Source organism: Sphaerobacter thermophilus DSM 20745 (assembly GCF_000024985.1).
In the GTDB taxonomy this organism is placed as follows: domain Bacteria; phylum Chloroflexota; class Chloroflexia; order Thermomicrobiales; family Thermomicrobiaceae; genus Sphaerobacter; species Sphaerobacter thermophilus.
Genome location: NC_013523.1, coordinates 2,357,128 through 2,414,798, shown reverse-complemented (window position 1 = coordinate 2,414,798; position 57,671 = coordinate 2,357,128). Strand labels below are relative to the sequence as shown.

Sequence of the window (57,671 nt, the reverse complement as noted above, 5' to 3'; positions counted from 1 at the left end):
TGGTCGGTGCGCTGGTGCTGGTGGGGCAGGTCTTCGAGCAGATCCGCCTGTACTCGGCCAGCTTCTCGCCCAACAACATCTATGAGGGCGAGTTGACGGTGATCCCGCCGGCGTACGTGCCGGGGGTGCTGGACATTCTGATCCTTGTCGGCCTGATCGGTGGGGCTGTCTGCCTCGGGCTGCTGGCGCTCAGATTCGTCCCCTACCCGTCGATCTGGGAAGTCACTGGCGGCCTCTGGCTCCGCGCGAAGAAGCCGTTCCACAAGACCGAGGTCGTCGTGATCGGGAAGCCGGACTAAGGCCGGAAAGGGACGTGTGGAGGGACCATGCAGGAGCGACATAGCTTCAGCGACGAACGAATCATCCGTGACCTACTCCGGCCGGTCACGCAGACCTCGATGATGAACTGGGTCGGGTTCATCGTCCTGGGGACCATCCTTACCGCCTTCCTGTTCGCGGTCGCCTGGATGTTCTACTGGGGGATCGGCGTCACCGGGCTGAACCGAGCTGCCTTCTGGGGCTTCATGATCGTGAACTTCGTGTTCTGGATCGGTATCAGCCACGCTGGCGTGATGATCTCCGCCATCCTGCGCCTGACCCAGGCGGAGTGGCGCCGGCCGGTGACGCGGGCCGCTGAGGTCATGACCATGTTCAGCCTCATGACGGCTCTGCTCTTCCCGGTGATCCACACCGGGCGTCCGTGGCGCACGCTGTACTGGGCGTTCCCCTACGACTTCTGGCGGGGGATCTGGCCGGACGTGCGCTCGGCGCTGGTTATGGACCCGAGCGCGATCATGACGTACCTGACCGGTACGATCCTGTTCGTCTACATCACGACGATCCCCGACTTTGCCCTGCTGCGCGACCACTCCACCGGGTGGCGGCACAGCCTCTACCGGGTGCTGGCCCTTGGCTTCAAGGGCGAAGAGCGGCAGTGGAAGATGCAGATCATCACGGGCTTCCTGCTCGCGGCGATCATGCTCTCCATCTTCGTCTCGGTGCACAGTATCGTGTCCTGGGACTTCGCCTTCTCGCTCGACCCGGTGTGGCACTCGACGGTGTGGGCGCCGTACTTCGTTATCGGTGCGGTCCACTCGGGCGTGTCGGCGGTGGTGACGCTGATGGCGCTCATGCGCTGGCTGTTCAAGTTCGACAACTACATCCGGCATGAGCACTTCGATGCCATCGGCCGGCTGCTGGTCGTGGTGGCCACCACCTGGATGTGGTTCTTCCTGCTCGACATCTTCTTCGACCTGTGGCGGCAGGACATCGCCGACGATGCGATCATGCACATCCGCTTCTTCGAGTGGCCGTACCCGCTGCTGCTGGCGTTCGTCTGGATCTTCGGCTACTTCATCCCGGTGCCGATCTGGGCCTTCCGGCGGTTCCGCCGCAACATCAAGCTGATGTTCTGGACCTCGATCATGGTCAACATCGGCATGTGGGCTGAGCGGTACTGGTTGGTCGTGCCCGGCTTGCAGGCCAAGTACCAGTGGACGTTCTCCTGGCTCCCCTACCGTCCGGGGCCAGTGGAGATCACGCTCGTCGTCGGGTCCTTCGCCCTGGTCGGGTTCCTGCTGTTGCTGTTCGCCAAGCTCGTGCCTCCGGTGCCGGTTTGGGACGAGCTGGAAGGCCAGCACTTGGCGGCTGAGATCCAGGTCGGGAAGCGGACCGTCCCGGCGATCGTTCGCGAGTTCTAGGCGAGGAGCGGAGAGAAGACCATGGCTGTCAGGGGAGTGCTCGGCGTCTACAAGGACCTCGACACGGCGATCGCCGGCGTCGACGCCCTCAACGAGCTGGGTTACAAGCGGGATGACTTCGAGGTGCTGACCAACGCACCGTACCCGGAGGGCACCTTCGGCGAGGAGTCGGGGATGCACCGGCTGGGCCTGTTCCCGCTGGTCGGTGCCGCCTGCGGCTTCGCCGTCGGCCTGCTGATCACCGGGGCGACGCAGATGGCCTATCCGCTGGTCACCGGCGGTAAGCCGCTCTTCTCGATCCCCCCGATGATCATCATCATGTACGAGGGGACGCTGCTGGCTGCGGTGATCTTCACCGTGATCGGGATGCTCTTCGAATCCCGCCTGCCGCGGCTCGGCAGCAGCCTGTGGGATCCGCGGATCTCAAGAGGGTACATTGGGATCCTGGTCCATGCGCCGGAAGAGAAGGCGGACGAGGCGGCTGCCACGATGCGCCGCGCCGGCGCCGAGGACGTCATCCTTGAGGAGCGCCGCGTGCCGGCTCCGGCCCGGGCGCCGCAGCAGAAGGGAGCGCGCGCGTGATCTCCCGCGGCATCCACCCTGCCCTACGGGGGCGCGCCCGGCACCGATTGGTGCGCCGGGTGGGGATCGTCGCGCTGCTGATGGTGGCGGCTCTGACCGTAGCAGCCTGCAACTCGACCAACACCTATCCGATCGACTTCTTCAGCGAGATGCACTACACCGAGATGTGGCACTCGCAGGAGCCGCCGAACTTTGACTCGCCGCCGAGCGCGATCGCCTACAAGGGCGGGACGGTCAATGTGGGCGGCGCCGTCGGCACCGACGGGCAAATGGCGCGCGCTGCCAGCGCCGGGACCGGCCTGTTCAACACCCTGCCGGACTACACGGCGGAGGAGGCGGTTGACCTGGAGAACCCGCTGGAGCGCAACGAGCAGACCAGCCAGTTGGGCGCCCAGCTCTATGCGGTCAACTGCGCCGTCTGCCACGGCGCGGAGGGGGCCGGCGACGGCATCGCGGCTGCGCTGATCTTCCAGGCGAACAACCAGCCGCTGCCGGCCAACCTGCAGGAGCGGGTGCACCCGTCGCCGGTCGACGGCCAGCCCAAGGAACTGACCGACGGCGAGCTGTACCACGTGATCGCCAATGGCTATGGCGAGTTCATGCCGCCGTTCGGGAACCTGCTGACCCAGGAAGAGATCTGGGCGCTGGTCATCCACATCCGGGAACTGCAGGGCCAGTAGCCCGCACCCGGAACGCACCTCGCCGATCCGCGACGGAGGGCCACCCGGCCCTCCGTCGCCTGTCTTCGGCCCGGCTGTATCCGGCGCTGGCCCTGATCACCGCTCGCGGCGGTGGGAATGCGAGGAGGGTGTCATGGTCGAGCACTACGACGCGATCGTCATCGGGACCGGGCACAACGGGCTGATCGCCGCCGGATACCTCGCCCGGGCCGGGAAACGGGTGCTGGCGCTGGAACGGCGCCACATCATCGGCGGCGCCACCGTGACCGAGGAGCACTTCCCCGGTTACCACCTCTCCACCTGCTCCTACGTCTGCTCCCTGCTCCTGCCCGAGGTCATCCGCGATCTCGAGATGGTCCGCTACGGGTACGATGTCCGCCCGTTCGACCCGCAGTACTTCGTTCCCTTCCCCGACGGCCGCGTCTTCATGACGTTCCTCGACGAGCGCAGGACGCGCGAGTCGATCGCCCGCTTTTCGCGGCGCGACGCCGAGCGCTGGGGCGACTACTGGGCCATGTGGGACCGCATCATCGCACGCATGCGGCCGCTCCTGCTCGGCCCGGCCCCGACGATGGCCGATCTGGAGCGCGCCTTCGACGGTCCCCAGGGCGTGGAAGACCTGCGCACCCTGCTGATGAAGAGCATCGCCGAGGTGCTCGACGAGTGGTTCGAGAGCGAAGAGGTCAAGGCACCGATCGCCACCGGCGGCGTCATCGGCACCAGCCTTGGCCCCCGCTCGCCCGGCACGGCGTACATCAAGTTCCACCACCTGCTCGGGCAGCTCGGCGGCCAGTCCGGCGTCTGGGGCTTCGTCCGCGGCGGGATGGGCAGTATCGCCACGGCCCTGGCCGGCTTCTGCCGCGACCACGGGGTGACGATCCTGACCGACGCCGAGGTGGTGGAGGTGGATGTCCAGGACGGCGCGGCCCGCGGCGTGCGCCTGGCCGACGGCCGCCGCTACACCGCCAACGTCATCCTCTCGAATGCCGACCCGCAGCGAACTTTCCTCCGCATGGTGGACCGGCGCCACCTCCCCGCGTGGTTCGTCGACGCGATCGCGGCGATGAAGGTCGACGGCTCGGTCGTCAAGGTGCTGCTGGGGCTGGGCGAGCTACCGAATTTCACCGCCATGCCCGGCACCGACATCGGCCCGCAGCACACCGGCGCCATCGTGATCAATCCCTCGATCGACTATCTGGAGCGTGCAGCGGACGACGCCAAGTACGGCCGCCCGTCGGCCCGGCCGTTCATGGATGCCTACATCCAGAGCGCGACCGAGGACGGGCTGGCCCCACCCGGCAAGCACATCATGTCCCTCTTCGTGCAGTACGCCCCCTACAAGCTGGCCGAGGGAGACTGGAACAGCCGCCGCGACGAGATCGGGAAGAACATCATCGACACGCTGGCGGAATACGCCCCGAACATCTGGAACGCGATCGAGCACATGGTTGTGCTGGGCCCGCCCGACATCGAGGAGACGATCGGCATCACCGGCGGCAACATCTTCCACGGGGAAATCACGCCGGACCAGATGTTCGCGTTCCGCCCGGTGCCGGGGTGGTCCGGCTACGAGTCGCCGGTCGAGCGGCTGTACCTGTGCGGCTCCGGCGCCTGGCCCGGCGGCGCCGTCTTCGGCGCGCCCGGCCGCAACGCCGCCCTAGCTGCGCTGGCGGACCTGGAGAGCAAGTACGCGTAGGGGGCGGGTAGCCCTCGGCGTGGGGTAGACGACTTGATGGGCTCTCGGGCGCTCGCGCGGGCCTGGGATGGGTGGCGTGAAGATCCCAGCGCCCGGTTCGTGGCCAGGGGTAAACCCCCGGGCTGAAAACGAAAAGCCCACTGAAGGGGCTAGGGACGCTGCGTCCGGCAGGAAGCCGGATCGGCTCCACCCGCGGGTGGATACGGGAGCGCCTTCAGTGGGCTTCGCCTTCTCGGACCGGCGGCCTTAGCCCCGGGCCCTGGCCTGCGTGTGCGGATCCTCTCACCACCCGGTTGGCTCACCGTTCCTAGCCGTCTTCAGCCGGCTTTTTCTTGTCAGCCGGGGGTACCCCCGGGCACGTACCACGGCGTAGGGTCCGTCGCACCACGGCGCGGAGTCCCATGCCCCGCCGGTCCCGGGCACGTTGCACCAGCCGGGTCCATCGTGTTCGGGAGGCTCCAAGCCTCCCGGGATTCTTGGAGTACGGAGGCTCTGGCCGCCGCTTTGGTATCCGGCGGTCGCACCCGCCGCTTCCCCGCGTTGTTATTCTTCTTCTTCGGTTTCACCGAGAGGGCGTCGGACTTGCGAAGTAGGGAGCCGCCCGCTGCGTTCCGCAGGCGGCTCCGGGTGCGGTAGCCACAGTGTGTGGGCTAGGCTCACGCCTTGCTCCCCGCCGAGTGAGCGGTGGATTAGTGGTCGACGGTGCTGACGCGGGGCATGATCTCGCTCGCGATCAGCTCCAGCGCGGGGATGTCCTCCTGATCGAGCGTCTGTAGGAGGATCCCCTGGATGCCGACCGCCTCCCAGCTCTTGATCCGCTCGATCACCTCGTCCGGGGTGCCGACGAGCCAGTTGCGCTGGCGGAGGCGATCCGGTAGCTCCTCGACCGGCACCTCTTGCAGCGACGGGATGACTTGCTGCATCCGGCGGGCGCGCTCGCGTAGCTCGTCTTCATCGCGACCCACGAGGTGGGCCAGCATGATCGTGCGCTCGACGGAGTTCGGGTCCCGCTGGACGTCGGCGCAAGCGCGCTCGAACTCGGCACGGAGCGCCTCGTAGTCCTGCGGCGTCATGCTCGTCACGTTCCACTCGTCGGCATACGTCGCGATGATCCGCAGCGACCGCCGCCCCTTCCCGCCGATGACGAGTCGTGGCCCGCCCGGCCGCGCCGGGGTCGGACGGCAGATGGCGTCCTCGAGCCGGTAGTAGCGGCCGTCGAAGCTGACTCGCTCGCCGGTGTGCAGTCGCTGAATGACCTGGATCGCCTCGTCGAGGCGGTCGAACCGCTCGCGGATCGGCGGGAACGGGATGCCGAAGGCCCGGTGCTCAACCTCGTTCCACCCGGCGCCGACGCCGAGATCGAATCGGCCGCCGGAGAGGCGGTCGAGTGCCGCCGCGTTGCGCGCCAGTTCCACCGGGTGGCGCCAGGTGATGGGGGACACCATCTGGCCGAAGCGCAGGCGCTCGCTGCGCACGGGCACCACCGTCAGCGACGGCCACAGTTCCAGCGAGTCGCGCTCGCCCGAGGCGATCGTCGAGAACAGGTGGTCAGAGCGCCGGAGCCAGGTGAATCCGAGCCGGTCCGCTGCATCGATGATTGCCTCCCAGCGTTCCCAGGTCAGGCCCTCTTGGGCCTCGATCATGATCCCGAGCTGTACCACCAAGTGACCTCCCCTCGTCGTCGGTCCTCAATCGCTGGCGGACACACGCGGCCGGAGCCACCCGCGTGCCGTGTCGCGACGATCATCGCGCATCCGGGCGCGGTTGGCGAGCGGGGCGGCCGGAAAGCGCAGGTGGCTCTGTCACCGCGATGGGCGGATACCCTCGCGGGTCAGAGCCACCTGGCTGCGCGCCGGCGATGGCGCGCTGGGGGGCTAGATCAGGCGGGTCAGAGGAGGTTCGCCCTCGAGGTCGTCCAGGGTAATCTCCCCCTGCTCGATCCCGACGGCGCACTCAGGGCAGACCAGGATTGCCTCGGTCTGTTCCACAGCCGGATGAGCGCGCGAGAACGCGACCAGCGATGCCCGGGGTACGGTCCGCCCACAGACATCGCAGGATCCGACCTCGGAGCCCTTCGTCTCTCGGAGTCGATGTCGCAGATCTTCGTCAACCATGGGCTGGCCCTCTCCTTCCCCGGCGAACCGACCCGGCACATGCCAGTATGGATCGCGTGCATTCGAATGGTGTGACACTCCCCATGGGGGAGCTTACGAAACCGCTACAGTGTAGCCGGCCTGTTCCCGGCAGGGGCGCGAGCCACGATGCGGGTCGGAACGTCGGGGTCGCTCTGTCGCTACTGGGTCGCCGTAGCGCGACTGGCCGACCTGCTTCGCTCGCATGCGTGCGTCGGTCGAAACGGACCGATTCGTGCCTCGCCTTCCTAGCCGCGAGCAGTCCGCCCGGTGAGCCATGCAGGTCGCGTTCCACCAGGGGCGGGACACCTGGCGACTTTCGTGACGTGGGGGCAAGTGGTGGATCAGTCGGGGGTAAGTGGACCAGGGCGGGTGAGCGGAGTTGGAGCACGGCCCTCCCAACCCCGCTTACCCGTTGCTCAACGCGGGAAACAATGCGGAACCCGTGGTAGTCGACAGCTCTCGCGTCGCAGGATCCCATAACCCAATAGCCGGTCCTGTGCGGTGCCGAGGGATGGGCGGGGGACCCACGCGCGGGTGTGGTCTCGTTCGGGCCTACATGATCCCGGGAATGTTCAGGTTCAGACCACCGGTGATGGCGCCCATCTTTTCGGCGGCAAGCTGCTCGGCCTTGGCCATGGCGTCGTTGATGGCGGTCAGGACCATGTCCTCGAGGATCTCGATGTCGTCCGGATCCACGGCCTCGGGGTCGATCGAGACGCTCTTCACCGACCTCGTGCCGTTGACCACGACGCGCACCGCCCCGCCTCCGGCCGAGCCCTCGACCGTGGCCTCTTCCAACTCCTGCTGCATCTTCAGCAGCCGGTTTTGCATCTGCTGAAGCATCTTCATATTTGGTTGCATGCTTTGCTCCCTGGCCTCCCGGCGATGGTTGGTGAGGTGAGTATAGCACGCCGCGGTCTGCCGGCCGCTACCGGCACCCGATCCGGCAGGCCGTTGCCGACTGTCAAGCTGCCGTGTATGCTTATCGCATCACGGTCACGATTGTATCTGTTTCGCGGCCGCCGAGTTTCACACAGTGCGATCACTACAGCGAGCGATTTGCCGTCGAGGGCTTGTGCCTCGCAGGCACGCCCACACACGGTTGCTTTGAGTCAGCGGCACGACTGTGCCCATTGGTGGGTGTGAGGAGGGAGTACAGTTGACGGCTGCGGCGCAGTCGCCGGCGGGGACGGCTGCCGGCCAGAGCGACGCGATCCTAGAGGTGTCCAATCTCACCAGGGTGTTCGGTGGGGTGAGGGCGGTCGATGACTGTAGCTTTCGCGTCCGCCGGGGCACCATTACCGGCTTGATTGGCCCCAACGGCGCGGGGAAGACGACCGCGTTCAACCTCATCTCCGGCTTTCTCAAGCCAACCAGCGGCACCATCGTCTTCGACGGCGAGCGCATCGATGGCCTGCCTCCCCACGTGATTGCCCGCAAGGGCCTCGTGCGTACCTTCCAGATCCCCAAACCACTTGGCTCGATGACCGTACTGGAGAACCTGGTGCTCGTGCCCATGGGGCAGGAGGGCGAGCGCGTCTGGAACGCGTGGTTTCGCCCCGGCCTGGTCGGCCAGCGCGAGCGGGAGATTATCGACCGGGCGCTGGCCGTGCTGGAGTACGTGGACCTGATCCGGCTGCGGGACGAGTACGCGGCGAACCTCTCGGGCGGCCAGAAGAAGCTCCTGGAGCTGGCGCGGACGTTGATGGCTGAGCCCAAGATGATCCTGCTCGACGAGCCGGGCGCCGGGGTGAACCGCACGCTGATGCGCCGGCTGGTGGGCTACATCGAGGAGCTGTGCTACGAGCGGGGCATCACCATGTTCATCATCGAGCACGACATGGATCTGGTGGCCCGGCTCTGCAACCCGGTCATCGTCATGAGCGAAGGAACCCACCTCTGCGAGGGGACGCCCGAAGAGGTACGCAACAACCCGCAGGTCCTCGAGGCGTATCTGGGAGGGCAGTATCGATGACCGTCGCTACTGCCGTCGCCACTCAGCCGCTCCTCGACGCCGTCGATATCACCGCCGGCTATGGCGGGGTCGACATCCTGCGGGGCGTGTCGATCCGGGTCCAACCGGGTGAGATGGTCGCCATCATCGGTCCGAACGGGGCGGGTAAATCGACGCTGATGAAGGCCCTCTTCGGGCTGCTGCCGGTGCGCACCGGCCGGGTGTTGCTGGCAGGGGAGGAGATCACCCACGAGTCGCCGGATCGCCTGGTCCGGCGCGGTATGTGCTATGTGCCGCAGACGGACAACGTTTTCCCCTCGTTGACCATCCGTGAAAACCTGGAGATCGGCGGCTTCGCGCGGGACGGGGGCCGCGGGGAGCGGATGGAGCAGGTCTTCAGCCTGTTCCCGGTGCTGGCCGAGCGGCCGAACGAGCGTGCAGGGCGGCTCTCGGGCGGGCAGCGCCAGTTGCTGGCTATCGCACGGGCGCTGATGCTCGACCCGCAGTTGCTGCTGCTCGACGAGCCGTCGGCCAGCTTGTCGCCGAAGATGGTCGACATGGTCTTCGAGAAGGTGGTGGAGATCAATGCCACCGGGACCGCCATCCTGATGGTCGAGCAGAACGCACGCCAGGCGCTGAGCCTCAGCCACCGGGGCTACGTGCTGGCAGGTGGGGAGAACCGACTGGAAGGTGACGCGCGCCAGCTCCTTGAGAGCGACGAGGTGCGCCGCCTCTATCTGGGGGAGTAGGAACGGAATGTCCACGGGGACCGTCTCGCCACGGGTCGAGACCGCACCAACTCGGCTCGGGCGGCTGGGTGACGCGGCCGGCTCGGTCGTGCTCTTCGGCGCGATCGGCCTGTTCGTCATCTGGAGCGCGCTGACGCACCCGAGCCAGTTCGTCGCCGGCCTGGTCGTCGGCAGTGTGCTCGCGCTCGGGGCGCTGGGCCTGACGCTCATCTACGGCGTGCTGAAGTTCGCCCACTTCGCCCATGGCGACTCGATGATGCTGGCGGCCTACCTGGCCTTCTTCGCCCTCTCGGGCAACCTGGTGGGTACGCGCGGGACCGACGTGCGCCTGCCCTGGAGCTTCGCCGACCTGCCGGGCGCCACCGAGCGGATCTGGCGCTTCTCCTTCGGCTACGGCCTACTGCTCTCGATCGTCGTCGCGGCCGCGCTGTCCGCCGTGATCCTGATCCTGGTCGACCGCTGGGTCTACCGGCCGCTACGTCAGCGGCGCGCCGGACTGGCGATCTTCGCCATCGTCTCGCTGGGCGTGGCGATTGCCATGCGCAGCCTGGTGCTCATGATCTGGGGGCCGACCCCCCGCTTCTACGTCTCCGGAATTCGGCCGACGCTGCAAATCCCCGGCGGGCCGCGCATCCCCACCGATCAGCTCTTCATCGTCGCGGCTGCGATCGTCCTTGCCGCGGTCGTCTACTTCCTCCTCTACCGGACGACCACCGGCCGCGCCATGCGCGCCATGGCCGACAACCCGGATCTGGCGCGCGTCAGCGGCATCGACACCGAAGCGGTGGTGCGCACCACCTGGCTCGTCAGCGGCGGACTGATCGCCGTCGCGGGGGTTCTGCTCGCGCTTCAGTCGCAGCTCAAGCCGGAGTTGGGGTTCATCCTGCTCCTGCCGGTCTTCGCCGCCGCGATCCTGGGCGGGATTGGTAGCCCGCACGGGGCGCTGGTGGGTGGACTGGTCGTCGGGGTGGTGCAGGAGGTGGCGGTGGCGGTTGGCCCGCTCAGCCCGGGCTACAAGTTCTCCATCGCCTTCGTCATCCTGATCCTGGTGATCCTGGCTCGGCCGCGTGGACTGTTTGGAGCGTAGCGTCATGAAGGAAGCATCGAAGACGACGAAGCTCATCGTCGCGGCCGTCACGGTCGCAATGATCCTCCTCCCACTCATCCACTCCGGCGGGAGCGTCACGGCCGTGATCGGCTTCCTTGTCCCCTTCGTGACGACCGTGGCGATCCTGGCCATTATCGCCATCGGGCTCAACGTGCAGTGGGGCTACACCGGTATCTTCAATTTCGGTGTGGTCGGCTTCTTCATGGTCGGCGCGTTCGTCGCGGCGATCGTCACCAAGTCGCCCGCCGACTCCGAGTTCGTGCAGTACGTGGGCGGCTTCGGAGATCGGCTGGCGTTCCTCCCCTTCCTCGACAGCCGGGAGTGGCTCCCCTTCATCTTCGGAGTGCTGGCGGCGGCGCTGGCCTCGGCGCTGCTGGCGTTGCTCCTGGCGCTGTCGGCGCTGCGGCTGCGCGAAGACTACCTGGCAATCACGACCATCGGCGTGGCCGAGGTGCTGCGGCGGGTGACGATCGAAGAGACCTGGCTGGTCAACGGCACGCGCGGCCTGACCGGCATCCCGCGGCCCCTCGCCGGCTGGTTCGAGCCGAACGTGTACCGCTTCGTCTTCCTGGGCCTGGCCCTCGCGATGCTCTTCCTGGTCTACCTGATGGTGGAGCGCGGCATCAGCTCACCCTGGGGCCGCGTGCTGCGGGCGCTGCGCGAGGACGAGGACGTGGTGGCCGCCAGCGGCAAGAACGTCTTCGCCTTCAAGGTCCAGGGGTTCGTACTCGGCGCGGCGATCATGGGCGCGGGCGGCGCGTTCTTCGCGTTCCAGCAGGGCGCCATCTCGCCCGAGACGTTCACCCACTTCTTCGGCACATTCATCATCTGGGCCATGCTGGTGCTCGGGGGCAGCGGCAACAACGTCGGCGCGGTCGTCGGTACCTTCGTGGTCTGGGGCTTCTGGTCGATCACGCTCCAGATTCAGAGCTTCAAGCTGCCGGTGTTCATCGTAGACCGCATCTCGTTCTTCCGCGACTTCATCATCGGCGCGCTGATCGTCGTGGTTCTGCTCGCCGGCCCCAAGGGGCTGGTTCCCGAGCGGGCGCGGGTGTCGCGCTGGCTGGACAGCCGGGTGCGGGAGCTGCGGCGCCAGGAGGCAGCGACCCAGGCCACCGCCACGGTCGAACCGGCCTCGAGTCCGGTGGAGTAGGGGCGCCACGGCGCGTGTCCAGGCTGAGTGGTGCAGCGTTCTCCGCGCCGTGGCGTGTGCCCGGGGGTAAACCCCCGGGCTGACAACACGAAGCCGGCTTTAGCCGGCCGGGGACCAAACTCTTGAAGTGCGGCGGCTTCGGCCGCCGCTTTGGTATGGCGCAGGGTGGTAATCCCTGCGCAGGTTGGGTTCCGTGAAGATCCGCGCGCCATGGCGTGTGCCCGGGGGTAAACCCCCGGGCTGAATATGGGAAAGCCCACTGAAGGGGCTGCGATGGCTACCTGCGGGCGGAGCCGATCCGGTCCCTCACCGGACGCAGCGTTCCCATCCCCTTCAGCGGGCTTCGCCTTGTCAGCCCCCGGGGTTATGAAGTTTGACGAATTACGTTGATACACCGGAGCCAACCCCGTCGCCCGGTCGCTGTCATCCTTCGCTCTGCCGGGGGCAGCGGCCAGCCGCGCCCGGCGACTCCGTCCGAGCCGAAGGATCTCCCCGGTGCGTATCCGGTCTGACGCGAGATCCTTCGCTGCGCTCAGGATGACATCATCGCGGGAGCGGGTTGCCGGCGGGTACACGAAGCTAATTCGTCCAACTCCATTACCCCCGGGCACACGCCACGGCCGTAGCCCCGCTGTCTCTGTTCAGCGGACGAAGAAGGGCTTGCGGTGTTCACCGCAAGCCCTGCCTTGGGAGTGTGGGGCCGCTGTGATCGATCACTTGCGCGGCTATTGGGTCAGGTCGATCTCACGCGTTTCCTGAACGACGATAGCGCTGCCCTGCACGCGCCAGACCTCGATCGCGCCCGTGAGCACATCGCCGTTGTCATCGAAGTCGGCCGGGCTAGCTGCACCCTCATAGTTGATATCTTCGCCGGCCGCGATCAGCTCGAGCGCTCGCGCCCAGCCCTCAGAACCCGGCGTGACCGTTTCACCCGGCGGGTTGGCGATCTCGCGAATCGCGTCGCGGATCGCAGCCGGGTCGGTGCTGCCGGCCTTCTGCGCCGCCAGCGCGATCACGTACACGGCATCGTAGCTCTCGCGGAGGAAGGGAAGCTCCGGCCGGCGGCCGTAGGCCTCTTCGTAGCGAGCGTCGAACGCATCACCGACCTCGGTGTCCAGCGCGCCGGGAGCCGTTCCCCACATGCCCTCGAAGACGTCCCAGCCGAGGTCAGCGAACTGCTCCTCGGACTTGGTGCCGTCGACGAACAGGAAGTTCTCCACCAGCCCCTGCTCGACAGCCTCGCGCAGGTAGACGCGCGCGCTCTCGGGGTAGCTAATGGCCGCCAGGACGTCCGGGTTGCCCTCGGTGCAGGTGGCCAGCTCCGCGGCGTAGCTCGCCTGCTCCTGCTCGTGCGGCACCTGGGCCAAGACCTGCCCACCGAGCCGCTCGAACTCACGGGCGAAGACCTCGGAGAGGCCCTGGCCATAGGCGTTGTTCGTGTACATAGTGCAGGCGGTCTGGAAGCCCTGCTCCTGGGCGAGCTGTGCCAGGACGACACCCTGCGCCGCGTCCGAGATGGTGGTGCGGAACAGGAAGTCATTGTCGTTGGCGTCGGTCAACGCGGGCGACGTGGACGCCGGGGAGATCTGCACGATCCCGGACGGCCCGGTCACCGACTCCGCGACCGGGAGAGTCACGCCGCTGGCGGCGGCGCCGATGATGGCGCTCACCCGCTCGACCTCGACCAGGCGGCGAGCCTCTTCAACGCCCTGCTGCGGCGACGTGCCGTCGTCAGCACGCACCAGCTCGACCGGCTGGCCGAGCACACCGCCCGCGGAGTTGATCTCCTCGACGGCGAGCATCGCGGCGTTCCAGAAGGCCGGGCCGAAGTCGGAGAGGTCACCGGTGAACGGCGCCAGCATGCCGATCTTCAGGGCCTCCCCAGATGCGGTCGGGGTACTGTCGCTACTGGTTGGCGACGCCGCGGGCGAACCTGACGGCGCTGGCGTAGCGGTCTCCGTTGTTCCTCCGCTTGTGGTCGGTGTCTCGGCCGCGGTCGTGGGCTCGCTTTCGCCGTCCCCACCGCAGGCTGCCAGGATCGGCAGCAGCAGCGTGATAGCGACGAACAGCGCAAGCGGCCAGGGGATGCGTCTTGACATACGATCACTCCTCCTCGCGATCGACGGTCCCCACACTACACTGTCGGTGCGAATCCGTGCGCATAGTATGTCAGGGACAGCGACGATTGGCAATCCGAGTATGCCTTCCCATTTGAGGTTAGCTCGGTGGCAAGTCGACCTGTCCCGCTCCTGGTCATGTTTCCCGTGGTTGTGAACAAGGGATGCATGGGCGGTCGCCACTCAACGCAACGGTAAGCAGCCCGCCGATCATGGAAAGGTTCTTTAGGAAATGGATGCGCTGCCCCTTGCGCTGCTGCGGATCGCTCACTTGCCAGAAAGGGTGGCCGGCGAGCGTGGTCGGCACCATCGATGCCACCAGCGACAGGGCGGCCAACCGCGGACGGATTCCGAGCATCAGCATCGCACCGGCCGCGACCATGAGAGACCCGTTCGCCCGAACCGCGAGTTCCGGTTGCGGGACACCCAGCTCGGCCACCACCTTGACACGCCCGCCCGGTTCCCGAGCGGCATCCCAGCCGAGCACGATAAAGGCGAGACTCAGCAAAGAGCGAGCAAGGAAACGGACCGCAGACAGCATACACACCTCCCCTATACGTGATACGTGCCGCCGTTCGGCACCGCGGGTGGCTGCAAGACAGACGCCACGGCACCGGCCTGAAACATCGACGTACGGTCCGTCGCTACTTTAGTAGAAGCAGGCTGAGACGCAGTAGGGCTTACGTCCAGGTGAAGCGGTGTCTGCCAGCCAGTTCGTGCCCGGGGCTCAAGCCCCGGGCTCACAAGGAAAGCCGGCTGAAGCCGGCTCGGGGGAAGAGGGCTTACGTCCCGGCGTTGGGAGTCCACCGGCCGGTTGGGGCCCGGGGGATTACCCCCGGACACATGCCGCCGCGCGGGAATCATCACACCGCCTACTGGCAGCGGCATGGAGGGCGGGTGGTTCCCGACACTGCGTGGCTGGCGTGGGGTTGTCGGTCTAGCGGGTGGTGGCGGGGACGCGGCCGGATTGGCGCTTCCACTGCTCGATGCGGGCCAGCATCTCCTGGGCGTTCTGACGGGAGGCGGCGGTGACCGGCAGGCCGTCGAGCATGGCGGCCAGCTCATCGATGCGAGCGTCGTCGTCGAGGCGCTCGATGCGCGTCTCGGTCCGGCCGTCGTACTCGTCCTTGGTGATGCGGTAGTGGGCCTCGGCAAAGGCGGCGATCTGCGGCAGGTGACTGATGACGATGACCTGGTGCTGCCCGGTCAGTGACCAGAGCTTCTCGCCCACCGGCTGGCCACTGCGGCCGCCGACGCCGACGTCGACCTCGTCGAAGACCAGGGTGGGGGTGGCGTCGGCCGCGGAGAGGATCGACTTGAGGGCGAGCATGAGGCGGGCGGTCTCCCCGCCGGAGGCGATGCGGGCCAGTGGCCGGGGTGTCTCCCCGGCGTTGGGGGCGATCAGGAACTCGACGCGGTCGAGTCCGGTCTGATCGAAGGTGATCGTCGGGCCGTCACGGCCGTCGTCGCCCGGGAGGTGGGCGACGGTGCCGCTCGTCAGGGGGCGCAGGTCGACCACGAAGCGGGCCCGGCCCATGTTCAACTCGGCGATGGCCTGCTCGACCGCCTGCTCCAGCTCGCCGCAGGCGGCGCGGCGGCGTTCGGTCAGCCGCGCGCCCTGCTCGGCGATCTGTCGCAGCAGGACAGCGGCACGGTGGCGCAACTCCTCGACCCGCTGCTCGCTGGTGTCCAGGTCGTGGAGTTCCTGGGCGGCCTGCTCGCCGTAGGCGATGACCTCGGCGATTGTCGCGCCGTACTTGCGCTTGAGCTGCTTGAGGAGCGCCAGCCGATCCTCGACCGCCGCCAGGCGCTCCGGGTCTCCTTCGACCTCCTCGGCGTAGACCCGCACCCCGTGGGCGACATCCTCCAGCAGGATGAGCGCCTCGCGCAGTTGGTTCGCCAGGGGCTCGTTCGTCGCGTCGACCCGCGCAAGTTCTTCGATCCGCTCGGCCGCCAGCCGGATCTGGTCGAGCGCGCCGGAGACCGGAGCAGGCCCGGTGTCGTCAGCCCCTTCGAGCAACTGGTACGTCTCGGCGGCGAGGCGCGCCAGCCGCTCGGCGTTGCCGAGCACGAGCCGCTCGCGCTCCAGCTCGGCTTCCTCGTCCGGGTGCAGCTTGGCGGCGGTGATCTCTTCGACCTGGAAGCGGAGCAGGTCCATCCGGTGCGCGCGCTCCCGCTCGTCGGCGACGATCTGGTCGATCTGGCGGCGGATCTGGTGGTACTCGTGGACGAGGGCGGCGAACCGCTCACGCTCCTCCAGCGTCCCGGCATAGCGGTCGAGCAGGTCGACGTGGATAGCGGGGCGCAGGAGCGAGAGGTGCTCGCTCTGGCCGTGGATGTCCACCAGCAGCGAGCCGAACTGGGCGAGGGTGCTGGCAGTGACGGTGCGGCCGTTGATACGGGCGGCACTGCGCCCGGCCGCGCTGATGTCGCGGGTCAGGATCAGCGTGCCGTCCTCGGGCTCGACGCCGGTCTCGGCCAGGAGGGTGCGGAAGTCCTCGCGCTCCGCGAGGTCGCGAACGTCGAAGACTGCCTCGACCCAGGCACCGGACGCGCCGGTGCGCACGAAATCGGCGGAGACGCGCGCACCCAGGACGGCGCTCAGGGCGTCGATGATGATCGACTTACCCGCGCCCGTCTCCCCGGTGAGGGCGTTCAGGCCGGGGTGGAACGTGAGGCGCAGGTCGCGGATGATAGCGAAGTTGCGGATGGCGAGTTCCAGGAGCATGGCTCGGCGTCACGTCCCTCGGCTAGCTGCTGGTCCACCGCCGCGCCGGCGGGCGGTCGATGAGCGGAACAATTGTACTACAGGCCCTTGGCGGGTCCGGGGCGGAGCGTCTCCGGTGCTAGTCCGTAGGTGTCAGGATCCCCGAGCGGTGACAAGTGCCCGGGGCTCAAGCCGCCGGGCTAGGAAGCGAAGTCCACTGAAGGGACTGAGGATGCTGCGCCCGGTGGGTGGCCGAACCGGACATGCCTGGATGTCGCCATCGCAGCCCCTTCAGTGGGCTTACCCCATTATTCAGCCCGGCGGCTTGAGCCCCGGGCGTGTACCGGCACGGTGGATTCCTTATTATCCAGGCGTGGGCCAAATTCCCCCAGCCGGCTTCAGCCGGCTATCGTTGTCAGCCCGGGGGTTTATCCCCGGGTACTCATCACACGTGCAGCCCCGCGTCGCCCGGCGCGGAGAGAGGACCGAAATTTCCTGCTCCTTCGAACGCGGGCCACAAATATGAACCGCCCGACTCATTGCGAGCCGGGCGGCTGGACGGAACACGGAACACGCAATACGCAACACGCATCAATTCAGATCCAACTCCCTGTGCTGGCGGGCGACGCGCCCTCGGACCTGGGAGGCGGCGGTCGCGCGGCCGATGCGGAGGATGTTGCGGGCACCGATGGCGAGGCTGGCGAGCAGGGTGCGCCGGGTTGGGGGCGGGTCGAGGTCGCGGACGGTCCGCCAGTGCTCGGCGGCGTCGTGGCGTTCTTGCCAGCGTGATGCCGCTAGCTTCAGGTTCACCCACGGATCGGAGTGCATAGCTCGGTTCCCTTCATCGTGCGGGTCGGTGCCAGGTCGGTGTCGTCAGAGCGGACAGGTGGCGCGGGCATGGTTCAGGTGTGGTCTGGGTAGCCTCTCCTTTCAGAGCGCAGCGGGCCCCTGGCGGAGCCGCCGCGGTTCGCGCGCGGCTCCGGGATCAGGTCGTCGGTTCGGTCGTGGTGCGCTACGCGGTCGTGTGCTGGCCCTGTTGCCGCTGCGCCAGGGCGTCAAGCAGGCGCTCGGCTTCGGCAACGGTGAGTGTGCCGGCTGCCAGCTCGCTCAGGATCACACGCTGGTAGTTCTCGAACTCGCTTTCGTCGGTGCGCGGCGTCTCGGCGGCCGGTGGACCCACCAGGATCACGTCCGTGTCGGAATCGGCCGCTTCGACACCCTCGGGCGGTGCGGGCGCCTCGGGCAGTGCCGGAGGTGTCGGGGGCACCGGCGGTTCTGGAGTCGAGGGCGATGGAGGTGCCGCCGGTCGCACCGGGGTGGTGGAACGCGCGCCGGCCCCCGTCAACCAGCGGAGGTCCACATCGCCGCGCACGGCGCGGATGCGGATTTCGGCACGGTCATCGCCGTCGCCGATGCTGCCGACCAGCCGGCGTCCGAGCACGCTCTTCGGCCCGCGCTTGCCGACGCTCACGAGCGGGATCTCGCTGTCGATCTTGCCTCGGGCGGTGATGACCTCGATCCGGGCGCGGATGTCTCGTTGGACGGCGACGGTGATGTCGCCCGAGCCGGTGGTGAAGCTGTGCTCGCCCAGGCCGAGAACGGTGCGGCAGACGATGTCGCCCAGGCCGTTGTGGATGCTCGTCGTGGCGCTCGTGCCGCTGCGGACGATCGCGTCGCCGGTCCCGAGCTTGATCGTCAGGTTGTCGCAGTCGCGTTCGTCGACCACGGCGTCCCCGGCGCCGAGCTTGAGGTTCACCGGGCCGGTGCCGCCCTGGACCAGGACATCCCCGGCGCCGGCACTTACCACCACTTTCCCGGTCACGTTCGTCAGCTTGACGTCGCCCGCGCCGGAGCTGGCCGTGACCGGGCCCGTGAAGCGTTCGACCCGGATCGTGCCGCCGCCGAGCTTCATCTCGATCTCGCCGTCGCCGCCGTCGACGATGGTGTCGCCTCGGTCGACCCGTGCCTGCACCGTGCCCCGCGGGCTGTCGAGCACCAGGTCGCCGGTGCGCAGGGTGATCTCGGTGCGGCGAATGGTCTGCGGCAGTTCCACCGTGACGGGCGAGCCGGTGCCGATCCCGAGGATGGAGGTCAGGGCATTGGCCACGGTGGCGGACTGCCAGGAGATCTCCACCCGGTCGTCGTCATGCTCGATCTCGACGTAGTCGCCGCGGACCAGGATGTCGTCCCGCTCGGTCCAGGTGACCCGCAGGTCACCCTCGGTGCCCTCGATAAGCAGGACGTCTACTCCGGAAGCGGCGATACGGTGTTCGCTCGTACTCATCGGCTGATTCCTTCCCGGTAGCCCGCCGCATGGCGGAGGTCGGTGTCGGCCGTCGATGCCACCGGCACCGGCTCCGGCGCCGGTGGCGAGCTCAGGTTGCGGAGGGCGGGGGCTGTCCCGCACACGGCGGCGGCGGCCAGGTAGGAAACCGCGATCAGGCCGAGCATGGGGAGCAGCCCAACGTAGTCGATGATGTAGCCGGCCATCAGCAGCCCCAGCGGGGAGACCGCAAGGCCGAGGGCGGTGACCAGTCCGAAGGCGCGCCCGCGCAGTTCGGCGGGGACCTCCTCCTGGAGCAGCGTCATCGCCAGGGGGTTGATCGGCGCCGAGATCACGCCCTCCACCGCCATGAATGTCGCGATCACCCAGAGGGGCGCTCCCAGGGCGAGCGGGGTGAGCGAGAGGCAGCACGCGGCGAAGGCGATCACCAGCGTGGGCCGCCGGGGCAGCTTGTGCCCGACGGCGCCGTAGGCGAGGACTCCCGCCAGCGCGCCGGCGCCGAAGGCGCTGACGATGGTGCCCAGCGCGACGACGCTGCCGAGGACGCGGTCGGCGTAGACGGGCAGCACGACGGAGAAGAGGGGCATGTCGACGATGCTGATCACGAGCATCACCGTGATCATCGTTCGGACCAGCCTGTTCTGGCGGACGAACTGCAGCCCCTCGCGCAGCTCATCGAGGTAGCGGGAGGACGATCCGCTCACGGTGGCCTGGCGGCGCAGCCCGCGGACACCGACCAGCACGATGGTCGCTGACACGACGTAGCCGGCGGCGTCGAGCCAGAGGGCCTGGCTGGGGCCCACCAGGGAGATGAGGGCCGCGCCGAGCGCCGGGCCCACCAGGAGCGAGAGCCGTGGGATCGCCTGGTAGGCGGCGTTGGCCCGCTCCAGCGGCAGCCCGGCCAGCTCCGCCAGGTCGGGTACGAGGCTCTGGCGTGCGGTCATGCCGGGGGTGGCGAAGAGCCCTGCGAAGAAGACGAGTATCAGGAGTTGCCAGAACTCCAGTCCGACGGTGTGGTGCAGCGCGGGGATGAGCGCAATGGTGGCCCCGGCCAGGAGATCGGAGACGACGCTGCCGGTCTTGAATCCGATGCGGTCGACCAGGGTGCCGCCGAAGAAGGAGGCGATGATGATCGGCAGCATCTCGGCGAAGCCGACGATGCCGGTCTTGGCCGCGCTCCCGGTCGTCTGCAGCACGAACCAGGGGATGGCGATCTGAGTGACGCGCGTGCCGACCATCGAGATGGCATTGGCACCCAGGAGTGCCAGAAAGGGTATACGATTAGCGCCGGAGGCCTGGCCGCGTGTGGCGATCATTTAGTCTCCCGATCCGCGTGGCCAGCTCCCATAGATGCTGGCCGCGCTGCTAGCGAGCGTCTCCGCCGGATTGGAGGCGGCGGAGCTGTGCCATCCCTTCGTCGACCGTCAACTCGCCCCGGGCGATGCGTTCGAGGATCTTCTCACGCTCCGTGGACGGCGCAGGGGCGGGCGCCGGCTCCGGCTCAGGTTCCGGTTCCGGCTCCGGCTCTTCCAGCGCCGCGATGATGTCTTCGAGCTTGCCGCGCACGGTTGGGTAGGAGACGCCGAGGGTTCGTTCGACGTCGCTGAGGTTGCCGCGGCTGCGCACGAAGAGCAGCAGGAACGTCTGCTGATCATCGGTCAGCCGGCTGAAGGGGTTGGCCGCCCACCGGCCGCGCACGATCGTAGAGCAGGTAGGACAGGCCAGCTCCTGGATCTGAAGCGCGGAACCGCAGGTTGGGCATTGTTGTGGTGCGTTGTACATGATCTCCTCCTAACGCGGCCCAGTCTAGACTGATTCTGATCCGTTGTCAAGAGATTGTGAAGAATTGGTTCAGAATAGTTTGGAACCAGTGAGAGGGAGTGAGGTGCTGGGCGCGGGTCGCGTCGGGGGTCGGGAGGCGGGGCGTGCAGTCAGGATTTCCGCGGCATCCAAAATGCCGTCACTAGCCTGGCCAGTACTTGGACGGAAGCACAGAGGGGGCAGATCTTGCCCCAGGTCGGTGTGGCGGTTACAGCCCGTCGGTCGCGTGCCCCTTGGGGTACGAGGGGCGGCGGCATGACAGATGGGGAGTAGGACAGTGGTGCAGATGCAGCCGGTACAACGGCAGCGGATCGGCCCGGCGATCCGCCGCTTACGGCAAGAACGGGGGATGACACTCGACGCGTTGGCAGCACAAGCGGGCATCTCAGCGTCGCACCTGAGTCGACTCGAACGAAGCCAGACGCTCCCCAGCTTCACGGTCCTGGCCAAGATCGCTGAGGTGCTTGGGGTCGGCATCGACGAGTTCGTGCGGCTCGAGCGCGACGTGACGCTCCTCGACGCCGACCTGGGCCGCTACCTCGATATGCTCGGCATCGGTCCTCCCGTGCGGGATGAGCTGTTCGACCTGTCGATCGAGGCGCGACGCACCCTGGTCGGGTGCCTGCGCCAGTTGGGCGAGGCGACGCTTCCCCCGCTGGCCACCCAGGAGCTGGTGGCGCGTGCCGCGCGCCATGACGATCTGGCCGAGGTCTGGAGGGCGCTCAACCGGCTGATCCGCCAGGCGGGGATGGGCGGGCCGGCCTTCGCGCGCGCCTGGCTGCAACTGGTGCAGACCCCCGGCCACCGGCGCATCCTGGTGGCGAGCCGCAGCTTCTTCCTCCTGCCACCGGAGGCCGATCTGGTCGCGGCCTATCAGGCGGTCTTCCGCCGGGAGGCAATCGACCCGCAGGCGGTTTCCACCTGGGAAACCTCGGAGTGGGTGCGTGACCCCGCCGTGATGCGCCGCTGGCCCACGCGCATGATCCTGAGCCGCAGCTACCTGGAGCGCGCTCTGGACACCGAGAAGGCCGGCCCGGGACCGGACCTCGCGCGGGCGCAGGCGCTCAACCTCTGTGCGCGGCTGCTCGACCGCTTGGACCAGGACGCCAACTTCGAGCTGGCCGTCACGGACGCGGACCTCGGGCCGTTCAACATCTACTGCGTCGACGAGCAGGGCGGCCTGATCGAGCGGCTGCCTGAACGGCGAGGGCGGGAGTCCACGGTGCGCGTCGGGCTCTGGGTCGCAGGACCGGAGACCACGGCCCCGGTCGCGGGGTTGGTCGATCGGCTGTGGGATAGCCTTCCCGAAACCGATCGGAGTCGGGAGGCGGTGGTCGTCTGGCTGCGGCGGCGGCAGGCGGAAGCAAGTGAGAGAAACCCGGCACGTTGACCGGTTTTCTGCATGAATGGTAGCATTATGCTGGCGCTCATCGGATGAATCGCGGGATTCGTTTTCGACCGTCGTCGGCGGCATAGACGCGGGCGGCTCGCGTGTTGGATCGAACCGGCGGTGCGAGCCCGTGGCCGCGTCGTCGCGGTCGGTGCGAGCGGTCCCCGCGCGGAGACATGACGGATGAGACGCGGTGGGATTCCCGACATCGTGATTCGGCGGCTGCCGATCTACGAGCGCACGCTCAAGCAGATGCTGAGCGCGGGCGTGACGAGTATCTCGTCCGAGGAGTTGGGCGAGCGCATCGGGGTGACGGCGGCCCAGATCCGCCGGGACCTCTCCTACTTCGGTAAGTTCGGTAAGCAGGGCAAGGGATACGACGTTGCTCGGCTGGCGGAGGAGATCGCTCACATCCTCAAGCTGGACCGCCAGTGGGACGTCGCACTGGCCGGCTTCGGCCACCTGGGACAGGCCATCGCCCACTACCGGGGCTTCGAACCGAATGCGTTCCGCATCGCCGCGATCTTCGCCCGCAACCCGGAGCACATCGGCCAGCAGGTGAACGGCACCGTGGTCCTGGACGAGGCCGAACTGACGCCGGTCATCCGGGAGATGGGGATCAAGATCGGCATCGTGGCCGTTCCGGCCGCCGCGGCGCAGGACGTGGCCGACCGGATGATCGCCGGCGGGGTGCGGGCGATCCTCAACTACGCCCCGGTGATCCTGAAGGTGCCGGAGTCGGTCTGGGTGCGTGAGATCGACCCGGTCAGCGCCCTGCAGAGCCTCACCTACTACCTCGACAACGGCGACCCCTCCCACGACGGCCGCGCCGCTCCGGTTGGCGAGAGCCTGGCGACCGAGGCGGCCGGGCACTAGGGTAGAGAGCTTGGACAGCGGCGGCTGCGGCCGCCGCTTTGTTATGTGGTGGACCGGTCTCCTCCGGGTTGTCATACCGACCGGCGCAGGGCCGGAGCACCGCTCGACCCCATGCCGAGAGAACGGCCCTCACCCCCAACCCCTCTCCCAACGTTGGGCGAGGGGGGGTGCGCTGGGGACGGGTACGGCGCCGTCCGCCGCCCGCGCTCGTGGCAATGAGGAATAACCCTGCACCTGGCCGTGCTATACTAGAACAGATGACCGACAAATCGTGCGCTGCGCCGCACTGCGCCGCGCTCACCACGAGCGACGTCTGCAGCCCATGGACGTGACACCACTTCCTTTTCCCCTCGACGAGCATCCCCCTGTCCTGGTCGGGCGGGAGAGCGAGCAGGCGACGCTGCGCGCGGCGCTGGGCGATACGCTGGGCGGGCGCGGCCGGCTGGTGATGATCAGCGGTGAGGCCGGGATCGGCAAGACGGCACTGGCGCGCCGGATCGGCCGCGAGGCGTGTGAGCAGGGCGCGCTCGTCCTGGTGGGCCACTGCTACGACCTGATCGAGACGCCACCCTACGGGCCGTGGACCGAGGTTGTGGCTCAGGGGATCACGCACCAGGGTTCGCCGGTGCCGCCGCTCGAGGAAGCCGCGGCCCAGTCCGCCAGCCAGATGGCGCTCTTCGCCCGCATGTGGGAGTGGCTGGGTACCCTGGCGGCACGCCAGCCGCTGGTGCTGCTCCTGGAGGACATGCACTGGGCCGATGTAGGCAGCCTCGAGCTGCTGCGCTTCGTGGCGCGTGGTGTGGCCGGCGCACCGATGCTCCTCGTCGTCACCTACCGGGGGGACGAGGTGAACCGGCGGCACCCGCTCTTTCCCTTACTGCCGCTCCTGGTGCGGGAGGCGGGCGCCCTGCGGGTGGACCTGCGCCGGTTGGAGCCGGACGATGTGCGCACCCTGGTGTCCGCCCGCTATACCCTGTCGGTCGAGGCGCAGTCGCGCCTGATGGCCTACCTCGAGGAGCGGGCACAGGGCAACCCGCTCTACGTCGGGGAACTCCTGCGCACGCTCGAAGATGAGCACCTGCTGCGGCTGGAGGGCGACGGCTGGGTCCTCGGCGATCTGACGCAGGCGGGCGTCCCGACGCTGCTGCGCCAGGTGATCGAAGGGCGGCTGGCGCGCTTGGGCGACGAGGCGCACCACCTGCTCTCGGTCGCGGCGGTCATCGGCCAGGAAGTCCCCCTTGGGCTGTGGGAGGCGGTCACCGGGGCCACGGAGGAAGAGCTGCTCGATGTGATTGAGGCGGCGGTCGAGGCGCGGCTCCTCGAGGCCCACTCCGACGGCGCCGCCGTGCGCTTCGCGCACGCGCTGATCCGCGAGACACTCTACGACGGGCTTCTGCCGCCCCGGCAGCGGTTGTGGCACCGCCGCGTAGCGGAGACGCTGATGGCTGCCCCCACGCCCGGCCCGCATGCCGTCGCTTACCACCTGCAGCGGGCTGGAGACCCGCGGGCGGCGGAGTGGCTGATTCGCGCCGGGGATCTGGCGCAGCGGGCCTACGCGCTGCTGACAGCCGGGGAACGTTTCGACGCCGCGCTCCAGATCCTGGAAGCCCAGGGCGCGCCGCCGGAGGAGCAGGCGCTGCTCCTCTACCGCGTGGCGCGGATGCGCCGCTATGCCGACCCACGCCACGCGCTTGCCTACCTCGACGACGCGATCGCCCTGGCGGAGGAGGCGGGCGACCGGCCACTGGCCGCCTATGTCGGCTGTTTCCGCGGCAGCCTGCGCTGTGTCATCGGCGATATCCGCGCCGGGCTGGCGATCCTGGAGGAGTCGATCGCTGCAATCGATGCCCTGAGCGACGAGGAGCGGGCGAGGCTGCGCGAGCGCCTCGTGCGCGTGGGTGACCCGCCCGATGAGTACCACTACCGGGGCGCGCTGGTGAACTGGCTCGCGCTCTCGGGCCGGTGCGCGGACGCGCTGGCCCTCGGCCCGAGCGCGGAGCCCGAGGTACCCGCGCGTGGACTTGGCACTTCGGGCTACGCCAATGCCTGGCGCGGGGTGGCGAGCGCCTCGGCTGTCCTGGGTCACCCTGACGCGGCGCGGCGCGCTTGCGCTGAGGCGATCGCCGCCTACCGCGCCGTCGAGCACCACTACCAGGTGGGGCAGGCGCTGCTCCTGGAGCTGTACGAGGTGGTGCTGCCCTACCACGCTGATGACCTGGCCGAGCGCGAGCGGCTGGCGCGGGAGGCCGAGGCCGCCTGGGAACGTGCCGGAGAGGTAGCCGGGGAGTCACTGCCGCCGCGCTTCGTCTGGCTGCCGCTCCTCTTGCTGGAGGGGGCCTGGGACGACGCCCGGCAACTGGCGCGTGCCGCTATCACCTCCGGCGGCCGCACCGGCTGGCGTCCCTTTGCCCGCAGCGCGCTGGCCACGCTCGCGCGCGAGCAGGGAGACGCGGCGTTGGCCTGGCAGCTCGTGGGTGAGCAGCTCCCGGCGGGGCTGGAAGCGGAGCCGGGCAACGCGATCCTGCTCGACACGCTGCCGATCCAGCGGCTGGCCGCCATGCTGGCGCTCGATGCCGGGGATCTCGCGACCGCACGGGCCTGGCTTGAAGCCCACGACCGCTGGGTGGCGTGGAGCGGGGCGGTACTCGGGCGCGCGGCCGGCCATCTCGGCTGGGCCGCGTACCATCGCGCAGCGGGCGAAGCCGCTGCGGCGCGGCGACGCGCCGTCCGCGCCCTGGAGGACGCCAGCGATCCGCGCCAGCCGCTGGTTCTGCTCCATGCCTACCGAACGCTCGGAGAGCTCGATACCGCCGCCCGGCGCCACGATGACGCCGCGCGCCACCTGGACGCCGCCCTGGCACTGGCCGACGCCTGCGCCGCCCGCTACGAGCGTGCCCTGACCCTGCTGGCCCTCGCCGAGCACCGCGGCGCGACGCGCCAGCCGGCCGCGGCGCGGGAACTCCTGGCAGAGGCCCGAGCGATCCTCGAGCCGTTGGGCGCAGCCCCGGCGCTGGACCGGGCACGTGCCATCGAAGCCCGGCTGTCCAGGTCGCGCGCTCGCCGCGCGGGTGCGGCCTACCCTGCGGGGTTGACGCCCCGCGAGGTGGAGGTCCTACGGCTGGTAGCGGATGGCCTGACCGACGCGCAGGTGGCCGAGCGCCTGTTCCTCAGCCCGCGCACGGTGAGCCAGCACCTGCGCTCGATCTACAACAAATTGGGGGTCTCCTCCCGCGCTGCGGCCACACGCTTCGCCCTTGAGAACCGCCTCTGGTAGTCTTACCACCCGCGAACGTACGCATCCAAAGGACTACGTAGAACTACGTAGTCAGGCCCTGGCCCTGTACGCCGCACGGCCGCGCCGCAATTTCGCACTTTTCACGATGTGGGGTCAGGCCGTGCGGCGTAGAGTAGGGACAGTAGTGATGAGGTCGGCGAGCCCATAGGAGCAACGACGTGTACGACATGTATTCCATCGAGAAGATCGCGGCCCACCGGGTTGCCGAGTCGGAGAGGCGGAGCCGGCAGTTCGCGGAAATGCACGACGCTGGTGTGGTGTTGGATATGCCGATCCGTGAGCGCGCGGCGCGCGCCTTGGTGGCGATCGCGCGGCGGCTTGACCCGGACCTCCGCCCGGTGAGCGCGTTCGATCCCTGCGCCCCCCAGGCGCGAGTCGCCTAACCAGACGCCGTCACTTCACCCATCCCCGGCGGGGAGGTCCCCCGATACCTCCCCGCCAACTCCCCTCATCTCCCTACCAGACTGCGGGCGGGCACAAAGCCCGCCCGCCCAACATAAACGGGAAAACAGGAGCGCTGGCATGTTGCTGGCGTCCGTGCGTCGCTCCCCTCTCCCAACGTTGGGAGAGGGGGTGGGGGAGAGGACTGCTCCTACGGGGACGGGCGACACGCCCGCGCACCTGATTGCGGCTCCGCTACCCCTGCCGGAGCGCGGAGAGCAGGTTGGTCGGGAAGATGTCGATGAGGGAGATCAGCAGCAGGAGGTCACCCAGGGCGAGGATGACCAGCAGCGCCAGCGGCGCGATCAGACCGGCTTCCTGTAGATAGGTCCCGACGCCGCCGAGGTTCGTGGTGGTGGCGAGGTAGACCAGCCAGCCGATGACGACGAAGATCGTGCCCAGGAGCTGCGCGTTGGCGTAGGGGAGATCGTTGGCCACGAGGATCGCCAGGTTCAGGATCGTCAGCACCAGACCCGGCAGCATGAACAACGCGACCGCTGCCCACAGGGTATGCGTGCTCCCAACCGCCCCCCAGCCGTTGGCGGGGCGGCGCATCTGTGGCCAGGCACCCTCCACGAACTCTTCGATCGCTTCGAGGGTGAAGAGCATGGCCAGGCTGAGCCCGATGAGTAACCAGAGCCGCGGGTCCAGCAGCACCCTGTACTCCTCGTCGCGCACGGCGTCGACGCCGGCGACATCCCAGATTGCTCGCTATGATCCGCCGACGTCAGCGTAGCAGACGCGGAAATGGCTGGCAACACCTGGGCCGTGGTCGCTACTCCTGTACGGAGAACCGGCGCACGGCCAGCGCGATCATGACCATGCCGAAGGCGAGCACGACCATCATGTCCAGGAGCGGCGTCATGCGCACACCGAGGACGGTCAGGCCCAGTTGCTCCGCCGCGGGCGAGCCGGTCCCGAGCACCAGGTGCCGGATGGCGTCCACGCCGTAGCTGACCGGGTTGATCCGGGTGAAGGCGGTCAGCCAGCCGGGCAGGTTCTGGAGCGGGAAGAGCGCGCCGGACAGGAAAAACAGCGGCATCATTAGGAAGTTCATGATGAGCTGGAAGCCCTGCATGCTCTTCATGCTCACCGCGATCAGCAGGCCGAGCGAGCTGAGCGCGAAGGCGGTGAGGAACATCACCGGGATCAATCCCGCCACATTCCCGAGCGAGAGCGACACACCGACGAACGGCGCGAAGATCAGCATCAGGATGCCCTGGACCATCGCGGTCGTCGCGCCCCCCAGCGCCTTGCCGATCGCGATCGCCCAGCGGGGCAGCGGCGCCACCAGCACCTCCTTCAGGAAGCCGAACTCGCGATCCCAGACAATTGCGATGCCGCTGAAGACAGCGGTGAACAGCACCGCCATCGCGATGATCCCCGGGAAGATGAACTGGACGTAGCTGACGCCCTCCTGCCCGGCGCCTCCCCCGCCGAGCGGGCCGATCGACGCCGACAGCCCGGTGCCGAAGATGAACAGGAAGAGGATGGGCTGGGCGAAGCTGCCGATGATCCGGGCTCGGTCGCGGGTGAAGTGGAGCACATCCCGGTACCACAGGGTGATGATGCCGTTGAGGGCAGCGCCCCAGGTGCTGGGGTTGGCCCGCGGTGACCGCCGCTCGGTCGCGATGCTCGGGGTCGCCATCTCACTCATCTCCTCTGATGCATGCGCATCACCGCGCGCATCTGATCGACGCCGGTCACCTCTTCGTCACGCATGGCCCGGCCGGTGAGGCGGACGAAGACATCGTCGAGGCTGGGCCGGTGCAGGCTGATCGTCTCGATCGGCACGCTGAGTCCCTGCACCAGCCGGGGGATGAACGACTCGCCCTCGGGGACCTCCAACCGGAGCACGCCGTCGAACGCGATCGGCTCCAGGCCGAAGCCGGCCGTGATCTCCCGGGCTGCCGCGTCGTTGTCGCGGGTCTTGAGCGTGATCACGTCGCCGCCGACCATCGCCTTGAGCCGGTCGGGGGTGTCCAGCGCAACGATCTTGCCGTGGTCCATGATCGCGATCCGGTCGCAGCGCTCGGCCTCGTCCATGTAGTGCGTGGTCAGGAACAGGGTGATCCGGGTCTCGGCGCGGAGCTGCTCCAGATAGTTCCAGATATGCTGGCGCGTCTGTGGGTCCAGCCCGATCGTCGGCTCGTCCAGGAAGAGGACGTGCGGCTGGTGGAGCAGGCCGCGTGCGATCTCCAGCCGGCGCTTCATGCCGCCGGAGAAGGTCTTGACCAGGTCGTTGCGCCGCTCCCAGAGATCGACCATGCGCAGCAGGCGCTCTGCTTGTGGCTCCCAACTCCCGCGCGGGAGGTTGTAGATCCGCGCGTGGAAGGCCAGGTTCTCCATGGCGGTCAGCTCGATGTCGAGGCTGGAGTCCTGGAAGATGATGCCGATCGAGCGGCGCACACCGGCCGGGTCGGCGACGACGTCGTAGCCGTTGATCACGACGCGCCCGCTGCTGGGCCGGAGCAACGTGCAGAGGACGCCGATGGTCGTCGACTTCCCGGCGCCGTTCGGCCCCAGGAACCCGAACAGCTCTCCCTCTCTCACCGTGAAGGAGATTCCGTCCACGGCCGTCAAGTCGCCGTAGCGCTTGACCAACTGATCGACCTGGATGATCTCTTCGGCCATACGTGCATCCCCCGATGTCGTGTGAAGCGGGCGGCGGCTGGGACGTGGCCGCCGCCCGGTCGTCGTGGGGTTAGTCGTCCGCCCCCACCGGAGCGGGCGGCTCCGCGACCTCCTCCGGCTGGGCGGCCTCGGCGCTCGCCTCCACGCGGTTCGTCTTCCGCAGCGGGATCTCCTTCAAGAAGAAGCAGGACACCGTAGCGAGCACGAGCGCGATCGTTGTCACCACGAACAGGTCGGTGATCGCCGTGGCCAGGCTCTCGCGGATGGCGAGCATCACCTGGGCGAAGATCTCCTGCCCCTGGGCGCCGAACTGGGCGAACATCTGCTGGATCATCCCGGCCGTCTCCGGCGCCATCAGGCCCTGTGGGTTCTGCAGGGCTGCGAGTTGCTCCGGCGTCAGTTGCTCCCGGACCTGCGCCGGGATGTTGCTCGCGAAGACGGCATTGTAGCGGTTCGTCATCACCGTGCCGAGCACCGCAACGCCGATGGTGCCGCCGATCGACCGGAAGAACTGCAGGCTGGCGGTCACCTCGCCCAGCTTCTGAATTGGGAACGCGTTCTGGGTGATGATCGTGAACAGGCTCATCGACACCCCGATCCCGAGGCCGATGATCACCATATTGCGGACGACGACGCCGTTGCTCACGCTAGTATCCATCTGGGACAGCAGGAAGGCGCCGACCGCCCCGACCGCGAAGCTGACGATCGACAGCACCTTGTACTTACCGGTCCGGGAGAGGAGCTGGCCTCCGACGATGCTGCTGGCGATGAAGCCGAGCATCATCGGGGTCAGCACCACGCCGGAGTTGGTGGCGCTGTTGCCGACCACCCCCTGGATGAAGAGCGGCAGGTACATCACGGCGCCGAACATCCCCGCGCTGGCCAGGAACGAGGCCAACACCGAGACGGTGAAGACGCTGTTCTTGAACAGCCCCGGGCTGATGATCGGCTCCTCCACCCGGCTCTCCCAGATGAACGCCGCCACCAGCGCCACCGTGGCAAAGGCGAGCATCCCGATGATCTGGACGGACCCCCAGGGGTACGTTTCGCCACCCCACGTGAAGGCCAACAGCAGCGGAACCGTACCCAGGACCAACAAGGTAGCACCGACATAGTCAATGCGGTGCTGCCGGCGGCGAGTCGTGGCCGGGATGGCCAGTCCGGCGGTCAGCAGTGCCACCGCGCCGATCGGCATGTTCACGTAGAAAACCCAGGGCCAGCCCCAGTTGTCGGTGATCCAGCCACCCAGGGTCGGGCCGATGATCGACGCGAGGCCGAAGACGGCGCCCATCAGCCCCTGCCACTTACCCCGCTCCGACGGTGGGAAGACGTCACCGATGATGGCGATGGCGATCGGCAGCATCGCCCCGGCGCCGAGCCCCTGCAGGCCGCGGAAGAGGATGAGCTGCGTCATCGTCTGGGACATGCCGGACAGGGCCGACCCGGCCAGGAACAAGATCATCCCGAGGAGGAAGAACCCCCGGCGGCCGTAGATGTCGGACAGCTTGCCGTAGATCGGCACGCTCACGGTCGAGGCCAGCATGTAGGCCGTGAAGACCCAGGCATAATGCTGCAACCCGTGGAGGTCGGCGATGATCTGCGGCATGGCGGTGCCGACGACGGTCTGATCGACCGCGCCGAGGAGCATCCCGAGCAGGACGCCGATGACGATAAAGACGAGCCGGCGCTTGTCTACCGACTCATCGACCGACTGCGTCGTCTCCGTGCCCGCTGCCCGGTGCGACGTCTCAATCATGAACGTGTCTCCCTAGTCTTCCGATTCTTCAGTCTCTGCTGAGGTCCGCTGTGCCGCGGCGAGCGGCCTGGCGGGTCTGGGTGGTGGGCGCCCTCCGCCTTCCCCGCAGTCCCGCGGTGGGGCGTGGCGCTCGGCCGCAATCGCCAGCGCGGTCATCCCCCGTAGCAGAGCCGCAATGTCGTCGTGGCTGAGGTGGCCGAGCCAGCCCCGAAGCTGTCGGTCCCCGCCGTGGCGAATCTTGTTCACCAGTTCCTCACCCGCGGGCGTGAGACGCACCACCATGCGGCGCCGGTCCGCGGGATCCTCCTCCCGCGTGGCGAGGCCGGCCTGAACGAGACGCTCGACGAGGTGGCTGGCGGTTGGCAGGCTTACCCGCTGTGCCTCCGCGACCTGACCGATGCTGGCCGACCCTTCGTGCGCCAGCGTGAAGAGCGTCCGTAACTGCGCCATGGTCAGATCGAGCTCTCGCCAGAACGGCTCGCTGGCTCGCTGCATAGCCCGCGCGAAGCGGCGGTACTGTTCCAGCACGGCGTCGATCAGGTTGTCTCGGGACTCGGCCACGCCGCCACCTCCTCCAAACGCAACTCGGGGAGGATACCAAATCACTTCGACGCGATCAAGGTATTTGAAGGCGTGGAAGGAATTGGCTGAGGAACGGATCGAGCCGGGGTCCCTCGTAAGAGGGAACCATTTTCTAACCCCCGACGTATAGATAATCAGAGAGGGTCCTCCCCCACTGATCCCACGACCCTCTCCACACTCGAACGGAGCGATCCCCGCTCCACCCCTCCCCTTCCCGCGCAGATCGGGCCTCACGGCCCGATCTGCGTGCGTGGGGCTGTCGAAACCCGGTACTATGGCTGCGGCTTCCCGGTTCGTTTCAAGAGCGCGAGCGCTGTCCCGGTCGGGACGAAGGAGCGTCGAGGAACCTACGGTTGTGGCACGTGCCCGGGGTTATGAACTTTGACGAATCAACGTGGTGTACCCGGCAGCCACCCGCGCCCGCGCTTCTGTCATCCTGAGCGAAGCGAAGGACCTCACGTCAGATCGGCCACGCACCGGAGAGATCCTTCGACTCGAACGGAGTCGCCGGGCGCGGCTGGCCGCCGCCCCCGGCTCCGCTCAGGATGACAGCAACCCGGCGGCTCCTTTGTATCACGTGTATCACGGTAATTGGTCAAACTTCATTACCCCCGGGCATGCGCCGCGACGCGGGGCTGGTTGCACCACCCGGCCCCGGTCAGGAGGACGCCACCAGGAGCGACGGTTGGATGCCAGCCCCCGCTAGTCGGTCGTGGTCGGGAGGCCGGCGGCGTGCCAGGCGGTCATGCCGCCCTCGACGTTGTGGACGTCCTCGATGCCTCGGGCCTTCAGCAGTGAGGCTGCGAGCATGCTCCGCTGGCCGCTGCCGCAGATGACCGCGACCGGCCGCGCCGGGTCGATTTCGCCCGCGCGCTCGTCCACGCGGTAGAAGGGGATGTGGACCGCGTTCGGGATGTGGCCGCTGTGCCACTCGCCGGCCTCGCGCACGTCGACGACCTGCGGCGCCGCGCCGTCGCGTCCCAGGGCTGCGCCGAGTTCCTGCACGGTCATGCTGGGGATCTGATCCAACGGCTCGCCGGCCGCGCGCCAGGCGGCGATCCCGCCCGCGAGGTAACCGGCGATCGTGGTGAGACCGATGACGCTGAGCATCGTCGCCGCGCGCCGTGCCATCGCCTCGTCGTCCGCGACGAGTACGAGCGGCACGTCGGTCGGGACCACGAGCCCCACCCGGTTCTGGAACTGGGAGCCGTCCAACGGCACGCCGATGGCTCCTGGGATGTGCTCCTGGCCGAAATCGGCCGTGGACCGCACGTCGAGCACGCGCGCGCCCTGGTCGAGCAGGCGGCGGACCGCTTCAGCATCGAGTGGGGCTGGGTCGCGAAGCTCCAGCGGCTCCGCGCTCCGGTTCAGCTCGACGATGCGGGCCATGTTCGGCGGGCGCTCGGGCAGGCTCTCGTTCATGTACTCGACAAAGGCAGGCCGGGCGTCGATGGTGAGCGCCGGGTTGAAGCGCCGCTCGAAGCCGATCGTCGTGCCGGTCATGCGGTTGCTCACCCGGCCGCAGAGCGAGCCGGAGACGTGGCCGGGATAGACCAGGGTTCCCTCCGGGAGTTGCAGCAGCCGCTGGTGCAGGCTGTCGAAGAGGGCGTCGGCGCCTTCCCGCCCGTCGATCGCCAGGTCGGGCCGCGCGACATCGCCGATGAAGAGCGAGTCGCCCGTCAACACGGCCCACGGCTCGTCGCCGCGCGAGGTGTCGATGACCGCAAGGACGATGTGCTCCGGCCGGTGGCCGGGGGTGTGGATGACGCGCAGGCGCACCTCGCCGAGAGCCAGCTCGTCGCCGTCGCGCAAGGCGAGGTGGGGGTAAGCAACCCCGGCGTCCTCGTGGACGGCGATGGTGGCGCCGGTGCGGGCTGCGAGCTGGTGATGGCCGGACACGTGGTCGGCGTGGTTGTGCGTCTCGACGATGTAGCGGATGCGCAGCCCGTCGCGCTCGGCGAGCGCCACGATCTCGTCGACCATGTCGATGCGGGGGTCGACCACCGCGGCCTCACCGGCCGCCTCTGAGCCGACGAGATATGCGGCGCACCCGATATCGCGACGGAGAATCTGCTCCAGTATCACGGTCATCCCTCCTGCTGAGCCGCCAGCGCGGCCGTGACCCGCTATAGGCGCTCGTGTGCCTCGGTGGCGATGCGCTCGAGCGCCGGCTGACCGACGATGCCGAGCTTGTGCTGCAGGTCGGTACTCTCAACCTGCGTGCCGCCGTCGACGGCGGGCACCACTGCGTCGCAGAGGAAACGTAGCTCGAACGTTGCTGTTGCCCGTGGCCGTGAGCGCGCCCGCGAGCTTCTCGCCTGCGCAGGGGCACCGCGTCCAGCCCGGATAGTGTCGTGGATGCGCGGGGCGGTGAGCGAGGAGTGCAGGTGGGTGCCGTCGCACGCTGACGGGAGCGCGCTGCGCTGGCGCGCCACGGTGAGGGGATGATGGATCCTGGCCGGTCGCTGTCCGGAGGCGACTACCGGGTGCTGGACCGCGAGCGGCCGGGCGCGGAGTAACGCCGGGATCCCCAGGTGCGCCAGGTCGGTCAGCACCTGGCAGATCCGCGCCTGTGGCCGGCCCAGCGCCAGTTTCCCCTCCGCGATCGCGACGCGCTCCATCCCCCTATCCCTGCGTTCGAATCCGTGAACGTCATCACATTATAAGGCCACACGCTAAATGTCAAGGAGAGGCGGGCATGCCCGGCGGTGCGCTGCCGGCACCACCATCGCGCGGGGCGCGTTGAGCCCTGCCAGCTCCGACCGAGCATTGCGGGCGGGTCACATTTTCGAGCCGGTAAGCACTCTTGCATGTCGTCCTGGCCGGAGCGAAGGATCTCCGGCGCGTGCGGCCGTCCCAGCACGAGATCCTTCGCTTCGCTCAGGATGACACAAACACGAGCGAGCACATGCATGATGACACGAACTCAAGCGAGCACTCGCATTCGGTACTCCTCGATGGGCGGGTGCCGGGTGGAGGTTGTCACGGGGTCGGGATGGCGGACGGCGTCGCCGTTGGGGACGGCGCTGTGGTGGGCGTGGGCGCTGCAGTGGAGGTCGGGATCACGGTCGGGCTGGGCATCGCCGTCGACGTGGGGTGGGGTGACGGGGTCGGTACCGGTGCCGGTGTTGGCACTTCCGTGGATTCCGGATTCCACGTCGGTTCGGGCAGGGGCACGACCGTGCGTGCTGGGCTCGGCGCGGCCAACGGGGTTGCCTCCGGTGTTGGCGAGGCCTCTGGTGTCGGTGTGGCCTCCGGGACGGGTGTTTCGGTCGGCTCCGGAGTCGCGGAAGGCGTCGCCTCGGGTGTGCCGGTTGGGGCCGGCGTCTCGGTCGGCGTGGGAGCGGCAGTGGGCGATGGGGGCGCCTCCGGTGACGGCGTGGCCTCCGGGGTGGGGGGCGCGGTAGGTTCCGGCTCCGGTATCGACACCGGCGGCGGTGTCGGCTCCGGGGTTGGGGACGCTTCCGGCGTGGGCGTCGCGGTGGGCTCCGTGGGCGGCGTCGGTTCCGGCGTCGGCTCGGGCGCTGGCTCCGGAGCAGGCGCGGGGGCGGGCTCAGGTGGCGCTGGAGCCGGCTCCGGCGTTTCGACCGGAGGGTTCGCCGGCGGAGGACTCGGCGTCGCCATCAGGAGCGGCAGCGTCGCGTCTTCGCCCGCGAAGAAGGCCGTGTAGTACGCGTACCAGGCCATCACCTTGGCGACGTAGTGCTCGGTGCAGGTGCCGTAGATGTCGCAGCCGTACCCGAAGTAGCTGGCCGCGACCTCATCCAGGGACATCCCGCGCGCCAGCTTCTCGGCGATGAATCGGGTCCCGGCGTCGATGTTCGTTTCCGGGTCGCGCCAGCGGTCCTGGCTCACCCCGAGGCGCAGCAGGTTCTCGGGCATGATCTGCATCAAGCCCTGGGCGCCTGCTGCCGAGACGGCGTCGGGGTTGCCGCCCGACTCGACGGTGATGATCGCGGCGATGAACGCCAGCGGCACGCCGTAGCGCTCGGCGGCGGCCTGCATCAGCACCACCCACTGCAACACGCCTGCGGGCGCCGTCGCCTGGCCGTTCCCGTTGCCGACCGCGATGACCACCGCGCCCGCCAGCCAACCCAGCGGGTCGATCGCGTTGCCGTCACGGTCCTTGACGACGAAGTGTAGGTGCGGGCCGGTTGAGTAGCCGACCGAGCCGACCTGGGCGATCATCTGCCCGGCGGCGACCCGGTCCCCCGGCTCGACGAAAGCCCGGTCCCAGTGGAGGTACTCGGTGAGATAGCCCTCGTTGTCGCCGTCGTGCTCGATGATGATCGTGGAGTTGGCCTCGGGCCCGTCGCCGTCGTACCCGACCGCGATGACCGTTCCCCCCGCCGCGGCGAGGATCGGCGTGCCGGCGGGCGCGGCCAGGTCGATACCGTTGTGGAAGCTCGGCCGGTCGGCCGGGCAGATGGACGCACCCCGGTAGCCGGGATTGAACGGGACGCAGCCAAAGCCCTGCGTCAGTTGGAAGCGCCCGAGGATGGGGAACGTGCGCGACTTCGACCCGATGTTCGTGGGGACGAAGCTGATCCCTTCCTCAGGCGTGGGCTCGTCCGGGATCCAGGTCCAGGAGAAGAACGTGTCGCTGATCGGGCTGTAGTTCAGGTACCACGCGCCGCTGGCCCAGGTGCCGTCCGGCCGGCGGGCCCGCGTGCCGTTGTCCAGGAGCTTGTACGCCTGGCCGATGACAGGGTCGTCAGGACCGTTGAAGATCCTGGGTGGACCTTCTTCCTTGTCGTTGATCGGGATGCATTCGGCGCACGCCTCGTTCGGCCCGAGCGTGCGGACGCGGGTGGCGACGAAGTAGGCCGGTGATATGACCCGCCCGACGGTGGTGTTCTGACCGACGAAGGCGAGGGTGACCCAGTGCCAGCCGCCCTCTTCGCTCCAGGTCATGTCCGTGTTGAAAGGTGCGGGGACGACTGAGTTGGGATCGCGATCCGGCACCTGCGGCTTCGGTCCGCCGGCGGTGGTCGCATGCGCTGTCAGGGAACTGCTGGTGAGCAGGAGCAGCAAGACGACCGCGCCGAACAGGATGGAGCGGCCGTGTCGGTGCCTCGTTGTCCCCTTCGACCTTCGATCCACGGCGACCCCCCTGAGAGTGTACGCAGGTGCCCGCGGCACCGGGGCCCTTCCCCTCCGCATCGTGGCAGGAGGGGGTGCGTCGTTATCATGCTCGCGTGGTGCGCGTACGGTCGACGGACGCGCGCCTCCTCGCGGAGAAGCAGCACACTCGGTGCCACCTGCTGCGGTACGACCACCGCCCCTCGCTCCGCGAGGACTCAAGTGTGCGCAACGCGGGATGCGTTGTGCAAGTCAGAACACTGACATTCGGACACAGAATGCCTCAAGCGATAGCCGGTATGCAAGGGAAGGCATGAGGAGCGCGGGCGTCTTGCGCGGACTCAATCCGCAAGAGTGGCCCTCACCCCCGACCCCTCTCCCAACCTGAGGAGAGGGGAGCACGACCGAAGACGGCCGACGACTAACGCGTGACGCACGACGCATCATGTCCCCCTCTCCCAACTCTGGGAGAGGGGGTTAGGGGGTGAGGGCCGCTCCGACGGGACAGGCTAGCTGCCGGCGCTCCTGGCGAAGGGGCCGGGCGAGGACGCCCGCGCTCCTGGTTGCCGCTACCGGGCGGGGTCAGGAGTGGCGAAAGGTGGCCAGGGCGGAGAGACGTTCGGCGGCGGCGGCAATCGTCTCCGGTCGCTTGGCGAAGCAGAAGCGCGCGAGCAACGGCGCGGTGGCCGGATCGGCATAGAAGGCGGACGGCGGGATCGCGGCCACGCCGACCTCGGTCGTCAGGAAGCGGCAGAAGGCGACGTCGGTGTCGAAGCCCAGCCCGGAAATGTCGGCCAGCAGGAAGTAGCTTCCCCGGCAGGGCAGCACCGGCAGTCCCGCGCCCTCGAGTGCCTGGTGTAGTTGATCGCGCAGCCGGGTGTACATCGCCGCCAGCTCCGCGTAGTAGTTGCTGGTGAGTGCATCTTCCATGGCGGCGGCCATGGCGTCCTGGAAGGGGGTGGCGGTGGCGAAGGTGATGAACTGGTGGGTGGTCCGGATGGCGCGGGTCAGCGCCGAGGCGGCGATGGCGTAGCCGACCTTCCAGCCGGTCATGCTGAAGGTCTTGCCGGTGGAGTTGACGGTCACCGTCCGCTCCCACATCCCCGGGAGCGTCGCCAGCGGGACGTGGACCGCGCCGTCGAAGATGATGCGGTCGTAGACCTCATCGCTGATGGCGATCAGGTCGTGCTCCTGGCAGAGCGCGGCGATGCCCGCGAGTTCCTCACGGCTGAACACCTTGCCGGTCGGGTTGTGCGGGGTGTTGAGCACGATGGCGCGGGTGCGTGGACTGATCGCGGCGGCGAGGGCATCAAGGTCGAGCGACCAGCCGGGCGCCTGGAGCGGCACGTAGCGGGGCACCCCACCGGCGAAGACCACCTGCGCCGGGTAGGCGTCATAGAACGGCTCGATCAGGATCACTTCGTCGCCCGGCTCCAGGATGGCGAGCAGGGTGGCGAGCAAAGCCTCGGTCGCGCCGGAGGTGACGGTCACCTCGGCGTCGGGGTCGACCGCCCGGCCGTAGCTCTGCTCGAAGGTGGTGGCGATCGCACGGCGGAGGCGGGGCAGCCCGTGACTGGGGGCGTACTGGTTGAGGTCGGCGTTGATCGCGGTGGCGGCCGCGTGCTTCACTAGGTCCGGCCCCGGAAAGTCGGGAAACCCCTGCCCGAGGTTGATCGCCTCGTGCTCGACGGCGAGCCGGCTCATCTCACTGAAGACCGACTCACCGAAGCCGCTCAGCCGGCTGGCCCCGACCTGCTGCATCACTGCCCCCTCCCGGTGTCATGCGCCTCGCCCGCCAGCCGGCCTCATCGCCGCGGGTTGTTGTCTTGGATCCGAGCCCGCCAGCCGGCCGGATCGACGGCCGGTGGCGATCAGCAACAGGCTGGCGTCGTACCGGCTATTCTGGGACGAGATGCCGCGGGCGTCCAGTGCTGCGCCGGTGGCGCCGATCGTTCCGCGCCGTCGCCCTGCACGAGTTCAACGCGCCCGGGCGGCTGAGCGCGGCGGTGGCCGAGCATCGAGCCATCTACGAGGCGGTTGCCGCGCGCGATGAGGAACGGGCAGAGCGCCTGGCGCGCGAGCACTCGCACAACGCGCTCCAGGCGCAGATCGTTGCCCACCACTTGGCGAACGACTTTTAGGCCCGGGAAGACCGCGCTACTCGGTGCCGTCGCAGAGCTCGTCGTCCTCGGCCAGCCAGGTCTCGCCATAGTCGCGCAGGAGTTCGATGATCGGGAGGACGGCACGTCCCTTCTCGGTTAAGGTGTACTCCACGCGTGGCGGGATCTCGCTGTACTGCCGCCGGGTGATCATGCCGGCCGCCTCCAGGTGGCGCAGGCGCCCGGAGAGAACGCCTGGACTCATCCCGGTCGATTCCTGCAGTTGGTGGAACCGGCGGCAACCGTCGGCCAGATCGTGCACGATCAGCAGCGTCCAGTGGTCACCGAGGAGCTTGGCAGCGCGCGTGACCGGGCAAGCGCAGGCGCTCGTCTGTTGTGTCTGGGCCATGCTCTCGCTCCCTCGGTGTCTGCGATGTTCCTCCTCAGTATAGCAGGCCATGTCCCTTGACATCGCCCCGCTTCAATGATACCATGCCCGTAGGCACTACGAGATTCGTAGTTACTAGTTATCGGGGAGGAACTATGTCCACGCAACAGGCTCAGGCAACCCAGGCGATCGCAGGGCGAGCACGCTGGGAGATCGATCCCGTCCACAGCGAGATCGGGTTCGCCGTCCGGCACATGATGGTTGCCACCGCCCGCGGTCGCTTCGGTGAGTTCTCCGGCCATGTCGACTTCGACCCGGCCGAGCCCACCGGCGCGTCGGTTGAGGTGAGCATCAACGCCAAGAGCATCGACACGCGGAACCCGGATCGGGACGCGCACCTGCGCTCGCCGGACTTCTTTGATGCCGAGAATCATCCGACGATCACTTTCAAGAGTCGGCGGATTGAGGCGGTCGGTGGCGATCAGTACCGGGTGATCGGTGACCTGACCATCCGCGGTGTCACCCGCGAGGTTGTGCTCGACACCACCTACTACGGTGTGCACCCTGATGCCTTCGGTGGCATCCGCGCCGGCTTCCATGCGACCACCAGCATCAACCGGTTCGACTTCGGCCTGAACTGGAACGCGGCCATCGAGGCGGGCGGCGTGGTCGTTGCCGACACCGTCAACATCACGATCGACCTCGAGGTGGTGCGGCAGTAGCCCGCCTTTCGTGATCACGAGCCTATGCGATAGACCCCCGCCGGACGGCGGGGGTTTTTCGTATGAACGTTGACGAATCAGTCTGGCATCCCTGCCAGCAACCGGGCGACGGGGTCGGCTCCGGTGGATCACGGTAATTCGTCAATCTCCATGCTATCTGCCGCTCAGAGTGACACCGATGGTGTGGTAGGGCACCACGCCCTGGCTGAGCCGGCCGGTGTCTCAGGGCCACGACCTCACTGCAGGCGGGAGACGACGGCGAGCAGGAGCGCGCAGGAGACGAGAACGACCACGCAGAGGAGCAGGCCGAAGAGGACCCCGAGGATCCCGGCCCGTCGGACGTCGCTCTGCCGGGCCAGCGCGCTGTCCAGTCGATCTAATCCACGCTCCAGCCGTTCGCGCACCTGCCTGTCCCTTCCTGCCGCCCTATGGCGCCGATGGAGAGCCCCTGCTCGTATGATATAGTGCCGGTGGGAGCAACAGCATCAGGGAGAACGACGTGATCGGCAAGGTCGCGGTGCTCGGCCGCCGCATCATCGAGAACGTTGACCGCGTCATCGTTGGCAAGTCCGCTGTGACCGAGTTGATCCTGGTCGCTCTCCTGTGCGAGGGCCACGTCCTGATCGAGGACGTGCCGGGCGTTGGCAAGACAACCCTGGCCCGTGCCGTGGCCCGCTCCATCGGTGGGCAGTTCCGTCGCATCCAGTTCACGCCCGACCTGCTCCCGTCCGACATCAGCGGCATCTCCTACTACAACCAGAAGCTGGGGGAGTTCCAGTTCCGCCCGGGGCCGGTCTTTGCCAACATCCTGCTCGCCGACGAAATCAACCGGGCCACACCCCGTACCCAGTCGGCCCTGCTGGAGGCAATGGAGGAGCGGACGGTGACGGTGGAGGGGGACACAATGCCCCTGCCGCGGCCCTTCCTCGTGCTGGCCACCGAGAACCCGGTCGAGCTGGAGGGAACCTTTCCGCTGCCGAAGGCGCAACTCGACCGCTTCCTCCTGCGGATCGCGATCGGCTACCCGGTGGAGGACGAGGAAGCGGAGATGCTGTTGCGCTTCCAGCGCGCAAACCCGCTCGATGCGTTGGAGCCGGTTGCATCCCCGGAGGACCTGCTGGCCGCCGCGGCAGCCTGCCGCGAGGTGCATGTCGACGACGACCTGCGCCGCTACGTCACCGACATCACCCGGGCGACCCGGGCGCATGAGGCGGTCGCGCTCGGCGTCAGCCCGCGGGGCACGCTCGCGTTGTTCCGGGCCGCGCAGGCGCTCGCCGCCCTGCGCGGGCGCGAGTACGTCCTGCCCGACGACGTCAAGGAGGTCAGCCACGCCGTCCTGGTCCACCGCCTGATCCTCAGCCCTGAGGCGCGCCTCCGCGGGCGCGATGCCCGGCAGATCGTCGACGAGGTCCTGGCCGCCGTCCGCGTGCCCGTGGAGCAGGTGTGAGCAGTCATGCGTCATGCGTCATACGTCATGCGTCACCCGTACTGCGTACTGCGTAGTGCGTATGTCTCCCCTCTTCCCTCGTGGGCTCCGTCCGAGCGGGGCCGGGGGTGAGGGGGACGGTTGACGCATGACGCATCACGTCTGAAGCATGAGATCCAACTTCTTCACCTCCATCTGGATCTACGGCGCGGGGGTGTTCCTGCTTCTGGGCATGGCGCTGCGCCAGCCCGCGCTCTCGATCCTGGCATTGCTGACGCTCCTCACGGCCGGGGGGAGCTGGCTCTGGAGCCGGCGGAGCCTCGACGGGGTCGTCTACGAGCGTACCCTTTCGGCCACCCGCGTCTTCCGCGGCGAGTCGATCGTCCTGACCGCCAGCGTCGTCAACCGCAAGTGGCTGCCGCTCCCCTGGCTGGAGGTGGAAGACCAGATCTCCGACCGGGTCAAGGTGCGAGAGCGGGAGACGCTCCCGAGCGCCCGGCCGGGGATGACGCTGCTCCGTATCACCACGTCGGTCCGTTGGTTTGAGCGGGTCACCTGGACCTTCCACCTCGACTGTCCCGAGCGCGGCGCCTACGTGATCGGCCCGCCCTCGCTCCGCTCCGGCGACCTTTTCGGCTTCTTCTCGCGCGAGGAGCGGCGGACCGACCAATGCCGCTTCATCGTCTATCCCCGCGTTGTTCCGCTGGAGGACCTCGGGCTGCCGGCGCTGCACCCCTTCGGCGAGCGGCGTGTCCCCCACCACCTGATCACCGACCCGGCACGCACCATCGGCATCCGCGACTACCGCCCGGAGGACTCCTTCCGCTTCATCCACTGGAAAGCCACCGCGCGGATGCAGGAGGTCCAGGTCAAAGTCTTCGAGCCGACCGTCTCGGTCCACCTCGGCGTCTTCCTCTGCCTGGACACCTTCGAGCGCTACTGGGAGGGGGTCGACTACCAGCGGGCCGAGAGCGCCATCGTCGCAGCCGCGTCGATCGCCGCCCACGGGCTCGAGCAGCGCTACCTGGTCGGCATGTACGCCAACGGCGTACTGGCCGGGTCGGACCAGGCGCTGCGCATCCCGGCAGGGCGCGGGCCGGATCAGTTGACGGCGATCCTGGAGGGGCTGGCGAAGCTGACTCCGCTGGCGGCGACCAACTTCCCGCGCCTGCTGCGCCAGGAGGCTCGGCGCTTCCCCTGGGGCAGCACCGTGGTCGTCGTGGCGGCGCTGATGACCACCGCGCTGGCGAATGAGCTAGCGGCGCTGCTCGCTGCCGGGCACCGGGTCGTCCTCGTCGGCATCGGGGAAGTCGAGCCGCCGCCCCTGCCCGGCCTGGTGGTCCACACCCTGCCGGAGAACCTGCTGGGCGCCACGCCCGGTCACCGCTACGTGCACACGATCGACCTGGGAGTGTCGAGGCCATGATCGCGCGTGACCCGCTGGGACTGGCCGCGATGGTGAACGACCTCCGCGTCCGGCTCGACTGGCGCGAGGAGGCTGTCGCGCTGGCGCTGATCGTGGCCGAGAGTGCCATCCTCTATCTGTACCTCGGCGTCATCCTGCCTGAGATCTCGCCGCCCTACGCCGCCTTTCCCGGCTGGCTGATCGCCGTGTTGCTGGCGGTGGCCTATTTTGTTCCCCGCCTGCTGACCGAGCTTCGCCTGTGGGGGGCGCACTTCGAGGTGATGCTGGCGCTGACGCTCATCGCGTCGCTCTTGCTGGCGCTCAAGGTGGCCGCCTTCCCGGGCATGTCCTGGCTCTCCACCGGCTGGCTGCAAGGGGCCATCGACGGGCTGATCCTGCGGCCCAATCCCTCGGTCCGGCCACCATGGGCCATCGTCGCGGTGGTGGCGTACGCCTGGTGGCGCGGGCGTTCCCGGGCCGAGCCGATGCTGGAGACCACCTACCAGATGCTCCGCTGGGGCACCGTGGCCGCAGCCGGTGGGCTGCTGCTGGTGCTGGTGGCCTCGCCGTCCGAGGCGCCGATCCGGGATGGCATGGCCGGCGCCGTGGTCATCTACTTCGTGGCCGGGCTGATGGCGGTGGGTGTGGCCCGCTTCCGGCTGGAGGGTCTCCGCAGCGGTGCCCCGCTTGGCCCGCCCTGGCTGGCGACCTTTGCCGTGCCGATCGCGGGGATCGTCATCATCGCCGTGCTGGCTGCGGGGATCTTCTCCCGCAGCTTCCTCGACACGTTGCTGACCGCGCTCGGCCCGCTCCTCTGGCTGCTCGGCGTCGTGGTCCGGGCGCTGGTGTTGCTGATCGCGCTCCTGGCCTTCCTCATCATCGCCCCGGTGCTGTGGTTGATGGAGCGCTACGGCTTCGGCGCCCTGCCGCTGCTGGAGCACCTGCCGCGTGCCGGCAACCCGCTGGATCAACTCGACCGCTTCGCGCGCCAGTCGCTCCACGTCGCCGACCCGGCACGCTACCTCATCGCCGGGATCGTCCTGACCCTGGTCGGCTCGGCCCTCATCCGCTACGCGTACCGGCGACGCCGTCGCTGGCGCGCGGGCGCACTCGAGCGGCGGGAGTCGGTCTTCGCCTGGGAGGAAGCGGTCGGCGGGCTGGCCCGCCCGCTGCTGCACGTCCTGCGCCGCGCCCGCCCGCGCGGCGATCCGCTCGCGGCCCTGCGCGGCGACCCTCGCTGGGCGCACACCGTCGCCATCCGCGAAACCTACATCCGCCTGCTGCGCCGGGGAGCGCGCGCCGGGCTACCCCGTCCCGACGGCGCGACACCGGCTGAGCACGCCCGCCGCTTGGCTGCCCGCTTCCCCACCGACGCCGACCCGATTATCACCATCACCACCCACTACGAAGCCGCCCGCTACCAGGCTACCCCCGCCACCCCCGACGCCGCTGCCGCCGTCCACGCAGCCTGGGAGGCGCTCGACCAGAGCCAGTGGGACGGCGACGCCTGAGGACATCCCTGGCCCGCTGAAGCTGACATAACCTCGCAACACGTGGTGTTCGGTTGCGACGCGCCCGTCATCCCCCGTCGCTAGCATGAGGCAAGAAATTGATCTCGCCTCGTGCGAGCCAGACCTGGGAGGTGCGCGATGGGTGCCGCTCAGCACCAACTCCCGACCACGCTGCCCCCAACCCGTCTCCGTGAACGCCCACTCGTCAGGCTCCTCGACGCCCTGTGGCGTGAGCGCTGGCTCGGTGTCTCTGTCGCGGCGGGGATGGCTGTCCTGACCGGCCTGCTCGTCGGCACCACGATGCCGCGCGCCCCGGCGACGGCTGGGCAGGCGCTGGTGCTGATGCTTACCGGCTTCGTCGCCGGCGGCATCGCCGGGCTGGCGATGCGCTCGCGCTGGGCGATGGTGCTGGCGCCGGTCGCGCACGTCGCGGCCTTCGAGGTGGCGCGGCTCGGCACCCCGGGCATCACCGTCGAGCGTATCCGCTTCGATTCGGCCTACGGCCTCCTGGCATTCATCCTCGGCCGCGGGCTCTACGGCGTCATAGGGCTGCTGCCGATGCTGCTCGGCGTGGCCTACGGGGTCGCGCTGGCGCGGCGGTGGTCTTCGCAGCGGCAGCCGCCTTCGTCGCGGTTGCGGCACTCTGCCGGACGTGCGCTCGGGGCGTTGGCGACAGCGGGGCTGATAGCGCTGGTCGTCCTGATCGCCTGGCCCGCCAGCACGCCGCCGGTGCGGGGGACCGACGGCCGGCCGATCGCGGGGAGTATCGCCACGCTGGAGCGTGTGCGGCTCGGCGAGCATGACCAGTGGATCATGATCCACGCGGCCAGTGCCGACGCGCCGGTCCTCCTCTACCTCAGTGGCGGGCCGGGGCAGAGCGACCTCATGTTCTCGCGCGTGTTCTTCGAGGATCTGGCGCGGGACTTCGTCGTGGTCGGCTGGGACCAGCGTGGGACGGGTAAATCCTACGCCGCACTCGACCCTGCCGAGACGCTCACGCTCGACCAGGCCGTGGCGGACACCGTCGAGTTGACCAACTACCTTCGAGCGCGCTTCGACGAGCAGAAGATCTACCTGCTGGGTGAGTCGTGGGGGAGCACCCTCGGCGTGCTGGCCGTCCAGTGGCATCCTGAGCTCTACCATGCCTTCATCGGCAGTGGGCAGATGGTTAGCCAGCGCGAGACGGACCGTCGGCTGTACCACGACATGCTGGCCTACGCCGAGCGGACCGGCAACGTCGAGATGGCTCGCACCATGCGCCGCTACGGCGAGCCGCCGTACGCCGACCCGCTGGTTTACGCCTATGTCATGGGCTACTACGAGCAACTCAGCCCGTACACGCCGCCAGCCGCCTATCTCGAACGCGGGTCGGCGGCCGGCCTCGTCCCCTGGGGAATGCGCGGCAGCGAGTACAGCCTGATCGAGAAGGCGAACGTGCTGCGCGGGCTGATGGACATGTTCTCGGTCATGTACCCGCAACTCCAGGAGATCGACTTCCGGCGCGACGTGACACGGCTCGACGTGCCGACCTACATGCTGATGGGCGAGCACGAACTGGCGGCACGCAGCGACCTGGCACATGAGTGGTTCGCCCACCTCGAGGCTCCCCACAAGCAGGAGTTCACCTTCCCCGACGCCGGCCACTCCGTCGTGTTTGAGGAGTTCCAGGCGTTCCACCGGATCATGACCGACATCGTCGTGCCCGAGACATACCAGGGCGGGTGAGTGACCCCCACGCGCGCACTGGCCGGGGCGGACAGGGTCCGCCCCTCTATAATGCGATCCGTGAGAGCAGTGGCCCGTGGGTGATACTGGCGTATGCGCCGATGTCATCCTGAGCGAAGCGACGAATCTCGCGTCGGAACCACTACCCACCGGGGAGATCCGTCGCTTCGCTCAGGATGACCTAGAACCATCCTAGGAGCATCACCGGGGCTGGAGATCAGTCTAAGCCGGTCAGCGGCCGTCGGCGTGCGTGCGTGGTACCGTCGTGGCACATGGCCTCTCGGGGAAGGAGCGGGCGTGGAGGACGGTCAGCGGGTGACGATACGAGAGGTGCGGTGCATCCGGTGCGGCACCGCGTATGCCGTGACGGAGTGGCCGCGGGGCTGCCCGCGCTGCTTCGAGGAGGGCCGGCCGTCGGCAGTGGCTCCGGCACTGGACCTCAGCGTGATCGACCCCGCGGCGCTCAAGGAGACCTGGACCACGGCCGGGCGCGGGATGTGGCGGTTCCATCACCTGCTCCCAGTCCCCGTGGAGGATGCCGTGTCGCTCGAGGAGGGGGGAACCCCGCTGCTGCGTCTGCGGACGCTGGAGGATGAGTTCGGCATCGGAGCGCTGTGGGTGAAGGATGAGCGCCGCAACCCGACCGGTTCGTTCAAGGACCGCTTTTTCTCCGTCTGCCTGAGCCGGGCCCGCAGTCAGGGGGCGGAGGTCGTCGCCATCGCGTCCAGCGGCAACGGTGGCGCTTCTGCCGCGGCCTATGCCACTGCCGCCGGGATCACCTGCGTCGTCATCACCACGCCGTCGATCGCACCGGCCTGGCGGGCCGCGATCGCCATGACTGGCGCCAGGCTCGTCGCGGCCCGGACCGGGGCAGAACGCTGGAAGCTCCTGCAGACCGGTGTCGAATCGCTGAACTGGTACCCCTTGACCAACTACGTCACGCCCCCTGCCGGGAGTAACTGGTATGGGATTCAGGGGTACAAGACCATCGCGTACGAGATCGCCATGTCCCTGGACTGGGACGTTCCGGACTGGGTCGTCGTGCCCACGTCGCGTGGTGATGGGCTCTTCGGGATCTGGCGGGGGTTCGTGGAGCTTGCTGAGCTGGGGTTGACACGGTCGGTGCCGCGGATGGTCGCGGCGGAGCGCTTCCCCTCTCTGACCGTCGCGCTGCAGCAGGGGCTCGACTACCCACCCACGGTCGAGAGCGAGCCGACCCAGGCCGTGTCGATCGGGAACGACACGGCGACGTACCAATCGCTGCACACGCTGCGCGCCTCGCAGGGGGTGGCCGTCGTGTGCTCGGATGCCGACATGCGCGCGGGGGTGCGCGCCCTCGGGCGCGAGGGGGTCTTTGCGGAGCTGTCTGCGGCGGCGTCAATCGCTGCGGTCAAGGGCCTCGTCGAGCGAGGCCTGGCGGACCGGAGTGCCCGCATCGTCGCCGTGGTGACGGCCAGCGGGTTGACCGATCCGGGGGCCGCGCTGGGCGATGCCGAACCGCTGGAGCCGATCCCGCCGACCGTCGATGCGCTGCGCGCGGCCGTGCTCGGCTAGCGGGAGCGGGCGAGCGCCCGCGTTGACAGCGTCCTCCAACGGCGCCTATAGTGACCCGAATCTCGGGCCGGCCCATCCCGGCGGCGCTGGCGTGTGCGCTGCTGGAGCGCTCCCCACGATGGTGTGGAGATTGCCAGGGACGGCATCGCGCCGCTCGCCGTGCCTGCCGCCCGGCCGGGATGATCCGCTCCGGTGCCAGGCCCGACCGCGCAAGCGGAGTCGCCGCGCGCCCTTCGCCACGGGCGACACCAGTGACTGGGAGGTAGTCGTATGGCGCAGCACGTGCCCCGAACGGAGGAAGACGGCATTATTCAGCCAGAGGAACTGGCTGTGCTGGAGTCGATCCAGCGGCGGGTCCTCTGGCTCTCGACCGCGATCATCGACCACGCGAACCACGTCCGCCCCAACCCCGACCGCACCAAAGTAGGCGGGCACCAGGCATCCTCGGCCTCCGTTGTTACCATCCTCACCGCGCTCTATTTCCACTACCTGGAGGCGGGCGACCGCGTCTCGATCAAGCCGCACGCTTCTCCGGCCTACCACGCGGTGCAGTACCTCCTCGGCAACCTCGACCGCAAGTACCTGACGACCCTGCGCGCCTTTGGCGGGCTTCAGGCCTACCCCAGCCGGACCAAGGACCCGGACCCGGTCGACTTCTCCACCGGCTCGGTCGGCCTCGGTGCGGTGGCCCCGGCCTTCGCCGCCCTTGCTCACCGGTACTGCGCCACCCACTTCGGGGAGGTGACCTCCAACCGCTTCGTGGCGCTTATCGGCGATGCCGAGCTGGACGAGGGCAACGTCTGGGAGGGGGTGACCGAGGAGGCGCTGGCCGGGCTGGGCAATGTCCTCTGGATCGTCGACCTCAACCGCCAGAGCTTGGACCGCATCGTCCCGGGCGTGCGCGCCGCCCGGCTCAAGGCGCTGTTCGACGCCGCCGGCTGGCATGTTGTCGAGGCCAAGTACGGCCGCCGCTTGCAGGAGATCTTCGCCCGGCCCAACGGCCACGTCTTGCGCCAGCGCATCGACGACATGAGCAATGCCGAGTACCAGGCGCTCATCCGGCTCGACGGCGCCGAGCTCCGCCGGCGGCTGATCGACGGCACCACGGTCAACCGCCAGGCGCTGGCGGAGTTGATCGCTCCGATTGACGATGCTGACCTCCCCGCGGTCATCGCCGACCTCGGCGGGCACGATTTCACCGAGCTGCTGCGCTGCTTCCATGAGGTGGAGCAGGTTCGCGACCGACCCAGCGTCATCTTCGCCTACACCATCAAGGGCTGGGGCCTGCCGATCGCGGGCGACCCGATGAACCACTCGGCGCTCTTGACGCCGGAGCAGATGGAGGAGCTGCGGGTCGCGCTCGGCGTGCCGGAGGACGACCCCTGGGCCGCCTTCCCGCCGGGCTCGCCGGAGGCACGGCTGTGCCAGGCCGCGGCCGAGCGGCTGCGCCGGCCGGACACGACGCGCCCACCTGCCGTCTCGATCGAGATGGTCCCCGCCGCGATCGGTGTGCGCCACCCGACGCAGACCTCGACCCAGGAGGCGCTCGGGCGGATCCTGCCACGGTTGGCCGATATCGAGGGCGTCGGGGAGCGGATCGTCACCGTCGCTCCCGACGTGGCCACCTCGACCCACCTGGGCGGCTGGATCAACCGCGTCGGCATCTTCTCCCCGGTCGAGCAGCCCGACTACGAAGCCGACCGCCCGCGCATCCTGCGCTGGCGGGAGACCCCGGCCGGCCGGCACATCGAGCTGGGCATCTCCGAGATGAACATGTTCATGGCGATCGGCCAGCTTGGCCTGAGCCATGAAATGGTGGGTCAGCACCTGCTCCCCCTCGGCACGGTCTACGACCCCTTCGTCTGCCGCGGGCTCGACTCGCTGATCTATAGCCTCTACATGGAGTCCAAGATGGTCTTCGCCGGGACCCCCTCCGGCGTGAGCCTGAGCCCGGAGGGCGGTGCCCACCAGTCGAGCGTCACCGCCTCGCTCGGCATCGAGTTGCCTGGCTTGATCTACTACGAGCCCTGCTTCGCGGTCGAGACCGAGTGGACCCTGCTGGAAGCCTTCCGCCAGTGCTGCGACCGGGAGCGAGGCCGTTCGACCTACCTGCGGCTCTCGACCAAGCCGATCGACCAGGGGCTGCTCGACCCGGCCCTGGCGCGGCTGGGCGAGGAGGAACTGCGCCGCCAGGTGCTGGCGGGCGGCTACCGCCTGGTAGACCGGCGCGAGACGGCGCCGCACCTCCCGGTCGAGAACGTCGTTCACATTGTCACCGCCGGAACGATGGTCCCGGAGGCGCTGGAGGCGGCGGCGCGGCTGGCAGAGGAGGAGGTAGCGGCCAACGTCATCAACCTCACCGGTCCCAGCCTCGTCTACGAGGCGGCCAAGCGGCTGCGCCAGCAGGCGATGCGCGACGCCAGCCAGGAGCCGGACGAGGGGCCGTTCGCCTGGCTCTTCCCATCGGAAGAGCGCAGCGCGCCGATCGTCACTGTGCACGACGCTGCCTCGCACGCGCTGGCATTCCTTGGCGGTGTCTTCGGCGTGCCGGTGGTGCCGCTGGGGGTCGACGAATTCGGCCAGTCCGGCACCCGGGCGGATCTCTACCGCGCCACCGGGATCGACCCCGACAGCATCGTCGCCGCCGGCCTCCACGCCCTCGAATTGCGCGGCTAGCGGACGTGTTACCGATCACACACCCCGCCGCTCGACGTGAGCGGCGGGGCTGGTCGCGGGGTAGAGCGTATTCGGAAGGGGTGGGGAGACGGTTCTCGCGCGGTGGCCTGTGCCCGGGGCTCAAGTCCCGGGCTGACAAGGACAAGCCGGCTAAAGCCGGCTTTGGAGTGCGGCGGCTTTGCCGCCGCTTTGGTATGGCGTGGCTGATGCCGCGCCATGGTAGGTACCGTACCGTCGTCGGGACGCGGGTCGGGTGGTGTGAGGAGCCCCGGGCACATGCCGGATGGCTAGAACCTAATGTCGGGACCTGAGCCCGATTCCTCCGGCCGGCTTCAGCCGGCTTTTCGTTGTCAGCCCGGCGGTTTCAGCCCCAGGCACATGCTGACCGCGTAGGCCCTATTCATAGGTCGTGGGCGCTGGATCCCACCCCAACCGGGGCTCGCGTGCAAAGACCACCTACTCCGCCTCCTCCGCCAGCGCGCGGGCGAAGGCGTCCCAGAATGGGTCGACGCGCGGGTGCTCCAGCGGCTCCTCCCGCCCGTCACGGACCAGGCGGATCCCCTCCTCGGGCGGCGTGATCTCGCCCACCTGTGTGGCAGCGATGCCCGCATCTTCCAGGCGCGTCAGCACTGCCCCAGCCTTCTCCGGCCGGCAGGTGATGATCAAGGTGCCCTCGCTGATAGCGGCGTAGGGGTTCATGCCGAACAGGTCGCAGACGGCCTGTGCGGCGGGACTCACCACGATGGCGTTCTGCTCGACCACCATCCCGACGCCCGAGGCGACGGCGATCTCGTACAGGCCGCCCCAGACGCCTCCCTCGGTCGCATCGTGCATTGCCGTCACGCCCGCGTCGCGCACGCCGACCTCGACCGCGGTCATGGCGTCCTTCACCACCGACATCTGGTAGAAGGTCTCTTCGGCCTGGCGTGCGATCTCCTGTCCGTAGGCGGCGGCGATGCGGTCGGGGAAGGTGACGCCGAACAGCCCGGTGGCTTCGATAGCGGCGCCCTTGGTGACGATCACCGCGTCGCCGACGCGCGCCATCGTCGGGGTGACGTAGCGGTCGCGCTCGCCGACGGCCATGACCATCGCGCCGCCGACCATGGGGTAGTCGGTCCCGTCGTAGCGCGCGGTGTGGCCGGTCACGATCGCCATGCCGATCTCTTTGCAGGTGGCGTCGACGGCGTGCCACAGGGCTTCCAGCCCCTCGCTGGTGATGTTCCGAGGGAGGTTAAGGTCCACCACGAAGTAGGTGGGTGGCAGGCCCGAGGTGGCCGCGTCGGAGGCCAGGATATGCACCGCGAACCAGGCGGCGCGCTCCCAGCCATACTGCGGCACGATGAAAAAGGGATCGGTGGTGACCGCCATGACGCGGCCGCCGCCGATGTCGATGATGCCCACATCCACGCCGTGCTGCGGGCCGACGAGCACCTCCGGCCGATGCCGCCCCAGCCGCGGCTTGATTACCTGCTCGAAGACCTCGGGTGAGATCTTGCCGACCTCAGGGAGCTGATACCCGGGCGCCTGCTCTGCCATGCCGTCCTCCCTCCACGCCGTCGCGATGCTCCATCTCGCCACCCGGTTCGCGATCTCCGTACCACCCCGGCCGGTGATCGGTGTAGTGCCGGGCGACGCGGAATGCAACGTCCGGGCGCCTGGTCAGTTGTGTGATCCCAGGTTAGCGGCGGCCGTCGGGGTTGGTCGAGGCTTCGTGGGCGCGGATGACGTAGCAGCACATGTGGTCGCCGGCGACGATGTGGGTGGCGCGCTCAACATCGGCGTTGAGGAGTTCGCGGTAGATCTCCGCCTCGTAGCGGCAGGCGCAGGGGAAGCAGGCGGCGACCCGGCTGATGGTGCAGTTGTACTGCTTGAGGAGGAACGTATCCTCGTCCACCTGCTCGAAACTCGCCAGGTAGCCGAGGTCGTCCATCCCCGCGGCGAGCGCGGCGACCCGCTCGGCGAGGGTGGTGGCCGGCTGGAGCCGCTGGGCCAGGTAGTCGCGGGTGCGCTCGGCGCGGCGCGAGAGGAGGAGGTCGACCTTCTGCTCGCCGTCGATCTGCACCAGATCGGCCAGCAGGTCGGTGATCACCAGGTCGTACTGCTTGGGGAAGAAGTCGTCCGCCAGGGAGGAGAGGCGGTAGACGTGGGCCGGGCGACCGACTGGGCGCCGCACCGCGGTCGACTCGACCAGGCCGTCCCGCTCCAGCGCGGTCAGGTGCTTGCGCACCGCCATCGCGGTGATACCGAGCAACGCGGCGAGCTGGTCCGCGGTGAGCCCGTCACTCTTCTTCAGCGTGGTGAGGATTTTCCGGCGGGTGGCACCGCGCGGCGCCTGGGTGCCGAGTGGGGGCTCGGGCGTACCCGCGTGACGGCTGCTGTGTCGTTGTGTCCGGCTCGGCCGATCCGTCGCCATGGCGCCTCCGGTCCCTATCATAACATAAGCGCCAGTGCCCGAGAGGCAACCGCGGGAGGCTGCCGCACCTCGCCGAATCAGGAGCGCCGGGATCGTGCCGGCTTGCGGCCTCTCCTTGCACGTGACGACGTGAGCCAGCAGGATGCCCGGGCTCCTTGGGCTTTGGGGACGTAGAGTCCCCGTCGGACATTCGCACCCCCGGGAGAGAGCCGGATGCCCAGGGTGAATCCGAACGAAAGTCCTACCCGGTGGGGTGTAGGCTGATTGCTATACTCGCGGCAGCGTGCGGAGTTGACCACGGCGGCCAGCGGCACCGTGGGGCTATCGCCGCCCCGGCAAGCTCGCCGGGGCGAGCCGGTCGAGGAGCCGTGAGCCGATGTCGGGTAGCAGTCAGCCACCGCGAACCATACCCGGTCGGCGCAGCCGGCTTATGGCGACCCTGGCCTACATCGGGCCGCTGTCGCTCGTCATCGCGGGGCTGCTCCCCCGCAGCCGCTTCGTCCTGCGCCATGCGCTGATCGCGATGACGCTCCACCTGGTGCGCTTCGCCTTGTCAGGGATGGTCCTGACGCTGTGGCTCTTCCCAGGGGACGGGGTGGAGACCGGGCGCGTGGCGCGGCTCGCCGCCGACCTGGGCGCGCTGCTGCTGGCCGGGGTGCCCTGGCCCGGTGGGCTGACGCGCGAAGCGGCGCTCCTCCTCTCGTTCCCGCTTGGTATGACCTGGATCGCGAGCCTCGCCGGGGCTGCCGCCGCCGCGACCGGCCACACTCTCGACTACCACGCGCTGCTCCATGCCGACTGGCCCGATGCCCCGCCGGAGCCGGCGGTAGAGTCATCCACCCCCATCGACGAGCGGGCATACGCGCGCGAGCTGCGTGAGCGCCAGCTCGCGCGGATCTGGAGCGCCTCGCGTGTGGCGCAGGCCGAGCGACGGCGGCGCGAGCGGATGGAGCAGATCAAGCGGGCGATGGAGGTGGTGCTGGTCCGCCTGGACTACCTCAATCACCTGCTGTCGTTCGGCGAGTTGAGCCTGAGTCGCTTCACCGCGATGCACACCGAGTTGATCGGCTACCTGGATGCCCTCCGCCGCGAGCTGGTCGACCTGCAGGCGCGCCGCACCGACGTGCTGTCGGCGGAGAAGCGGCCGGTGGCGCCGCTGGCGCTGACCGAGATACCGCAGGTGCAGGTGCTGACGCTGGCTGTGCTGGACCCGAGCGGCGTGCCGATCTTCACCAGCGGGCACTTCCCGCTCGATGAGTCGCTTATCACCGGGATGGTCTCGGCGCTCGACAGTCTGTCGGAGGAGATGTTCGGCTCGCGAGTACACAAGACCCAGTTGGCCGAGGGGCAGGTCGTGCACTTCGCTCGCGGCCAGTACACGGTGGCCTTCGTGATCTTCGAGGACGAGCCGGCACCGGTACAAATCGGGCACCTGCGGGAGTTCCTGGACGACTTCGAGCGCGCGAATGCCGCGGTGCTGGCCTCGCCCCCGGTCGACACCGACCGGCTGGTCCCGGTGCCGGTGCCGTTCGCGTTCCTGCGGCGGCTGCCGGACGACGTCCCGGCAGCCGCCGCGGTCAATCCCCGCTAGCGCACGTTGACCGTCTGGACGTGGTCGTTGACCTTCACCGTCCACTCGCCCGGTTCAACGCTGCCCAGGGCAATGTTCTTCTGGTAACCCAGGAGGATCTGGGTGCAGATCGCATCCCGCTCCCGCTCGCTGAGGATGGTCACGGTGATCGTGTTCCCCTCGCGGGTGATCTCCGGCTCCCGGGCCACGGTGCAGCCGTCGCCCACCCAGCCGGTGACCTCCGCGAAGAGTTGCGGCGGGTAGCTCTCGGCGATGCGCACGTCGACACTCTCGATCTGGATCGGCTTGATCTCCAGATTCCCGCTCGGCTCACCGGTCCCACCGCCGCCAGTGCCGCCGCCTGCGACGCCCCCGTCGTTGCCTGACCAGAGGACGGCCGCCGCGACCGCGATGGCGGCGATGGCGACCGCCGACACAATGAGGATCAGAACGCGCCGGCCCGGCTGCCGCGCTGCCTGTTGAGTCGTATCCACCTGCATCGTTATCGCTCACTTTCGCCTTCAGTCTCGTGGAGCGCCCACCTGCTCCCTTGCACTCTGAAGACGCCGCTGTGATGCGAAAAGTTCCGCAGTGAGCCGGGGTATGGCGCTACTGGCCGGCGTCCGTGCTGCCGTCGGCGTGGGCGGCGGACTTGGCTGGCTCGCGGAGGCGGGCCAGCGTCGCAAACGCGGCCCGGCGCACGGCCGATTCCACCCGCTGCACCGTTTCCTGGTCTGGCGCAGTCCAGTAGCGCAGGTGCAGGTCGTAGCCCTCCGAGGCGAGCCCGAGCAGCAGCGTCTCCGGCGGTGGCTCCTGGCGCACTCCGGGCACCCCGCGGGCTGTCTCCTCGAGCGCTGCCCGCGCCTTCTCGGGGTCGACCTCGGGCGGTAGCGACAGCACGATCTCGGTGCGCCGCGCCCCGAGGTAGGTGTAGTTGCGCACCGCCTGGGTCAGGATTTGCGCGTTCGGCACCAGCACCAGCACGCCGTCAGGGGTGCGCAGCGACGTCGTGCGGAAGGTGATCTCCTCGACGATGCCCTCGCTCGCCCCGACCTGGATGTGATCCAGGACGCGGAAGGGGCGGCGCCAGAGGATCAGGATCCCGGAGATGAAGTTCTCGAGCAGGTCCTTGAGCGCGAAGCCAACGATCAAACCGGCGACACCGAAGCTCGCGATGATCGTCCGGGCGTCGATCCCGAGCACCCCCAGCCCGACGGCGACCCCAAACACGACGATGGCGGCCGTGAGCAACTGGTCGAACAGCCCGCGCAGCATCGGATCGAGCCGTGAGACGCGGCTGACGCCCGCGAGCAGCCGGCGGGCCAGGCGCGCGATCAAGACGAAGACGGCGACGACGAGGATGGCGACGAGGAGCGCCGGCAGGGTGCCGATGAGTCTAGCCAGGCTGTCGCCGATTTGCTGGTCGACCGATTGCAGTTCCTCGCGGATAGCCTCCCACACGATGCGGCCTCCATCGGTACTGGTGCTGACGCGCGTGAACAAGAAATAGTTTATCGCAGGTGCCCTGTGTGGGACCGAGAACCAGCGTCGAAGCCGGGAACCTGCTAAGATGCACCTGCGCCGGCCGCGTACGTCCGTAGGGACGGCGCCTGGGCGATGCGGTAGCCGCGTGCGACCGATTCGGGAGACGAGGAAGACGTGCCTCCATCCGTGCTGCTCTCACTCCTGCTGGCGAGCATCTATGGTCTGCTCTTCCACAGTCTGCTCGGTCGGCGCCTTTGGCAATTGCCATGCTATTGGTTTTCAGCGGTCACCGGGTTCTTCGCGGGCGAGGCCGTGGCGGTGCTGACGGGCACGGACCTGGTGCGTGTCGGGAACGTGCCGCTTGTGGCCGCGACGCTGGGCGCGCTCGTGGGTCTCGGCATATGCTGGTTCTTTACGTCGCCGCCGCCGGAGGCGCGGGCGACACGGCGGAGATCGCGACGCTAGAGCGCTCCGCCGCAGGGTGACCGGTGGCCGTGATGGTTGTGTCGGGAGATCGCGAGAGGGTAGACGCGATGCGCAGAGGTTGGGTTTGGGTCACGGTCGGCGTGCTCCTGGTCATCTTCATCGGCCTGTTCGTCCTGCTCTACCTGCTGGGCGGGGCCGACCAGTCGCCACTCGAGCGCACGCGGGACATCTCCATTATCTTCCTATCGCTCTCCGGTGTGCTGGTGGTGCTGCTGCTCGGCGCGCTGGTCGGGGTCATGGTCTGGCTGGCGCTGCTGCTCAAGGACAAGGTCATCCCGCTGCTGGAGCAGTTGACCGAGGCCGCGGCGCGGGTGCGCGGCACGACCGAGTTCGTCAGCGAGGAGGTGGTCAGCCCGATCATCTCCGCCTACGGCACCGTCGCCGGGCTGCGCGCCATGATCCGCACCGTCACGGGCCGGGACCGCAGACGATAGTCGCGCCGCGCGACGGCTCTGCGCGTGTGGTGTGGGCCTGGGCGAATAGAGCCTGACGAATCAGTCGGGTATACGTGGCCGGCACGGGCCCGGGGGGTTACCCCGGGCTGACAACGAAAGCCGGCTACAGCCGGCTCGGACACAGCGGGGCTCACCGTCGGGCGTTGCGAGTCCAACGGCCGGTCGGCAACCGGGGGGTTGCGTCTGGCTGAATCGTTGAATACAGGAAGGCCCACTAGAGGGGTTGGCGGTGCGGTGCCCGGCAGGATGGCGAACGGGATACGCCTGGCTGTCGCCATTACAGCCCCTTCAGTGGGCTTTCCTTATTCAGTCCGGCGGCTTTCTTTAGCCCCGGGCACTCGCGGACGGGCGGACACCGTATCACCGGGATCTCAGCCGTCTTGCCCCAGCCCGCTAAAGCGGGCTTCGTCTTGTCAGCCCGGGGGTAAACCCCCTGGGCACGCGCCACGGCTCGTGGCTCCCCACACGACCCGTGCCGGGCACGAACGACGGCGCGCGGTCCCTCGCACCACCGATCCCGGATACGGTCGGCAGCCGTACCGGCCGGCTGCAGCCGACCTTGCTCATCAGCCCGGCGCTTCAACCCCGGTCGTAGTCTGTCCTCGGGGTGGCTGGTGGCCACAGTCACGGTTCCAACGTGTGGGGTCGGGCGAGGACGCCGCGCTTCTTCGAGCGCCGGCAGGGACATAGGCTCCGGGCGGATGGCTCCGCGCGGTAGCCGCATGCCGCGCCCTGCCGGGCGGGTTGCCCTAAATCTCCCCGTCGTGGCCGATGGTCTGAAGTTCGTCGATGATGGCGCGCAGCTCGTTGGCCCGAGCGTGCATGCGGACGATCGGCTCGCCGTTGTGGTCGAGGAAGAGGATGTCGACGTGATCGTCGGCGTCGACCAGCTCTGAGCCGCCGTAGTCCAGCTCCACGGTGAGGACCGGGGTGATGCGCTCGCCCGGCGGCTGGTACTCCCCGGGAGGCGTGTTGGCGGTGGCGTAGCCCCAGTGGTCGACGAGGTCGACTAGC

At 68.6% G+C, this 57,671-nt stretch carries 49 protein-coding genes (2 of these 49 only partly in view); 23 read left to right on the top strand and 26 right to left on the bottom strand.

The features are described 5' to 3' along the window. The 5 genes from STHE_RS10875 to STHE_RS10855 form a co-directional block, all read left to right on the top strand. A protein-coding gene (locus STHE_RS10875) for a hypothetical protein (protein WP_012872634.1) crosses the window boundary here: on the top strand, positions 1-299 show its final stretch. 1,096 nt of this gene lie to the left of the window's left edge; 299 of the gene's 1,395 nt are visible here — the last part of the coding sequence; its start codon lies beyond the left edge, outside the window; it ends in the stop codon at positions 297-299. Positions 300-326: 27 nt separating this feature from the next. Next, the gene (nrfD, locus tag STHE_RS10870) at positions 327-1,700 is read left to right on the top strand and encodes an NrfD/PsrC family molybdoenzyme membrane anchor subunit (RefSeq protein ID WP_012872633.1); all 1,374 of its coding nucleotides are present in this window, start codon (positions 327-329) and stop codon (positions 1,698-1,700) included. Between the two features lie 21 nt (positions 1,701-1,721). Then, complete coding sequence (locus tag STHE_RS10865) at positions 1,722-2,282, top strand: DUF3341 domain-containing protein (protein ID WP_012872632.1); 561 nt, start codon at positions 1,722-1,724, stop codon at positions 2,280-2,282. Continuing rightward, a complete protein-coding gene (locus tag STHE_RS10860) occupies positions 2,279-2,962 on the top strand; it encodes a c-type cytochrome (protein WP_012872631.1) in 684 nt (227 codons plus the stop codon). Before STHE_RS10865 ends, STHE_RS10860 begins: the two co-directional genes overlap by 4 nt. 133 nt (positions 2,963-3,095) lie before the next feature. After that, positions 3,096-4,658: a phytoene desaturase family protein gene (locus STHE_RS10855; RefSeq protein WP_012872630.1), complete on the top strand. Its 1,563-nt coding sequence runs from the start codon at positions 3,096-3,098 to the stop codon at positions 4,656-4,658. Positions 4,659-5,347: 689 nt separating this feature from the next. Here the strand turns inward: STHE_RS10855 and STHE_RS10850 are convergent. The 3 genes from STHE_RS10850 to STHE_RS10840 form a co-directional block, all read right to left on the bottom strand. After that, positions 5,348-6,319, bottom strand: a complete 972-nt coding sequence (locus STHE_RS10850; protein WP_012872629.1) for a TIGR03560 family F420-dependent LLM class oxidoreductase — start codon at positions 6,317-6,319, stop codon at positions 5,348-5,350. Between the two features lie 213 nt (positions 6,320-6,532). Then, positions 6,533-6,772: a hypothetical protein gene (locus STHE_RS10845; protein ID WP_012872628.1), complete on the bottom strand. Its 240-nt coding sequence runs from the start codon at positions 6,770-6,772 to the stop codon at positions 6,533-6,535. Positions 6,773-7,345: 573 nt separating this feature from the next. Then, entirely contained in the window at positions 7,346-7,654 is a 309-nt protein-coding gene (locus STHE_RS10840) for a YbaB/EbfC family nucleoid-associated protein (RefSeq protein WP_012872627.1), read from the bottom strand. A 352-nt stretch (positions 7,655-8,006) separates the two neighbouring features. Between STHE_RS10840 and STHE_RS10835 the strand changes: the two genes are divergently transcribed. Genes STHE_RS10835 through STHE_RS10820 form a run of 4 tightly spaced genes read left to right on the top strand, consistent with a single transcriptional unit; the run spans position 8,007 to position 11,757 of the window. Beyond that, positions 8,007-8,768 (top strand): ABC transporter ATP-binding protein, encoded by a 762-nt coding sequence (locus STHE_RS10835; RefSeq protein WP_041400077.1) that lies wholly within the window; start codon positions 8,007-8,009, stop codon positions 8,766-8,768. Further along, the gene (locus STHE_RS10830; protein WP_012872625.1) at positions 8,765-9,496 is read left to right on the top strand and encodes an ABC transporter ATP-binding protein; all 732 of its coding nucleotides are present in this window, start codon (positions 8,765-8,767) and stop codon (positions 9,494-9,496) included. Before STHE_RS10835 ends, STHE_RS10830 begins: the two co-directional genes overlap by 4 nt. Positions 9,497-9,503: 7 nt before the next feature. After that, positions 9,504-10,583 (top strand): branched-chain amino acid ABC transporter permease, encoded by a 1,080-nt coding sequence (locus STHE_RS10825; RefSeq protein ID WP_012872624.1) that lies wholly within the window; start codon positions 9,504-9,506, stop codon positions 10,581-10,583. Between the two features lie 4 nt (positions 10,584-10,587). Next, complete coding sequence (locus tag STHE_RS10820; protein WP_012872623.1) at positions 10,588-11,757, top strand: branched-chain amino acid ABC transporter permease; 1,170 nt, start codon at positions 10,588-10,590, stop codon at positions 11,755-11,757. Positions 11,758-12,482: 725 nt separating this feature from the next. Here STHE_RS10820 and STHE_RS10815 read toward each other — a convergent pair. From STHE_RS10815 to STHE_RS10785, 7 genes are all read right to left on the bottom strand, one after another. Next, positions 12,483-13,856, bottom strand: coding sequence for an ABC transporter substrate-binding protein (locus STHE_RS10815; RefSeq protein ID WP_012872622.1), 1,374 nt, complete (start codon positions 13,854-13,856; stop codon positions 12,483-12,485). Between the two features lie 154 nt (positions 13,857-14,010). Continuing rightward, positions 14,011-14,415: a DoxX family protein gene (locus STHE_RS10810; RefSeq protein WP_012872621.1), complete on the bottom strand. Its 405-nt coding sequence runs from the start codon at positions 14,413-14,415 to the stop codon at positions 14,011-14,013. 396 nt (positions 14,416-14,811) lie between these two features. Continuing rightward, positions 14,812-16,602 carry a DNA repair protein RecN gene (recN, locus tag STHE_RS10805; RefSeq protein WP_012872620.1) on the bottom strand — a complete coding sequence of 597 codons (1,791 nt, stop codon included), beginning with the start codon at positions 16,600-16,602 and terminating at the stop codon, positions 14,812-14,814. Between the two features lie 570 nt (positions 16,603-17,172). Next, the gene (locus STHE_RS19040) at positions 17,173-17,409 is read right to left on the bottom strand and encodes a hypothetical protein (RefSeq protein ID WP_012872619.1); all 237 of its coding nucleotides are present in this window, start codon (positions 17,407-17,409) and stop codon (positions 17,173-17,175) included. Positions 17,410-17,593: 184 nt separating this feature from the next. Continuing rightward, positions 17,594-18,865, bottom strand: coding sequence for a DUF4097 family beta strand repeat-containing protein (locus STHE_RS10795; protein ID WP_012872618.1), 1,272 nt, complete (start codon positions 18,863-18,865; stop codon positions 17,594-17,596). Beyond that, positions 18,862-20,181, bottom strand: a complete 1,320-nt coding sequence (locus STHE_RS10790) for an MFS transporter (protein WP_012872617.1) — start codon at positions 20,179-20,181, stop codon at positions 18,862-18,864. Before STHE_RS10790 ends, STHE_RS10795 begins: the two co-directional genes overlap by 4 nt. A 49-nt stretch (positions 20,182-20,230) precedes the next feature. Next, positions 20,231-20,647 carry a DUF2089 domain-containing protein gene (locus tag STHE_RS10785; RefSeq protein ID WP_012872616.1) on the bottom strand — a complete coding sequence of 139 codons (417 nt, stop codon included), beginning with the start codon at positions 20,645-20,647 and terminating at the stop codon, positions 20,231-20,233. A gap of 325 nt (positions 20,648-20,972) precedes the next feature. Here STHE_RS10785 and STHE_RS19230 point away from each other — a divergent pair, with 325 nt between their 5' ends. The 4 genes from STHE_RS19230 (at position 20,973) to STHE_RS10765 (ending at position 26,630) form a co-directional block, all read left to right on the top strand. Continuing rightward, positions 20,973-22,076, top strand: a complete 1,104-nt coding sequence (locus STHE_RS19230) for a helix-turn-helix domain-containing protein (protein ID WP_012872615.1) — start codon at positions 20,973-20,975, stop codon at positions 22,074-22,076. A gap of 183 nt (positions 22,077-22,259) precedes the next feature. Then, positions 22,260-22,952 carry a redox-sensing transcriptional repressor Rex gene (locus STHE_RS10775; RefSeq protein WP_012872614.1) on the top strand — a complete coding sequence of 231 codons (693 nt, stop codon included), beginning with the start codon at positions 22,260-22,262 and terminating at the stop codon, positions 22,950-22,952. A 322-nt stretch (positions 22,953-23,274) separates the two neighbouring features. Beyond that, entirely contained in the window at positions 23,275-26,226 is a 2,952-nt protein-coding gene (locus tag STHE_RS10770; protein WP_012872613.1) for a helix-turn-helix transcriptional regulator, read from the top strand. Positions 26,227-26,405: 179 nt separating this feature from the next. Beyond that, positions 26,406-26,630, top strand: a complete 225-nt coding sequence (locus STHE_RS10765; protein ID WP_012872612.1) for a hypothetical protein — start codon at positions 26,406-26,408, stop codon at positions 26,628-26,630. A gap of 253 nt (positions 26,631-26,883) precedes the next feature. Here STHE_RS10765 and STHE_RS10760 read toward each other — a convergent pair whose 3' ends face one another. The 9 genes from STHE_RS10760 to STHE_RS10720 form a co-directional block, all read right to left on the bottom strand. After that, complete coding sequence (locus STHE_RS10760) at positions 26,884-27,345, bottom strand: hypothetical protein (protein WP_012872611.1); 462 nt, start codon at positions 27,343-27,345, stop codon at positions 26,884-26,886. 118 nt (positions 27,346-27,463) lie between these two features. Then, positions 27,464-28,336 (bottom strand): ABC transporter permease, encoded by an 873-nt coding sequence (locus tag STHE_RS10755; RefSeq protein WP_012872610.1) that lies wholly within the window; start codon positions 28,334-28,336, stop codon positions 27,464-27,466. Between the two features lie 5 nt (positions 28,337-28,341). Continuing rightward, a complete protein-coding gene (locus tag STHE_RS10750) occupies positions 28,342-29,322 on the bottom strand; it encodes a daunorubicin resistance protein DrrA family ABC transporter ATP-binding protein (RefSeq protein WP_012872609.1) in 981 nt (326 codons plus the stop codon). A 70-nt stretch (positions 29,323-29,392) separates the two neighbouring features. Continuing rightward, on the bottom strand, positions 29,393-31,078 hold the full coding sequence (locus STHE_RS10745) for an MDR family MFS transporter (RefSeq protein ID WP_012872608.1): 1,686 nt from the start codon (positions 31,076-31,078) through the stop codon (positions 29,393-29,395). Between the two features lie 12 nt (positions 31,079-31,090). Next, complete coding sequence (locus STHE_RS18045) at positions 31,091-31,639, bottom strand: MarR family winged helix-turn-helix transcriptional regulator (RefSeq protein WP_012872607.1); 549 nt, start codon at positions 31,637-31,639, stop codon at positions 31,091-31,093. A gap of 723 nt (positions 31,640-32,362) precedes the next feature. After that, a complete protein-coding gene (locus STHE_RS10735) occupies positions 32,363-33,751 on the bottom strand; it encodes an MBL fold metallo-hydrolase (protein ID WP_012872606.1) in 1,389 nt (462 codons plus the stop codon). A 35-nt stretch (positions 33,752-33,786) separates the two neighbouring features. Next, entirely contained in the window at positions 33,787-34,281 is a 495-nt protein-coding gene (locus STHE_RS18040; RefSeq protein ID WP_012872605.1) for a hypothetical protein, read from the bottom strand. A gap of 361 nt (positions 34,282-34,642) precedes the next feature. After that, the gene (locus STHE_RS18035) at positions 34,643-36,763 is read right to left on the bottom strand and encodes a peptidoglycan DD-metalloendopeptidase family protein (RefSeq protein WP_217155824.1); all 2,121 of its coding nucleotides are present in this window, start codon (positions 36,761-36,763) and stop codon (positions 34,643-34,645) included. Between the two features lie 561 nt (positions 36,764-37,324). Beyond that, on the bottom strand, positions 37,325-38,503 hold the full coding sequence (locus STHE_RS10720; RefSeq protein ID WP_012872603.1) for a methionine aminotransferase: 1,179 nt from the start codon (positions 38,501-38,503) through the stop codon (positions 37,325-37,327). Between the two features lie 167 nt (positions 38,504-38,670). On the opposite strand from STHE_RS10720, the gene STHE_RS19225 reads away from it, so the two are divergent. Beyond that, a complete protein-coding gene (locus STHE_RS19225) occupies positions 38,671-38,883 on the top strand; it encodes an FCD domain-containing protein (RefSeq protein ID WP_041399040.1) in 213 nt (70 codons plus the stop codon). Between the two features lie 16 nt (positions 38,884-38,899). On the opposite strand, the gene STHE_RS10710 is transcribed toward STHE_RS19225, so the two are convergent. After that, positions 38,900-39,250, bottom strand: coding sequence for a winged helix-turn-helix transcriptional regulator (locus STHE_RS10710; RefSeq protein ID WP_012872602.1), 351 nt, complete (start codon positions 39,248-39,250; stop codon positions 38,900-38,902). A gap of 134 nt (positions 39,251-39,384) precedes the next feature. Between STHE_RS10710 and STHE_RS10705 the strand changes: the two genes are divergently transcribed. Next, positions 39,385-39,951, top strand: a complete 567-nt coding sequence (locus tag STHE_RS10705) for a YceI family protein (protein WP_012872601.1) — start codon at positions 39,385-39,387, stop codon at positions 39,949-39,951. Positions 39,952-40,187: 236 nt separating this feature from the next. Here STHE_RS10705 and STHE_RS19030 read toward each other — a convergent pair whose 3' ends face one another. Then, positions 40,188-40,355, bottom strand: coding sequence for a hypothetical protein (locus tag STHE_RS19030; protein ID WP_012872600.1), 168 nt, complete (start codon positions 40,353-40,355; stop codon positions 40,188-40,190). 95 nt (positions 40,356-40,450) lie between these two features. On the opposite strand from STHE_RS19030, the gene STHE_RS10700 reads away from it, so the two are divergent. From STHE_RS10700 to STHE_RS10675, 6 genes are all read left to right on the top strand, one after another. Continuing rightward, positions 40,451-41,398 (top strand): AAA family ATPase, encoded by a 948-nt coding sequence (locus STHE_RS10700; protein ID WP_012872599.1) that lies wholly within the window; start codon positions 40,451-40,453, stop codon positions 41,396-41,398. A 148-nt stretch (positions 41,399-41,546) separates the two neighbouring features. Next, positions 41,547-42,803, top strand: coding sequence for a DUF58 domain-containing protein (locus STHE_RS10695; protein ID WP_012872598.1), 1,257 nt, complete (start codon positions 41,547-41,549; stop codon positions 42,801-42,803). Further along, complete coding sequence (locus STHE_RS10690; RefSeq protein WP_012872597.1) at positions 42,800-44,293, top strand: DUF4129 domain-containing protein; 1,494 nt, start codon at positions 42,800-42,802, stop codon at positions 44,291-44,293. Before STHE_RS10695 ends, STHE_RS10690 begins: the two co-directional genes overlap by 4 nt. Before the next feature lie 138 nt (positions 44,294-44,431). Further along, positions 44,432-46,018 carry an alpha/beta fold hydrolase gene (locus tag STHE_RS10685; RefSeq protein ID WP_012872596.1) on the top strand — a complete coding sequence of 529 codons (1,587 nt, stop codon included), beginning with the start codon at positions 44,432-44,434 and terminating at the stop codon, positions 46,016-46,018. A gap of 297 nt (positions 46,019-46,315) precedes the next feature. Continuing rightward, positions 46,316-47,572: a threonine synthase gene (locus STHE_RS10680; protein ID WP_012872595.1), complete on the top strand. Its 1,257-nt coding sequence runs from the start codon at positions 46,316-46,318 to the stop codon at positions 47,570-47,572. Positions 47,573-47,881: 309 nt separating this feature from the next. Further along, positions 47,882-50,248: a 1-deoxy-D-xylulose-5-phosphate synthase N-terminal domain-containing protein gene (locus STHE_RS10675; protein ID WP_041400045.1), complete on the top strand. Its 2,367-nt coding sequence runs from the start codon at positions 47,882-47,884 to the stop codon at positions 50,246-50,248. Between the two features lie 456 nt (positions 50,249-50,704). On the opposite strand, the gene STHE_RS10670 is transcribed toward STHE_RS10675, so the two are convergent. Next, positions 50,705-51,784: an AIR synthase family protein gene (locus STHE_RS10670; RefSeq protein ID WP_012872593.1), complete on the bottom strand. Its 1,080-nt coding sequence runs from the start codon at positions 51,782-51,784 to the stop codon at positions 50,705-50,707. 142 nt (positions 51,785-51,926) lie between these two features. Further along, on the bottom strand, positions 51,927-52,661 hold the full coding sequence (locus STHE_RS10665) for a helix-turn-helix transcriptional regulator (protein WP_012872592.1): 735 nt from the start codon (positions 52,659-52,661) through the stop codon (positions 51,927-51,929). A 376-nt stretch (positions 52,662-53,037) separates the two neighbouring features. Here STHE_RS10665 and STHE_RS10660 point away from each other — a divergent pair, with 376 nt between their 5' ends. Further along, positions 53,038-54,252: a hypothetical protein gene (locus tag STHE_RS10660; RefSeq protein ID WP_012872591.1), complete on the top strand. Its 1,215-nt coding sequence runs from the start codon at positions 53,038-53,040 to the stop codon at positions 54,250-54,252. Here STHE_RS10660 and STHE_RS10655 read toward each other — a convergent pair. After that, a complete protein-coding gene (locus STHE_RS10655) occupies positions 54,249-54,731 on the bottom strand; it encodes a hypothetical protein (RefSeq protein ID WP_012872590.1) in 483 nt (160 codons plus the stop codon). The two genes, STHE_RS10660 and STHE_RS10655, sit on opposite strands and share 4 nt — an antisense overlap. 109 nt (positions 54,732-54,840) lie before the next feature. Continuing rightward, on the bottom strand, positions 54,841-55,692 hold the full coding sequence (locus STHE_RS10650) for a mechanosensitive ion channel family protein (protein ID WP_012872589.1): 852 nt from the start codon (positions 55,690-55,692) through the stop codon (positions 54,841-54,843). 557 nt (positions 55,693-56,249) lie between these two features. On the opposite strand from STHE_RS10650, the gene STHE_RS10640 reads away from it, so the two are divergent. Next, a complete protein-coding gene (locus tag STHE_RS10640; RefSeq protein WP_012872587.1) occupies positions 56,250-56,636 on the top strand; it encodes a hypothetical protein in 387 nt (128 codons plus the stop codon). A 770-nt stretch (positions 56,637-57,406) separates the two neighbouring features. Here STHE_RS10640 and STHE_RS10635 read toward each other — a convergent pair. Further along, positions 57,407-57,671, bottom strand: the final stretch of a protein-coding gene (locus STHE_RS10635; RefSeq protein WP_012872585.1) for a hypothetical protein. Its footprint extends 506 nt past the window's final position; only the last 265 of its 771 coding nucleotides appear in the window; the start codon falls outside the window, past its right edge; its stop codon occupies positions 57,407-57,409.

Excerpts from the sequence above, each read along its gene's own strand:
- STHE_RS10690 (WP_012872597.1), top strand. The coding sequence starts at position 42,800 with ATGATCGCGCGTGACCCGCTGGGACTGGCCGCGATGGTGAACGACCTC.
- STHE_RS10775 (WP_012872614.1), top strand. The coding sequence starts at position 22,260 with ATGAGACGCGGTGGGATTCCCGACATCGTGATTCGGCGGCTGCCGATC.
- STHE_RS10825 (WP_012872624.1), top strand. The coding sequence starts at position 9,504 with ATGTCCACGGGGACCGTCTCGCCACGGGTCGAGACCGCACCAACTCGG.
- STHE_RS10735 (WP_012872606.1), bottom strand. The coding sequence starts at position 33,751 with ATGACCGTGATACTGGAGCAGATTCTCCGTCGCGATATCGGGTGCGCC.
- STHE_RS10820 (WP_012872623.1), top strand. The coding sequence starts at position 10,588 with ATGAAGGAAGCATCGAAGACGACGAAGCTCATCGTCGCGGCCGTCACG.
- STHE_RS10855 (WP_012872630.1), top strand. The coding sequence starts at position 3,096 with ATGGTCGAGCACTACGACGCGATCGTCATCGGGACCGGGCACAACGGG.
- STHE_RS10705 (WP_012872601.1), top strand. The coding sequence starts at position 39,385 with ATGTCCACGCAACAGGCTCAGGCAACCCAGGCGATCGCAGGGCGAGCA.
- recN (WP_012872620.1), bottom strand. The coding sequence starts at position 16,602 with ATGCTCCTGGAACTCGCCATCCGCAACTTCGCTATCATCCGCGACCTG.
- STHE_RS10695 (WP_012872598.1), top strand. The coding sequence starts at position 41,547 with ATGAGATCCAACTTCTTCACCTCCATCTGGATCTACGGCGCGGGGGTG.
- STHE_RS10815 (WP_012872622.1), bottom strand. The coding sequence starts at position 13,856 with ATGTCAAGACGCATCCCCTGGCCGCTTGCGCTGTTCGTCGCTATCACG.
- STHE_RS19040 (WP_012872619.1), bottom strand. The coding sequence starts at position 17,409 with ATGCACTCCGATCCGTGGGTGAACCTGAAGCTAGCGGCATCACGCTGG.
- STHE_RS10750 (WP_012872609.1), bottom strand. The coding sequence starts at position 29,322 with ATGGCCGAAGAGATCATCCAGGTCGATCAGTTGGTCAAGCGCTACGGC.
- nrfD (WP_012872633.1), top strand. The coding sequence starts at position 327 with ATGCAGGAGCGACATAGCTTCAGCGACGAACGAATCATCCGTGACCTA.
- STHE_RS10840 (WP_012872627.1), bottom strand. The coding sequence starts at position 7,654 with ATGCAACCAAATATGAAGATGCTTCAGCAGATGCAAAACCGGCTGCTG.
- STHE_RS10785 (WP_012872616.1), bottom strand. The coding sequence starts at position 20,647 with ATGTACAACGCACCACAACAATGCCCAACCTGCGGTTCCGCGCTTCAG.
- STHE_RS10665 (WP_012872592.1), bottom strand. The coding sequence starts at position 52,661 with ATGGCGACGGATCGGCCGAGCCGGACACAACGACACAGCAGCCGTCAC.
- STHE_RS10865 (WP_012872632.1), top strand. The coding sequence starts at position 1,722 with ATGGCTGTCAGGGGAGTGCTCGGCGTCTACAAGGACCTCGACACGGCG.
- STHE_RS19230 (WP_012872615.1), top strand. The coding sequence starts at position 20,973 with ATGCAGCCGGTACAACGGCAGCGGATCGGCCCGGCGATCCGCCGCTTA.
- STHE_RS10685 (WP_012872596.1), top strand. The coding sequence starts at position 44,432 with ATGGGTGCCGCTCAGCACCAACTCCCGACCACGCTGCCCCCAACCCGT.
- STHE_RS10845 (WP_012872628.1), bottom strand. The coding sequence starts at position 6,772 with ATGGTTGACGAAGATCTGCGACATCGACTCCGAGAGACGAAGGGCTCC.
- STHE_RS10795 (WP_012872618.1), bottom strand. The coding sequence starts at position 18,865 with ATGAGTACGAGCGAACACCGTATCGCCGCTTCCGGAGTAGACGTCCTG.
- STHE_RS10830 (WP_012872625.1), top strand. The coding sequence starts at position 8,765 with ATGACCGTCGCTACTGCCGTCGCCACTCAGCCGCTCCTCGACGCCGTC.
- STHE_RS10670 (WP_012872593.1), bottom strand. The coding sequence starts at position 51,784 with ATGGCAGAGCAGGCGCCCGGGTATCAGCTCCCTGAGGTCGGCAAGATC.
- STHE_RS10660 (WP_012872591.1), top strand. The coding sequence starts at position 53,038 with ATGTCGGGTAGCAGTCAGCCACCGCGAACCATACCCGGTCGGCGCAGC.
- STHE_RS10720 (WP_012872603.1), bottom strand. The coding sequence starts at position 38,503 with ATGCAGCAGGTCGGGGCCAGCCGGCTGAGCGGCTTCGGTGAGTCGGTC.
- STHE_RS10655 (WP_012872590.1), bottom strand. The coding sequence starts at position 54,731 with ATGCAGGTGGATACGACTCAACAGGCAGCGCGGCAGCCGGGCCGGCGC.
- STHE_RS10710 (WP_012872602.1), bottom strand. The coding sequence starts at position 39,250 with ATGGCCCAGACACAACAGACGAGCGCCTGCGCTTGCCCGGTCACGCGC.
- STHE_RS10810 (WP_012872621.1), bottom strand. The coding sequence starts at position 14,415 with ATGCTGTCTGCGGTCCGTTTCCTTGCTCGCTCTTTGCTGAGTCTCGCC.
- STHE_RS10790 (WP_012872617.1), bottom strand. The coding sequence starts at position 20,181 with ATGATCGCCACACGCGGCCAGGCCTCCGGCGCTAATCGTATACCCTTT.
- STHE_RS10755 (WP_012872610.1), bottom strand. The coding sequence starts at position 28,336 with ATGGCGACCCCGAGCATCGCGACCGAGCGGCGGTCACCGCGGGCCAAC.
- STHE_RS18040 (WP_012872605.1), bottom strand. The coding sequence starts at position 34,281 with ATGGAGCGCGTCGCGATCGCGGAGGGGAAACTGGCGCTGGGCCGGCCA.
- STHE_RS10640 (WP_012872587.1), top strand. The coding sequence starts at position 56,250 with ATGCGCAGAGGTTGGGTTTGGGTCACGGTCGGCGTGCTCCTGGTCATC.
- STHE_RS10745 (WP_012872608.1), bottom strand. The coding sequence starts at position 31,078 with ATGATTGAGACGTCGCACCGGGCAGCGGGCACGGAGACGACGCAGTCG.
- STHE_RS10770 (WP_012872613.1), top strand. The coding sequence starts at position 23,275 with ATGGACGTGACACCACTTCCTTTTCCCCTCGACGAGCATCCCCCTGTC.